Annotated in this window: 56 protein-coding genes and 1 pseudogene (1 of these 57 running past the window's edge); 34 read left to right on the plus strand and 23 right to left on the minus strand. The window is 71.6% G+C overall.

Features of this window, described 5'->3' with window-relative positions; translation table 11 throughout:
* Positions 1–244: 244 nt before the first annotated feature.
* From ACFVS6_RS33645 to ACFVS6_RS33655, 3 genes are all read left to right on the plus strand, one after another.
* Complete coding sequence (locus tag ACFVS6_RS33645) at positions 245–649, plus strand: SgcJ/EcaC family oxidoreductase (RefSeq protein ID WP_389709963.1); 405 nt, start codon at positions 245–247, stop codon at positions 647–649.
* Between the two features lie 27 nt (positions 650–676).
* Positions 677–1234: a GNAT family N-acetyltransferase gene (locus ACFVS6_RS33650; protein ID WP_389709965.1), complete on the plus strand. Its 558-nt coding sequence runs from the start codon at positions 677–679 to the stop codon at positions 1232–1234.
* 152 nt (positions 1235–1386) lie between these two features.
* Positions 1387–1743 (plus strand): hypothetical protein, encoded by a 357-nt coding sequence (locus ACFVS6_RS33655; protein WP_389709967.1) that lies wholly within the window; start codon positions 1387–1389, stop codon positions 1741–1743.
* Here the strand turns inward: ACFVS6_RS33655 and ACFVS6_RS33660 are convergent.
* Positions 1740–2216, minus strand: coding sequence for a nitroreductase/quinone reductase family protein (locus tag ACFVS6_RS33660; RefSeq protein ID WP_389709969.1), 477 nt, complete (start codon positions 2214–2216; stop codon positions 1740–1742). The two genes, ACFVS6_RS33655 and ACFVS6_RS33660, sit on opposite strands and share 4 nt — an antisense overlap.
* Before the next feature lie 109 nt (positions 2217–2325).
* Between ACFVS6_RS33660 and ACFVS6_RS33665 the strand changes: the two genes are divergently transcribed.
* Positions 2326–3414, plus strand: a complete 1089-nt coding sequence (locus tag ACFVS6_RS33665; protein WP_389709971.1) for a LysR family transcriptional regulator — start codon at positions 2326–2328, stop codon at positions 3412–3414.
* On the opposite strand, the pseudogene ACFVS6_RS33670 reads toward ACFVS6_RS33665, so the two are convergent.
* Together ACFVS6_RS33670 and ACFVS6_RS33675 are read right to left on the minus strand one after the other, a co-directional pair.
* Positions 3351–3887: pseudogene (locus ACFVS6_RS33670) on the minus strand (peptidylprolyl isomerase); the annotation flags it as partial. The gene ACFVS6_RS33665 and the pseudogene ACFVS6_RS33670 overlap by 64 nt on opposite strands.
* Positions 3888–3912: 25 nt before the next feature.
* Complete coding sequence (locus ACFVS6_RS33675) at positions 3913–4098, minus strand: hypothetical protein (RefSeq protein ID WP_389709973.1); 186 nt, start codon at positions 4096–4098, stop codon at positions 3913–3915.
* A gap of 211 nt (positions 4099–4309) precedes the next feature.
* On the opposite strand from ACFVS6_RS33675, the gene ACFVS6_RS33680 reads away from it, so the two are divergent.
* Complete coding sequence (locus ACFVS6_RS33680; protein WP_389709975.1) at positions 4310–5665, plus strand: carbohydrate-binding protein; 1356 nt, start codon at positions 4310–4312, stop codon at positions 5663–5665.
* Positions 5666–5758: 93 nt separating this feature from the next.
* Here the strand turns inward: ACFVS6_RS33680 and ACFVS6_RS33685 are convergent, their stop codons facing one another.
* The 3 genes from ACFVS6_RS33685 to ACFVS6_RS33695 are packed head-to-tail and all read right to left on the minus strand — an operon-like array spanning position 5759 to position 9665.
* Positions 5759–6778 carry a YdcF family protein gene (locus ACFVS6_RS33685; RefSeq protein ID WP_389709977.1) on the minus strand — a complete coding sequence of 340 codons (1020 nt, stop codon included), beginning with the start codon at positions 6776–6778 and terminating at the stop codon, positions 5759–5761.
* Between the two features lie 16 nt (positions 6779–6794).
* Positions 6795–8375, minus strand: a complete 1581-nt coding sequence (locus ACFVS6_RS33690; RefSeq protein WP_389709979.1) for an amidohydrolase family protein — start codon at positions 8373–8375, stop codon at positions 6795–6797.
* Positions 8376–8384: 9 nt separating this feature from the next.
* Positions 8385–9665, minus strand: a complete 1281-nt coding sequence (locus ACFVS6_RS33695; protein WP_389709981.1) for an amino acid deaminase — start codon at positions 9663–9665, stop codon at positions 8385–8387.
* Between the two features lie 158 nt (positions 9666–9823).
* Between ACFVS6_RS33695 and ACFVS6_RS33700 the strand changes: the two genes are divergently transcribed.
* Both ACFVS6_RS33700 and ACFVS6_RS33705 read left to right on the plus strand, forming a co-directional pair.
* Positions 9824–10585: an IclR family transcriptional regulator gene (locus tag ACFVS6_RS33700; RefSeq protein WP_389709983.1), complete on the plus strand. Its 762-nt coding sequence runs from the start codon at positions 9824–9826 to the stop codon at positions 10583–10585.
* On the plus strand, positions 10582–10992 hold the full coding sequence (locus ACFVS6_RS33705) for a RidA family protein (protein ID WP_319188977.1): 411 nt from the start codon (positions 10582–10584) through the stop codon (positions 10990–10992). The genes ACFVS6_RS33700 and ACFVS6_RS33705 overlap by 4 nt, the downstream gene beginning before the upstream one ends.
* 63 nt (positions 10993–11055) lie before the next feature.
* On the opposite strand, the gene ACFVS6_RS33710 is transcribed toward ACFVS6_RS33705, so the two are convergent.
* Together ACFVS6_RS33710 and ACFVS6_RS33715 are read right to left on the minus strand one after the other, a co-directional pair.
* Positions 11056–12390 carry a M14 family metallopeptidase gene (locus tag ACFVS6_RS33710; protein ID WP_389709985.1) on the minus strand — a complete coding sequence of 445 codons (1335 nt, stop codon included), beginning with the start codon at positions 12388–12390 and terminating at the stop codon, positions 11056–11058.
* A 125-nt stretch (positions 12391–12515) separates the two neighbouring features.
* Positions 12516–14213, minus strand: a complete 1698-nt coding sequence (locus ACFVS6_RS33715; protein ID WP_389709987.1) for a chitinase — start codon at positions 14211–14213, stop codon at positions 12516–12518.
* Between the two features lie 331 nt (positions 14214–14544).
* Here ACFVS6_RS33715 and ACFVS6_RS33720 point away from each other — a divergent pair, with 331 nt between their 5' ends.
* From ACFVS6_RS33720 to ACFVS6_RS33780, 13 genes are all read left to right on the plus strand, one after another.
* On the plus strand, positions 14545–15444 hold the full coding sequence (locus ACFVS6_RS33720; protein ID WP_389709988.1) for a hypothetical protein: 900 nt from the start codon (positions 14545–14547) through the stop codon (positions 15442–15444).
* Between the two features lie 40 nt (positions 15445–15484).
* The gene (gene cpaB, locus ACFVS6_RS33725; protein WP_389709990.1) at positions 15485–16186 is read left to right on the plus strand and encodes a Flp pilus assembly protein CpaB; all 702 of its coding nucleotides are present in this window, start codon (positions 15485–15487) and stop codon (positions 16184–16186) included.
* Positions 16187–16193: 7 nt separating this feature from the next.
* Entirely contained in the window at positions 16194–17459 is a 1266-nt protein-coding gene (locus tag ACFVS6_RS33730) for a CpaE family protein (RefSeq protein WP_389709992.1), read from the plus strand.
* Between the two features lie 4 nt (positions 17460–17463).
* Positions 17464–17838, plus strand: coding sequence for a TadE/TadG family type IV pilus assembly protein (locus ACFVS6_RS33735; protein ID WP_389709994.1), 375 nt, complete (start codon positions 17464–17466; stop codon positions 17836–17838).
* Position 17839: 1 nt separating this feature from the next.
* On the plus strand, positions 17840–18223 hold the full coding sequence (locus ACFVS6_RS33740) for a TadE/TadG family type IV pilus assembly protein (protein ID WP_389709996.1): 384 nt from the start codon (positions 17840–17842) through the stop codon (positions 18221–18223).
* Positions 18220–19575 carry a CpaF family protein gene (locus ACFVS6_RS33745; protein ID WP_389709998.1) on the plus strand — a complete coding sequence of 452 codons (1356 nt, stop codon included), beginning with the start codon at positions 18220–18222 and terminating at the stop codon, positions 19573–19575. Before ACFVS6_RS33740 ends, ACFVS6_RS33745 begins: the two co-directional genes overlap by 4 nt.
* Positions 19572–20510 (plus strand): type II secretion system F family protein, encoded by a 939-nt coding sequence (locus tag ACFVS6_RS33750; protein WP_389710000.1) that lies wholly within the window; start codon positions 19572–19574, stop codon positions 20508–20510. The genes ACFVS6_RS33745 and ACFVS6_RS33750 overlap by 4 nt, the downstream gene beginning before the upstream one ends.
* 25 nt (positions 20511–20535) lie before the next feature.
* Entirely contained in the window at positions 20536–21426 is an 891-nt protein-coding gene (locus tag ACFVS6_RS33755) for a DUF5936 domain-containing protein (RefSeq protein WP_362881427.1), read from the plus strand.
* A gap of 3 nt (positions 21427–21429) precedes the next feature.
* Entirely contained in the window at positions 21430–22116 is a 687-nt protein-coding gene (locus ACFVS6_RS33760) for a response regulator (protein WP_389710002.1), read from the plus strand.
* A 110-nt stretch (positions 22117–22226) separates the two neighbouring features.
* The gene (locus ACFVS6_RS33765) at positions 22227–22460 is read left to right on the plus strand and encodes a hypothetical protein (protein WP_385575654.1); all 234 of its coding nucleotides are present in this window, start codon (positions 22227–22229) and stop codon (positions 22458–22460) included.
* Between the two features lie 20 nt (positions 22461–22480).
* Positions 22481–23104 carry a pilus assembly protein TadG-related protein gene (locus tag ACFVS6_RS33770; protein WP_389710004.1) on the plus strand — a complete coding sequence of 208 codons (624 nt, stop codon included), beginning with the start codon at positions 22481–22483 and terminating at the stop codon, positions 23102–23104.
* 257 nt (positions 23105–23361) lie between these two features.
* Positions 23362–23721, plus strand: coding sequence for a hypothetical protein (locus ACFVS6_RS33775; protein ID WP_389710006.1), 360 nt, complete (start codon positions 23362–23364; stop codon positions 23719–23721).
* A gap of 4 nt (positions 23722–23725) precedes the next feature.
* Entirely contained in the window at positions 23726–24361 is a 636-nt protein-coding gene (locus tag ACFVS6_RS33780) for an OmpA family protein (RefSeq protein ID WP_389710007.1), read from the plus strand.
* Between the two features lie 6 nt (positions 24362–24367).
* On the opposite strand, the gene ACFVS6_RS33785 is transcribed toward ACFVS6_RS33780, so the two are convergent.
* Positions 24368–24934 carry a TetR/AcrR family transcriptional regulator gene (locus ACFVS6_RS33785; protein ID WP_389710009.1) on the minus strand — a complete coding sequence of 189 codons (567 nt, stop codon included), beginning with the start codon at positions 24932–24934 and terminating at the stop codon, positions 24368–24370.
* Between the two features lie 102 nt (positions 24935–25036).
* Between ACFVS6_RS33785 and ACFVS6_RS33790 the strand changes: the two genes are divergently transcribed.
* Complete coding sequence (locus ACFVS6_RS33790; protein WP_389710011.1) at positions 25037–25468, plus strand: nuclear transport factor 2 family protein; 432 nt, start codon at positions 25037–25039, stop codon at positions 25466–25468.
* 641 nt (positions 25469–26109) lie between these two features.
* Here the strand turns inward: ACFVS6_RS33790 and ACFVS6_RS33795 are convergent.
* Both ACFVS6_RS33795 and ACFVS6_RS33800 read right to left on the minus strand, forming a co-directional pair.
* The gene (locus ACFVS6_RS33795; protein WP_389710013.1) at positions 26110–26709 is read right to left on the minus strand and encodes a DUF4352 domain-containing protein; all 600 of its coding nucleotides are present in this window, start codon (positions 26707–26709) and stop codon (positions 26110–26112) included.
* 295 nt (positions 26710–27004) lie between these two features.
* Positions 27005–27595, minus strand: a complete 591-nt coding sequence (locus ACFVS6_RS33800; RefSeq protein ID WP_389710015.1) for a TetR/AcrR family transcriptional regulator — start codon at positions 27593–27595, stop codon at positions 27005–27007.
* Positions 27596–27742: 147 nt separating this feature from the next.
* Between ACFVS6_RS33800 and ACFVS6_RS33805 the strand changes: the two genes are divergently transcribed.
* The 4 genes from ACFVS6_RS33805 to ACFVS6_RS33820 all read left to right on the plus strand — a co-directional run bounded on the left by ACFVS6_RS33805 (position 27743) and on the right by ACFVS6_RS33820 (position 32448).
* The gene (locus ACFVS6_RS33805) at positions 27743–29299 is read left to right on the plus strand and encodes an MDR family MFS transporter (protein WP_389710016.1); all 1557 of its coding nucleotides are present in this window, start codon (positions 27743–27745) and stop codon (positions 29297–29299) included.
* Between the two features lie 359 nt (positions 29300–29658).
* On the plus strand, positions 29659–30453 hold the full coding sequence (locus tag ACFVS6_RS33810; RefSeq protein WP_389710018.1) for a polysaccharide deacetylase family protein: 795 nt from the start codon (positions 29659–29661) through the stop codon (positions 30451–30453).
* Positions 30454–30568: 115 nt separating this feature from the next.
* Positions 30569–30892, plus strand: coding sequence for a nuclear transport factor 2 family protein (locus ACFVS6_RS33815; protein WP_389710020.1), 324 nt, complete (start codon positions 30569–30571; stop codon positions 30890–30892).
* Positions 30893–31002: 110 nt separating this feature from the next.
* Complete coding sequence (locus ACFVS6_RS33820; protein ID WP_389710022.1) at positions 31003–32448, plus strand: Mucin-2; 1446 nt, start codon at positions 31003–31005, stop codon at positions 32446–32448.
* 161 nt (positions 32449–32609) lie between these two features.
* Here ACFVS6_RS33820 and ACFVS6_RS33825 read toward each other — a convergent pair whose 3' ends face one another.
* Positions 32610–33746, minus strand: a complete 1137-nt coding sequence (locus tag ACFVS6_RS33825) for a serine hydrolase domain-containing protein (protein ID WP_389710024.1) — start codon at positions 33744–33746, stop codon at positions 32610–32612.
* Between the two features lie 193 nt (positions 33747–33939).
* On the opposite strand from ACFVS6_RS33825, the gene ACFVS6_RS33830 reads away from it, so the two are divergent.
* A complete protein-coding gene (locus ACFVS6_RS33830; protein ID WP_389710026.1) occupies positions 33940–34566 on the plus strand; it encodes a hypothetical protein in 627 nt (208 codons plus the stop codon).
* A gap of 179 nt (positions 34567–34745) precedes the next feature.
* Here the strand turns inward: ACFVS6_RS33830 and ACFVS6_RS33835 are convergent, their stop codons facing one another.
* The 3 genes from ACFVS6_RS33835 to ACFVS6_RS33845 form a co-directional block, all read right to left on the minus strand.
* A complete protein-coding gene (locus ACFVS6_RS33835) occupies positions 34746–36032 on the minus strand; it encodes an extracellular solute-binding protein (protein WP_389710028.1) in 1287 nt (428 codons plus the stop codon).
* Positions 36033–36297: 265 nt separating this feature from the next.
* Positions 36298–36933: an SMI1/KNR4 family protein gene (locus ACFVS6_RS33840; protein ID WP_389710030.1), complete on the minus strand. Its 636-nt coding sequence runs from the start codon at positions 36931–36933 to the stop codon at positions 36298–36300.
* Positions 36934–37043: 110 nt separating this feature from the next.
* A complete protein-coding gene (locus tag ACFVS6_RS33845) occupies positions 37044–37394 on the minus strand; it encodes a DUF192 domain-containing protein (protein ID WP_389710032.1) in 351 nt (116 codons plus the stop codon).
* Between the two features lie 94 nt (positions 37395–37488).
* Between ACFVS6_RS33845 and ACFVS6_RS33850 the strand changes: the two genes are divergently transcribed.
* Positions 37489–38229 carry a prepilin peptidase gene (locus tag ACFVS6_RS33850; protein WP_389710034.1) on the plus strand — a complete coding sequence of 247 codons (741 nt, stop codon included), beginning with the start codon at positions 37489–37491 and terminating at the stop codon, positions 38227–38229.
* Positions 38230–38371: 142 nt separating this feature from the next.
* Here ACFVS6_RS33850 and mgrA read toward each other — a convergent pair whose 3' ends face one another.
* A complete protein-coding gene (gene mgrA / locus ACFVS6_RS33855; RefSeq protein WP_389710036.1) occupies positions 38372–39409 on the minus strand; it encodes an L-glyceraldehyde 3-phosphate reductase in 1038 nt (345 codons plus the stop codon).
* A 127-nt stretch (positions 39410–39536) separates the two neighbouring features.
* Here mgrA and ACFVS6_RS33860 point away from each other — a divergent pair, with 127 nt between their 5' ends.
* The 5 genes from ACFVS6_RS33860 (at position 39537) to ACFVS6_RS33880 (ending at position 45258) form a co-directional block, all read left to right on the plus strand.
* Positions 39537–40298 (plus strand): isoprenyl transferase, encoded by a 762-nt coding sequence (locus ACFVS6_RS33860; protein ID WP_281204988.1) that lies wholly within the window; start codon positions 39537–39539, stop codon positions 40296–40298.
* A gap of 353 nt (positions 40299–40651) precedes the next feature.
* The gene (locus tag ACFVS6_RS33865) at positions 40652–41968 is read left to right on the plus strand and encodes a PhoH family protein (protein ID WP_281204987.1); all 1317 of its coding nucleotides are present in this window, start codon (positions 40652–40654) and stop codon (positions 41966–41968) included.
* Positions 41969–42362: 394 nt separating this feature from the next.
* On the plus strand, positions 42363–43112 hold the full coding sequence (locus ACFVS6_RS33870) for a transglycosylase SLT domain-containing protein (RefSeq protein WP_389710068.1): 750 nt from the start codon (positions 42363–42365) through the stop codon (positions 43110–43112).
* Between the two features lie 126 nt (positions 43113–43238).
* Positions 43239–44585 carry an AI-2E family transporter gene (locus tag ACFVS6_RS33875; RefSeq protein ID WP_389710039.1) on the plus strand — a complete coding sequence of 449 codons (1347 nt, stop codon included), beginning with the start codon at positions 43239–43241 and terminating at the stop codon, positions 44583–44585.
* Positions 44569–45258: a hypothetical protein gene (locus ACFVS6_RS33880; RefSeq protein ID WP_389710041.1), complete on the plus strand. Its 690-nt coding sequence runs from the start codon at positions 44569–44571 to the stop codon at positions 45256–45258. The genes ACFVS6_RS33875 and ACFVS6_RS33880 overlap by 17 nt, the downstream gene beginning before the upstream one ends.
* A gap of 59 nt (positions 45259–45317) precedes the next feature.
* Here ACFVS6_RS33880 and ACFVS6_RS33885 read toward each other — a convergent pair whose 3' ends face one another.
* Positions 45318–45857 carry an alkyl hydroperoxide reductase gene (locus ACFVS6_RS33885; RefSeq protein ID WP_389710043.1) on the minus strand — a complete coding sequence of 180 codons (540 nt, stop codon included), beginning with the start codon at positions 45855–45857 and terminating at the stop codon, positions 45318–45320.
* A 3-nt stretch (positions 45858–45860) separates the two neighbouring features.
* Positions 45861–46415 (minus strand): peroxiredoxin, encoded by a 555-nt coding sequence (locus ACFVS6_RS33890; RefSeq protein WP_281204983.1) that lies wholly within the window; start codon positions 46413–46415, stop codon positions 45861–45863.
* 135 nt (positions 46416–46550) lie between these two features.
* Here ACFVS6_RS33890 and ACFVS6_RS33895 point away from each other — a divergent pair, with 135 nt between their 5' ends.
* On the plus strand, positions 46551–47498 hold the full coding sequence (locus ACFVS6_RS33895) for a hydrogen peroxide-inducible genes activator (RefSeq protein WP_389710045.1): 948 nt from the start codon (positions 46551–46553) through the stop codon (positions 47496–47498).
* A gap of 63 nt (positions 47499–47561) precedes the next feature.
* Here ACFVS6_RS33895 and ACFVS6_RS33900 read toward each other — a convergent pair whose 3' ends face one another.
* Both ACFVS6_RS33900 and ACFVS6_RS33905 read right to left on the minus strand, forming a co-directional pair.
* The gene (locus ACFVS6_RS33900; protein WP_389710047.1) at positions 47562–47855 is read right to left on the minus strand and encodes an AT hook motif protein; all 294 of its coding nucleotides are present in this window, start codon (positions 47853–47855) and stop codon (positions 47562–47564) included.
* Positions 47852–48763: an SPFH domain-containing protein gene (locus ACFVS6_RS33905; RefSeq protein WP_389710049.1), complete on the minus strand. Its 912-nt coding sequence runs from the start codon at positions 48761–48763 to the stop codon at positions 47852–47854. Before ACFVS6_RS33905 ends, ACFVS6_RS33900 begins: the two co-directional genes overlap by 4 nt.
* Positions 48764–49006: 243 nt before the next feature.
* Here ACFVS6_RS33905 and ACFVS6_RS33910 point away from each other — a divergent pair, with 243 nt between their 5' ends.
* Positions 49007–51289, plus strand: coding sequence for a transglycosylase domain-containing protein (locus ACFVS6_RS33910; protein WP_389710051.1), 2283 nt, complete (start codon positions 49007–49009; stop codon positions 51287–51289).
* A 107-nt stretch (positions 51290–51396) separates the two neighbouring features.
* Here the strand turns inward: ACFVS6_RS33910 and ACFVS6_RS33915 are convergent, their stop codons facing one another.
* The 3 genes from ACFVS6_RS33915 to ACFVS6_RS33925 form a co-directional block, all read right to left on the minus strand.
* A complete protein-coding gene (locus ACFVS6_RS33915; RefSeq protein ID WP_389710053.1) occupies positions 51397–52860 on the minus strand; it encodes a catalase in 1464 nt (487 codons plus the stop codon).
* Positions 52861–52939: 79 nt separating this feature from the next.
* Entirely contained in the window at positions 52940–55198 is a 2259-nt protein-coding gene (locus ACFVS6_RS33920; protein WP_389710055.1) for a SpoIIE family protein phosphatase, read from the minus strand.
* Positions 55199–55450: 252 nt separating this feature from the next.
* Positions 55451–55658, minus strand: partial view of a DUF402 domain-containing protein gene (locus ACFVS6_RS33925; RefSeq protein ID WP_389710057.1) — the 3' end only. Its footprint extends 512 nt past the window's final position; the window shows 208 of its 720 coding nt (coding positions 513–720); its start codon lies beyond the right edge, outside the window — the gene reads right to left on this strand; its stop codon occupies positions 55451–55453.

The raw sequence follows: 55658 nt of genomic DNA on the forward strand, positions 1-55658 counted from the left end.
GAGCGCCCTTGAGGGACCGGACCGACACGGAAGGACAGTGGACTGGCGGGCAGCCCCCGGACCACACCCGACCCCGACCAAGCGGCTACCGACCACCCCCACCCCCGACCAACCACAACCCCACCCCCACCCCCGACCCCGCTCCTCCCCCTCACTCCCCGAACCCCGCCCCCCTGACGCCGAGATGACACTCCACGCTCACGACCCTTGACCTCAACTCGGCTTGAGGTAAGAGGATTCGGTCATGACTACGGAATCCACGTCGCGAGTGACGGACATCGAAGCGATTCACCAGCTCGTCGCCACCGTCGAGCACTCCCAGCGGAACAAGGACCCCGAGGAGTTCCTCTCCCTCTTCCACTCCGAGGCGATCTGGACGACGGCCCACGGCAAGATCCTGCTCGGCTTCGACGCCATCGCGGAGTTCACCCGTAGCGTCCTTCCCGCCGCCAGTTGGGACGGCGAGGTCAGCTACGAGGTCGCCCACGTGCTGTTCATCCGACCGGACGTGGCGGCCGTCAAGGTCACCCAGACGTACCGGTCCGCGGAGGGCGAGAGCCGGGGTGCCCCGCTGTACGTGGTCTCGAAGCAGGACGACGGCCGCTGGTTGCTGACCGCCTGCCAGAACACGGGTGTCGTCGCCGACTAGCCCTCGCGGCGGTGGGAGCATCGGCCCATGCGCTACCGATACGCCACCGAGGCAGATGCGCCCGCGATGGCCGCGCTGTTCGCGGCCAATCATCACGACGCCCTGACGCCCGAGGAGCGCTCCCGGCACGGCTTCGTGCAGGGGGCCTTCGGGGTCGATGCCCTGCGGGGCATGGCCAGGGGCGGGGAGTTGCTCGTCGCGGACGACGGTGACGGGGCGGTCGTGGGCCTGCTGGCCCTGTCGGTGGCCGCGGACCTGCCCGCCCCTCCGCCCGCGGTCCGGGGGTTGTTGGCGGCCCAGGACGTGCTGCGGTGGGAGGGGCGCCCGCTGCGCGAGGTGCGGTGGCTGCTGTACGGGCCCGTGGTGGTCGATGCCGGGCACCGTGGGCGCGGTGTGGCCCGGGGGCTGTTCACGATGGCCGTCGCGGCGGCGGCGGAGCGCGCCGAGGTGGTGGTGGCGTTCATCGAGGCGGACAACGTGCCGTCCTGGAAGGTGCACGTCGACGGGTTCGGGATGACGCCGCTGGGCGACTACGTCGCGGAGGGCCGCACCTACGCCGCGGTGGCCACCGCGGCGGGCGTCTGACCCCGCCCCTCCCGGCCGAACGGGTGGTGGGCGGGGGCGCGCCGGGCGGGGTGTCGGCGGCGGATCGATTCGCCGCGGGTGGGTCCTCCTAGGGTCGGGCCCGCAGCATCGCCCCCGCCCGCCCGTTCGTCCCCGGAAGGGATCCACCCGTCATGAAGCTCCGCAACACCGTCGCCGCCGCCCTCGGCGCCTTCGCCCTGGTGCTCTCGCTGCCCGGCTCGGCCCTCGCCGCCACGGGGGAGTTCAGCTACAAGTACGTCACCGACCTCGGTCACGAGGAGCGCATCGTCCTGCAGGACCCGCACAGCGGCAAGTGCATCAACCTGCGCGTCGTCGGCGACGACGACGTGCCGCCCGGCTACGGGCCGCACAACCGCACGGACACCCCGGTCACGGTCTACTCGGGCCCGCTCTGCACGGGCCGCGAGTGGCGGCTCCGGGCGAACGGCAACCCGACCACCGACCAGCTGGAGGTGCGCTCGGTGCGCTTCGACGCCCCGGCCTCCTAGGACCCGTCGGCGCGCACCCGGACGCCCTCGACGATCACCAGCGGCAGCTCGCGCGGCCAGGCCGTGTCCTGGTGGTCGTCGAAGAGGGGCCACAGGGCGGTCATGGCCTCCCAGTACGTCTCCCGCTCGGCCCGGTCCGCCGTGCGCGCCAGGCCGGCGAGGACGGTCGGGCCCACCTGGAGGCGGACCTCCGGGTGTGCGGTGAGGTTCTCGTACCAGGCGGGGTGGCGCGGGCCGCCCGAGGCGGCGGCCACGAGGAGGTGCCGGCCCGCGTCCCGCCCGTAGATCAGCGGGGTGCGCACGGTCCGACCGGTGGCGCGGTCGAGGGTGGTCAGGAGGAGGGTGGGGACGCCGTGCCAGAGGTGGCCGTCGGCGCCGCCGCTGTTCACGTAGGTGCGCACGTGGTCGAGCCGTGGTCCGGGGCGCGGGTCCGTGGGGTGGTCCCAGTCGACTGCGACGGTGACGCTGTTCATCTTTCCTGACCTCCGTAGGGCGGCCCCCCGGACGGCTAACGAGCCTCCCTCGATTCTGGATGCGGCACACCCGTAGCGCATGCGCACAGGTCTGGACCAAGCTCGGACCATGGATCTGGAGTTGAGGCACCTCAAGATCGTCAGGGCCGTCGCCGACGCCGGGAGCCTGACCCGCGCCGCCACCGCGCTCGGGCTCGCGCAGCCCGCGCTGAGCGCGCAGCTCAAGCGGATCGAGCGGGCCCTGGGCGGGGCGCTGTTCCTGCGCGGGCGGGACGGCGTACGGGCCACCGCGCTCGGGGAGCTGGTGCTGGAGCGGGCCCGGGTGGTGCTGCCCGCGGTGTGCGAGTTGCAGGAGGAAGCGGTGCGGTTCGCCCGGCAGGGGGCGGCCGGCTACCGGCTCGGGGGGACGCACGGGCCGCTGCTCGGCGGGCTCGTCGACCGGATCGCCGGGCAGGAGCCCGGGGTCTCCGTGACGACGTACACGTCCTGGTCGGAGCGCGAGGTCGCGGCGGGCGTCGCCGCCGGGCGGTTGGACTTCGCCCTGGTCGGGGTGTGCGGCGAGAGCCCGCCGCCGGAGCCGGGGAGGCTCGCCTGGATGGAGGTGGCGCGGGACCCGGTGCACGTGATGCTGGCCGAGGACCACCCCCTGGCCCACCGGGCGGAGATCGAGCTGGCGGAGCTGGCCGCCGAGGCCTGGACCGACGTACCGGGCGACGGCTGCTTCGGTGACTGCTTCTCGGCGGCGTGCGTGCGCGCCGGGTTCACGCCCGCCTGCGTGTACGAGACGGACACCGCTTCGTGCGTGCACCTCGTCCAGGTGGGGCGGGCCGTGGGGTTGTGCCGGGCGACGTTCCCGGTGACCCCGGGGGTGCTGACCCGGCCGCTCGCCGGGAGCCCGCTGGTGTGGCGGCACCTGCTGGGCTGGCATCCGGCGGCGCCCGCCGCCGCCCGGGCCGCGGCCGTGCTGGAGCACGCCCGCGCCGCGCACGCGGACGCCCTGGCCAGGTCGGCCTCGGCGGCGCCGGCCCCCGCGACCGGGCGGGGGACCGGGGCCGGGGGTCAGTCGAGTGCGGCGGCCTTCTCGATCACGACGGGGACGAGCGGGACGTCGCCGTGCCCGCCCGCCCGACCGGTGCGGACCGCGGCGATCGAATCCACCACGTCCTGGCCCTCCGTGACCACGCCGAAGACGGCGTAGCCGTACCCGCCGGGGGTGGTCGAGGTGTGGTCCAGCGCCGGATTGTCGGCGGTGTTCACGAAGAACTGCGAGGTCGCCGAGTGCGGCGCGCTCGTGCGGGCCATGGCAACCGTGTACCGGGTGTTCCGCAGGCCGTTGTCGGCCTCGTTGCGGACGGGTTCGCGGGTCGGCTTCTGCCGCATGTCCGCGGTCAGTCCGCCGCCCTGGTTCATGAAGCCGGGGATCACCCGGTGGAAGACCGTGCCGTCGTAGTGGCCGCTCTCCACGTACGCGAGGAAGTTCGCGACCGAGGCCGGGGCCTGCTCCGCGTAGAGGTCGATGACGAAGGCGCCGAGGCTGGTGGTCAGCTTCACCTGAGGCATGCGGGTCGGGTCCCTTCTGGGGCTGGAACGTGCCACACAGCATCGCAGAGGGTGACCGGAAGGCCACGGCCCGGGGTGTGCACCCCGGGCCGGGACCCACAGCAGCGTCATCGGTCGCCCGCGGGGGCGGGGCCGGCTACGGCAGGTAGCGCTCGATGACCTGCGGACCCTCCTTCTCCATCATCTGGCGCGCCTTCTCGATCCGCTCCGGAGTCGGGTCGTGGCCGGTCGCCATCACAAGGTCCTCAGGGTCGTACGGCCGCTCCCCGCCGGTGAAGAGCCGGTCCGACCGGGTGGGCTGCTGGTCCGATTCACTGTCCATCGCGTACCCCTTCCACTGCCCCCTTGGCCCCCATCGTCCGGCGGCCGGTCCATGAACGCACCTCGGCCGGCCCGAGGCCGGCCCACGACCCGGCCCCGGACGCCCGCACGGCCCGGCCATACCACCGGGGGAGGGGCCAACCGACGGCTCCCGCAAGGCGGTTCGGATTCCTACGGTGTCGAGGACCCCCACCGAACCGAGGAGATCCCCCATGCTCAAGCGACACGCCCGCACGGCGTGTACCGCCCTGGCCGCCGCCGGGCTGCTGCTGGCCGCCACCGGCGGGGCCACCGCCGCGGACGTCCCGCCGCCGCCCGCCGCCTCGGCCGCCGAGACCCTGCGCACCGCCGACGCCCAGCCCGAACTGCTCGCCGCCATGCAGCGCGACCTCGGCCTGACCCCCACCCAGGCCAGGACGCGGCTCGCCCACGAGGCCGAGGCCGGGGCCACCGCCGCCCGGCTCCGGGACCGGCTGGGCGCCGCCTTCGCCGGGGCCTGGGTGGACGGGGCCGACGCGGGCACCCTGACGGTCGCCACCACCCGCGCCGCCGACACCGCCGCGATACGCGCGGCCGGCGCCCGGGCGAAGCTCGTCGGCCGTTCGCTGGCCGACCTGGACGCGGCGAACGCGGCCCTGGACCGGGCCGCCACCGCCGAGACGCCGGTGCGCTACGTCGACACCCGCGCCAACACCCTGGTCATCGAGGAGACCCGGCCGGGCGCGGCCGCCCGACTGCTCGCCGCCACCGGGACCGACTCCGCCCTGGCCACGGTCGTCCGTACCGCCGAGGCCCCCCGACCGCTGTACGACCTGCGGGGCGGGGACGCGTACTACATGAACGGCAGCGGCCGCTGCTCGGTCGGGTTCCCCGTCACCAAGGGCACCACCCAGGGCTTCGCGACGGCGGGCCACTGCGGTCGGGCCGGCACCACCACCAGCGGCTTCAACCAGGTCGCGCAGGGTTCCTTCCAGGCGTCCGTCTTCCCCGGCAACGACATGGCCTGGGTCGCCGCGAACGGCAACTGGACGTCGACCCCCTTCGTCAAGGGCAGCGGTGGGGCGAACGTGCAGGTCACCGGCTCGGTGCTGCAACCCGTCGGTTCCTCCGTGTGCCGCTCCGGCTCGACCACCGGCTGGCACTGCGGGACCGTCCAGCAGCACAACACGAGCGTCACCTACCCCGAGGGCACCATCTCGGGCGTGACCCGTACGACGGTCTGCGCCGAGCCCGGCGATTCCGGCGGCTCCTACATCTCCGGCAGCCAGGCCCAGGGCGTGACCTCCGGTGGCTCCGGCAACTGCTCCAGCGGCGGGACCACCTTCTTCCAGCCGCTGAACCCGATCCTGTCCGCGTACGGGCTCACGCTGAAGACCGCCGGCAGCGACCCGGGCCCCGGCCCCGGCCCCGGCGACCCCGAGCCCGGCGGCACCTGGAAGGCCGGTGGGGTCTACGCCACCGGCGCCACCGTCACCTACGGCGGCGCGACGTACCGCTGCCTCCAGGGGCACCAGGCGCAGACGGGTTGGGAGCCGCCGGCGGTCCCGGCGCTGTGGCAACGGCTGTAGCCGCCGCGCGACCCGCGTGAACAGGGGGCGCCGTGACTGCCGAGGGGGGAGTCACGGCGCCTCCGCCCCCGTCCTCCCATCGGGGACGGCGGCTCAGAAGGTCAGCAGCGCCGCTACCGAGACCACCGCGCCGAAGGCGGTCAGGGCCCCGCAGATGGCCAGGTTCACCCTGCGGTGCTCCCAGAACACCGCGACGAACTCGCGCAGCGTGGCGGTCGGCAGGAAGTAGCGGGCGGTCGGCGAACCCACGACCTGCCCGTTCACCCCGGCCTTGCGGGCCATCATCGCGGCCCGGAACGCGTGGAAGTTGTTGGTGACCACCACGCACCGGTAGCCGGGCACGTCCGTCTCCATGATCTCCCGGCTGAACAGCATGTTCTCCTCGGTCGTGCGCGACCGGTCCTCCAGCCGTACGTGCTCGGCCGGCGCGCCCTGCGCGATCAGCCAGTCCGCCATCGCGCGGGCCTCGGAGACCCTCTCGTCGGACCCCTTGCCGCCCGACACCAGCAGCACCGGCGGCCTGCCGCCCCGCGCCACCTGGGCGTCGTGGATCTGCTGCCCCTTGCGCAGGCGCGAGGCCAGCAGCGGCGGCACCCGGTCCCCGCCGATCAGGCCCGAACCGAGCATCACCACGTGGTCGACGTCGCCGCGCACCTTGATCCGGCCGTAGAGGAAGGCGTACCCGATGAAGGACAGGAACACGAACGAGACGTAACCGACGACCAGGGCGAGGGTGGCGACCGCCCCGGTGAGGGCCGCCGAGTCGGAGACGCCGACGGAGACCAGCAGCGCGATCATCGCGAAGATCCCGAGACCGGCGAGCAGGGACAGCAGGTTCGGCAGCCGGGTGCCCTCCTTGCGGACCATCGTCACGCCGTTGCCGATGAGGAAGACCCCGGCGGCCACCAGACCGAAGGTGGGCACGGTGAGGACGAGCAGCAGGGCGGCGACCGCCACCCAGCCGGGCAGCGCCGCGACTTGCAGCAGCACGGCGAAGGACAGCGCCACGCCGGTCAGACCGAGCAGGACGGCGTTGCGGAAGCGTCGGCGGTCCCTCCGGGCGCTTATGCCGAAGGCGACGAACAGCAGGGCGGCGAGGACGAAGGCGACCATGGCGCCATCGTAGGTGTCAGCCGGGAGGCGTCGTCCGGCGCACGGTGCGCCCGGCCAGGACGTCCGTCCTGCGCCCGTCCCGGATGACGAACCGTCCGTCGATCAGCACGTGGGGGATGCCGGTCGGCAGCGTCCGAGGCCGCTCGTACGTGGAGCCGGCGGCGACCGTGTCCGGATCGAACAGGACCAGGTCCGCCCGGTGGCCGACGCGGACCAGGCCCCGGTCGGGCAGCCGCAGGCGGGCCGCCGGACGCCCGGAGAGGTGGGCCACGCACTCCTCCAGTCCGAGGACGCCGAGCTCGCGGACGTACCGGCCGAGGTAGTGCGGGAAGGTGCCGTAGGCCCGGGGGTGGGGTTTGGCGCCCCGGAGGATGCCGTCGGAGCCTCCGGTGTGGACGCGGTGCCGCATGATCGCGCGGACGTTGTCCTCGTGGCCGACGTGCTGGAGGACGGTCGGTGCGAGCCGGTCGTCGAGCAGCAGCCGGCGGGCGGTGTCCCAGCCGTCGAGGCGGGTGCCGACGTACCCGGCGAGGGCGGGGTCGCCGACTCCGGAGATCTCGATCGTCGACCAGTCGACGGGGACGCCGTGGCAGCCGTCGGCGCCCTCGACCTCCAGGGCGTGACGGATCCGTTCCGCCCCGGTGTCGTCGCGCAGGCGGGCCAGGACGGCTTGCGGGCCGCCCTCGTTGGCCCAACTGGGCAGCAGTGCGACGAGGGTGGTGCAGCCGGGGGTGTACGGGTAGGTGTCGAGGGTGATGTCGGCGCCCGCGTCGAGCGCCGCGTCCAGCAGGGCGAGGAGTTCGGGGGCGCGGCCCTCGTTCTCGCCGAAGTTCATGGTGGCGTGCGCGAGGTGCAGGGCGCAGCCGGCCCGCCGGGTCAGCTCCACCATCTCGGCGTAGGCGGCGAGGGCGCCGCGGCCGTAACTGCGGTGGTGGGGGCAGTAGTAGCCGCCGTACCGGGCCACGACCCGGCACAGTTCGGTGAGTTCGGATCCGGAGGCGTACATGCCGGGGGTGTAGGTCAGTCCGGAGGACATGCCGACGGCGCCCTGTTCGAGGCCCTCGGCGACGAGCCGGCGCATCCGGTCCAGTTCGGCGGGGGTCGCGGGCCGGTCGTCCCAGCCGAGCGCGTACGCGCGGACGGTGCCCTGGGGGACGAGGTAGGCGGCGTTGACGGCGATGCCCCGTCCGCCGTGGGCCCGGTCGAGGCGGTCCAGGTAGCCGCCGACGGTGCGCCAGTCGAAGTCGACGTCGTCGCCGGGGCCGTTCCAGCCGGCGATGGCGGCCCGCACCCCGTCGAGGGTGCGGTCGTCGGCGGGCGCGTACGACAGGCCGTCCTGGCCGAGGACTTCGAGGGTGACGCCCTGTGCGGCCTTCGCGCCGTGGTCCGGGTCGCGGAGCAGCGCGAGGTCGCTGTGGGCGTGCATGTCGATGAAGCCGGGGGCCAGGACGAGGCCGTGGGCGTCGAGGGTGCGCCGGCCGCCGCCGGGGATCCGGCCGATCCCGGTGATGCGGCCCTCGTGCACGGCGACGTCCGCGGTGTACGAGGGCCCGCCCGTGCCGTCGGCGACGCGGGCCCCGCGGATGACCAGGTCCACGGCCGGCGCCTAGAAGAAGGTGCGGACGTAGTCGGTGACCGTTCCGTCCGCCCGGACGACCGGGATCAGCGGCCACTTCTCGAAGATCGTGCAGGGGTGGGACATGCCGAGTGCCACCCAGTCGCCGACCTGTACGTCCTCGGCCGAGTCGGTCTCCAGCCAGGCGTGCTGGTCGGAGAGCTTGACGACGCGGATCCCGGTCGCGGGCCGCTGCTCGCCGGTGAGGGCGTCGCGGACCAGTTCGGCCTCGGGCAGCCCGAGGTCGTAGGCGATGTCGCGCTTGCCGGCGTTGACGAAGGCCTGGGTGGGCGAGGGCCGGGAGACGACCTGGGTCCACAGCCGGAAGGCGGGGCGCAGGCCGCCCTCCTGCGGGATCCGGTTGAAGGGGGTCAGGCGGCCGTACCAGCCGTGGTCGTGGGAGACGTACGCGCCGGAGCGCAGCAGCTTCAGGACGGGCCGGGAGAGCTCCGGGAGCTCGGCGAGGACGTCCGCGACGGAGTCGAACCAGGCGGAGCCGCCGGCGCTGACGACGATCTCCCGCACGTCGGGGGCGTAGCGTCCGGCCTTGTCGAACTCGACGGCGAGCGCGGTGAGCCGGCGCAGGTAGGCGTCGACGCTCGAAGGGTCGGCGCCGGGGACCTCGGCCTCGTAGCCGGCGACGCCGACGAGGCGCAGGGTGTCGGTGGCGGCGACGGCGTCGGCGACGGCCCGGCAGTCCTCGTCGCTGCGGGCGCCGGTGCGGGCGCCCTCGCCGGCGCCGAGCTCGACGACGACGTCGATGACGGCCGGCTGCCCGGCCAGGGCCCGGTCCATGAGGTGGACGCCGCGTACGGAGTCGACGTAGCAGACGAAGCGGAAGTCGGGGTCGGCGGTGAGTTCGGCGGCGACCCAGCGCAGGGCCGCGGGGTCGACGAGCTCGTTGGCGAGGAAGATCCGGTCGATGCCGAAGGCGCGGTAGACGCGGGCCTGGTGGGGGACTGCGGCGGTGATGCCCCACGCGCCGTGTTCCAGCTGGCGCCGGAAGAGCTGCGGGGACATGCAGGTCTTGCCGTGCGGGGCGAAGGCGAGCCGGTGGCGCTTCGAGTATTCCCCGAGTGCGGTGAGGTTGTGTTCCAGCGCGTCCGAGTCGAGGGTGAGCACGGGCGTGGTGAACCCGCCCGTGTACAGGTTGCGGGCCTGGGCGGCGAGGGCGCCGACGGTCAGGCCGGCGTGCTCGGCGTCCGGGGGGAGTCCCTTGAACCGGTGGTCGACCGGTTCGTCGGCGAGGGCCTGGACGGGGTCGCTGGGCATGTGCGGGTGCCTCCCGGGCGTGTTGCGCGTACCGCAACGGTCGTTGCGTATGCCGCTGCATGCTGTCTAACATCCCGCATGACGGCGGGTCAACGGGCGGAGCCCGGTGCGGCGCCGGAACCCGCCGCCGCGCGGGCGGACGGACGAGAGGACACGGCGTGAGCCAGTCGGTGGAGCGTGCGCTGCAGATCCTGCCCGCGCTCGCGAAGGGCCCGGCCGGGCTCGGTGACGTCGCCGACGGGCTCGGCGTGCACAAGAGCACCGCGCTGCGGCTGCTGCGGACCCTGCACGCGCACGGCTTCGTGTACCGGCAGCCGGACGGCCGCTACCGGCTCGGCGCCGGGTTGTTCGCGCTGGCCGCGGAGGCGGTGGAGAACCTGGACGTCCGCGAGGTCGCCCACCCGCACCTGGTCGAGCTGAACCGGCTCACGGGGCACACCGTCCACCTGGCGCTGCACCAGGACGACGAGGTCGTCTACATCGACAAGGTCGACAGCCGCTACCCGGTGCGGATGTACTCCCGCATAGGCCGGCCCGTCCCGCTGACCGTGGCCGCCGTCGCGAAGGTGATCCTCGCCGACCTGCCGGAGGCCGACCGGCGGAGCCTGGCCGCGCGCATCGACTACCCCTGCTACACCGCCCGCTCGACGCCGGACGCGGACGCCTTCCTGACCGAGCTGGCCCTCGTGCGCCGGCAGGGCTGGGCCGCCGATCTGGGCGGTCACGAGGAGGCGCTCAACTGCGTGGGCGCGCCCGTGCGCGGTCCGGGCGGTCGGGTCGTCGCCGCGATGTCCGTCTCGGCGCCCGGTGTGGTCGCGGGCCCCGACGAACTGCTCGAACTGCTGCCCCTGGTACGCCGTACCGCCGACACCATCAGCCGGGAGTACTCCGGCTCCGAACCCAGCGAGGACGCTCCGTGACCGAGAAGACCGCCATCACCCCCGACACGCACACCGCGCCGCCCGCGAGGTTCTCGCACGGCGTGCGCAAGGGCAACATCCTTCAGGTCGCCGGCCAGGTCGGCTTCCTGCCCGCCGTGGCGGGGCAGGCGCCGACGCCGGCCGGGCCGACGCTGCGCGCGCAGACCCTGCAGACGCTGGAGAACGTACGGTCCGTGCTGGAGGCGGGCGGTGCGACCTGGGACGACGCGATGATGATCCGCGTCTACCTGACGGACACCGCGCACTTCGCCGAGATGAACGAGATCTACAACGCCTACTTCGAGGAGCAGGGCCTCAAGGAGGCCCCGGCCGCCCGCACCACGGTCTACGTGGGCCTGCCGGCCGGGCTGCTGGTGGAGATCGACGCGCTGGCCGTCCTGGGCTGAGCGCGCCGAGGGGGCGCCCCCTGGTGGCGGGGCGCCCCTTCGGGCCGTACGGCCGCGGGGCCGTCACGTGCAGTACTGGGCTTCCTTGCCGATGGACCGGTACATGCAGTCCGCGTTCTCCAGGAGTTGGAGCACGGCCTCCTTGTTGCGGGAGGTCTCGCGGTCGATCACCTCGTCGGGCGGGTAGAACCCGCCGCCGCCCGCGCTCGACGGGTACATCTCGAAGGTGTAGGCGAAGATCTTCTGGCTGCCCCACAGCCAGTCGTCGATCGTGCCGTCGGTGATGTACAGGTCGCTCGACTGCTCGGGCGTGTAGCCGTTGCTGGCCGCCATGCCGGTGCCGACCTTCTTGAAGGCGGCGAGGTCGTCGGCGGTCAGGCCGGGCGCGGTGTCGTTGTACGTCCAGCCGAAGGGCCACAGCACGAGCTGGCTGTAGGTGTGGAAGTCGATCGAGGCCTTGATCTGCTGCTTGCCGCCGACGACGCGGCTGCGCACGAAGTCGGAGACCACCTTGACCTCGGGGGCGGACTCGGCGGCCGGGCCGCGGTAGGTCTCGGAGCTCTTGCTGCTGCTGGAGCCGCCGCAGCAGCCCCACTTGTAGTTCCAGTTCCGGTTCTGGTCCGTGCCGACGTAGGAGGAGCCGGAGTTCGGCTGCCGGTTCTTGCGCCAGGAGCGGTAGGAGCCGGTGGCGATGTCGTACTCGCCGCCGTCGGGGTTGAGGTCCGGCACGATCCAGATCTCGCGGTTGTTGACGGCGTTGGTGATCCGGGACTCCGTGCCGTACTTGGAGCCGAACTCCTTCAGCAGGTACAGGGCCATCTCGACGGTGAGGTGCTCGCGGGCGTGCTGGTGCGCGGTGAAGAGCACCTCGGGCTCGGCCTCGTCGGTGGCGACGTTGTCACTGATCTTGATCGCGAAGAGGTCCCGGCCCTGGTACGACTTCCCGATGACGCGCTTGCTCATGATCCCGGGGTACTGGGCGATGCGCTGGTCGATCTCCGCCGTCGCCTCGGCGTAGTTGTGGTACTTCGAGTCGGCGGACGGGAAGTCCATGGTCCCGGAGGCGATGCCGGGCTCGGAGCGGTCCGGGGGACCGGGCAGGGCGGTCAACTGGTAGCCGCGCTTGCGGAGGTCCTTCGCCTGCATGGTGTCGGCGCTGACGACCACGGTGTGGTCGTCCACCTCGTCGATCGACACTCCGGTGCGCAGCAGGGCCGTCCGGTCGGCGACGGTGGACGGCCCGTGGATCCGGTACTGGACGATGGCCTCGTCCTGGGTGGCGGTGGACGGGGTGGGCGGCGGGGCTGCCGTGGCGCTCATGCCGTAGGCGGGTGCGCCGAGCGCGAGCGCCAGCAGGGCAGCCGTGACGGCGGCCCTCCGGCGGGTGTGGAGCCGCATGCGTTCTCCTGGGTCGGGAGTGTGGGGGTAGCCGTGCGGACGCGCACAGCGTGCTCTCATGGCATGTCCGGGTCAAGAACCTGCCGGGTGCGCCGACCTGAATCGGCCACCCCCACTCGTACCGCCTACGGGAGCGCGTGGACCTTGGGACCCACCGCGTTGGACCAGGCGTTACCCGCCTTGGCGTCCCAGTTGGTCGACCAGGTCATCGCCCCGCGCAGACCCGGGTAGGTCTTCGAGGGCTTGAAGGATCCGCAGTTCGTGCCGCGGGCCAGGCAGTCCAGGGCGTTGTTGACGATGGTCGGCGACACGTAGCCGCTGCCGGCGCCGCTGGGCGAGGCCGGGACGCCGATGCCGACCTGGGACGGGTCGAGGCCGCCCTCCAACTGGATGCAGGCCAGGGCGGTCAGGAAGTCCACCGAGCCCTGCGAGTAGACCTTGCCGTCGCAGCCGTTCATCGCGCCGCTGTTGTAGTACTGCATGTTGACGACGGTCAGGATGTCCTTCACGTTGAGGGCCGTCCTGAAGTAGCCGCCCTGCGTGGACTGCATGTCGATCGTCTGCGGCGCCATGGTCAGCACCATGGACGGGCCCGCCTTGGCCGACAGGGCGCGCAGCGCCTGCGTCATGTAGGTCGGGTTGAGGCCGTTCTCCAGGTCGATGTCGATGCCGTTGAAGCCGTACTCCTGCATCAGCGTCCAGGCCGAGTTCGCCAGGTTGTTCGCCGAGGCGGAGTCGTTGACCGAGATCGTGCCCTTCTCGCCGCCGATGGAGAGGATGACCGACTTGCCGGCCGCCTTCTTCGCGGCGACGTCCGCCTTGAACTGGGGCACGGTGTAGCCGTTCAGGCCCGCCGAGTCGAGGTTGAAGGTGATGGCGCCGGGCGTGGTCGTGGCGTCGGCGAAGGAGACGGCGATGATGTCGTACTCGTTCGAGACGTCGGAGAGCTTCTGGACGGTCGCGCCGTTGTTGAAGTTCTGCCAGTAGCCGGTCAGCGCGTGCTTGGGGACCGAGGGGTTCGGGCCGGGGCCGGGGCCGCCGCCCGTCGTCGTACCGGTCACCGGTGCCGACTTGGCGCCCTCGCCGGCCGCGTTGTACGCACTGACCTGGAAGGAGTACGAGGTCGTCGGGGCGAGCCCGGTGATCTGGGCGGAGGCGTCCGTCACGGACTTCACCCGGACCCCGTCCTGGTGGACGTGGTAGCCGGCCGCGCCGGCGACCGCGTTCCACGAAAGGGTGAGCGCGCTCGCGCTCTGGCCGGAAACGGCGGTGCCGGCGGGGGCACCCGGGATGCTCGGGCCGGGATCGGTGCCGCCGCCCCCGTCGGGGCCGACGACGCTGAACTCGTCGATGACGTACGGGGTCTGGCCGTACCAGCCGTGGGTCCAGACGCTGACCTGGGTGGTGTTCGGGCCGGTGGAGAAGGTAGTGGAGAGCTTCTGCCAGCCGGCGCCGGAACCCGGCGTCCAGGTGGAGACGTCCTGCGTGCCGGTGCCGGTCGCGCCGAGGTACACGTAACTGCCCTGGACCTGGGTGCTCAGGGTGTACGTCGAATTCGGCTTGACCGTGACGGTCTGGCTGCAGCGGGCGTTGTCCTGGCCCGCCGGGGCGGCCCGCAGCGCGCCCGCCCCGGCGAAGACCGGGGAGGAGACGGAGGCGCCGCTGCCACCGGAACAGGAGCAGTTGGCCAGGCCGGATTCGAAGCCGCCGTTGCGCACGACGTTGACGTCGGCCGCCTGGGCGACGCCGGGGGCGAGGGCCGTGAGGCCGCCCGCGGCGAGGGTGGCCGCGCCCAACAGGGCGAGGGAGCGTATGCGGTTCACGTGGGCTCCGTGGGGGGAGGAAGGGACAAGCGGAATGAGGGGGAGTGGGGGGTCCCCGTAACCAAGTGCCGGCGCAGCAAAGTTGGTCCAGACCAATCCCCGTGTCAAGGGTCTTTGCGAAGTGGCTTGAAATGGACGGGTTCCGAATCCCGGTTGTCCGGGTTTCCCGCCACCTGTGACACCCGCTCAGGTCACGGGAATCCGCAAGCCCCTGCCCCACCAGGGACGTCGCGGATATGGTGCTGGGGCAAGGGGGAAGCACGTCGGGAGTTTGCGGTCGCGCAGTACGTGCGCGTACGTGACGGCCGCGGGAACGTGCGTGGTGTACCGGGTGAACGGGGGGATTCGGGTGCCGACCGCCATCGCTGTCACCAGCGCCGACCTGGTACTGCCGGCCCCTGACCGGCACACCCCGGGCGCCGCCGTCCTGCGCCCGCCCGGCGAGGCGGACCTGGAGGGCGCGCTCGCCGAGACCACCGCCCTGTTGGACCGGCACGGGCACCTCGTGGTCGTCGTGCCGTCCTGGCTGCCGCCCGCCACCGCACGCCGCCTCCACACGGTCCGGGCCATCCTGGAGACCGACCGGATCGCGCTCCTCGACATCGACCTCCCGCCGCTGGCGACGGCCGTGCTGGTCCGTCAGCTGCGCCAGCTCAGCGTCTGCGACTTCAGTCCCGGCGTCCTCGCCTCGGCCGCCCGACTCCTGTCCCACTACATCCACGCGGGCGCCCTGCTCGGCACGGTCGCCAAGCTCGACCGGGTCCCCGTCGGCCTCAAGGCGCACGCCAGGTCCTGGTCACCGAGCGCCCGCTTCGCCGTACTGGCCCACCCGACGCCGCACCTCGCGAAGCTCGGCCCGCAGGGGACGGCAGCCGCGCGCGAGGGCGTGCTGCCGCCCGGACCCGGCTTCGCCACCCACCTCACCTTCGCCCGCGGACAGTTGTCCTCCGACTGGGTCGCCGCCGAACTGGCCCCCGCCTGGCAGGTGCAGGGCGTCATGGAGAACCCGCTGCCGGCCGACTCGCCCGGCTGGTGGGCCACCCCCAAGCTCGTCGAGTTCGCCGCGGCCATCCCCGACCCCTCCGTGCTCTACCAACTGGTCTCCTCCGTACGCCGCGAGGAATGCCGGTGGTGCGGCTTCGAGCTCATCGGCGACCGCTGCGGATTCTGCTCCGCCCCGCTCGCGGCGCCGCCGCCCGAAGCGGCCGCCCGCTCCAGATCCAGATCCTGACCGGCCCGAACGAACGAAGAACGGCGAGGTAGTACGGCTCATGAACTCACGCCAGCGCCGCGGCGTCATCCTGCTCCTGCTGTCGGTCCTGTGCGCCCTCGCGGCGTTCGGCGGGGTCCTCGTGGTCATCGGCGACGTCAATTCGAAGGTCGGGTCCGAGGTGGTCGCCTACCGGGTCAAGGGCGACATCGCCCCCTACAGCGCCCTCGGCGCCGGCCAGTTCGAAGAGGTCACGGTCCCCAAACGCTGGCTGTCCGACACGGCCGTCACCGACCTCGGAGCCCTCAAGGACAAGATCGCGCTCACCACCCTGAAGAAGGGATCGCTGCTCCAGACGGACATGTTCGTCGACAAACCGCAGCTCCAGGCCGGCGAGCAGGAGATCGCGATCATGATCGACGCGGCGACGGGCGTGGCCGGCAAGATCACGTCGGGTGCGAAGGTCAACATCCTCGCCACCTTCAAGGGCGCCAAGGACACCGACCCGTCCCGGTCGGTCATCATCGTCGCCAACGCCCGCGTCCTGGGCGTCGGCAAGCTCACCGCCCTGGAGAAGAACAGCGACCGCACCGGCCCGGCCGAGGCCGTGCCGATCACCTTCGCCCTGACCACCAAGGACACCCAGCGCGTCGCGTACGCCGAATCCTTCGCGGAGCACGTCCGCCTGGCCCTGGTGGCCCCCGGCACCGACTCGGCACCCGGCCCGAGCGACCGCACGTACACCCTCGAAGGGGACAAGTGAGGCGCGGATGACCACTCGGATCCTGCCCGCCGCCGGTGACGCGGACGCCGCCCGCGCCATCGTGGCCCTGCTCAGCCAACTCCCGGACGCCGAGCCGGCCGCTCCCGTACCCGATTCCACGACCCTCCTCGACACCCTCGGCCGGATGGCCGCCGAATCCGTCGACGAACTCCCCGAGGTCGTCCTCGTCCACGAACGGATCGGCCCCGTCCCCGCCCTGGAACTCATCCGCGAGGTCGCCCTGCGCTTCCCGGCGGTCGGCGTGGTCCTGCTCTCCTCCGACGCCGGCCCCGGCGTGTTCTCCGCCGCGATGGACTCCGGCGCGCGGGGCCTCGTCGGGCTGCCGCTGGGCTACGAGGAACTCGCCACCCGCGTCCAGGCCGCCGCCCAGTGGTCCGCCGGCGTACGCCGCCACCTGGGCCGGGGCGCCGACGCCCCCACCGGCCCCGGCGGCCGGCTCGTCACCGTCACCGGCGCCAAGGGCGGCGTCGGCACCACCTTCACCGCCGTCCAGTTCGCCCTCGCCGCGGCCGCCTCCGGACGCCGCACCGCCCTCGTGGACCTCGACCTCCAGGCCGGGGACGTCGGCTCGTACCTCGACGTCCAGTTCCGGCGCTCCGTCGCCGACCTCGCCGGCATCCAGGACATCTCCCCGCGCGTCCTCCAGGACGCCGTCTACGAGGACCGCACCGGCCTGGCCCTGCTGCTGGCCCCCGGCGAGGGCGAACGCGGCGAGGAGGTCGACGACCGCGCCGCCCGCCACGTCATCGCCGCCCTGCGGGCCCGCTACGAACTCGTCGTCGTCGACTGCGGCACCCAGGTGACCGGCGCCAACGCCACCGCCGTGGAAATGGCCGACGTGGCGGTACTGGTCGCCACCCCGGACGTGGTCTCCGTACGGGCCGCCAAGCGCATGGTCCGCATGTGGGAACGGCTCCAGGTGCGCAAGGCCGAGGACACCACCGTGGTCGTCAACCGCTGGAGCAAGCACACCGAGATCCAGCCCGCCCTCATAGAGAAGATCACCAAGACCCGGGTCGCCCGCACCCCCGTCCCGGCCGCCTTCAAGGAACTCCAGGGCGTCGTCGACGCGGGCCGCGTCCAGGACCTCGACAACCGCTCCACCGTCAAACAAGCCCTGTGGACCCTGGCCGGCGAACTGGGCCTGCTCGCCGTCCCCGCCACCGCCGACGGCAGGACCGGCCCCGGCCACGCCCTCGCCGTCCGCCCGTCGGGGCCCGTGGCCCGGCTGCGCCGCGGCCGGGAGGGCTGACCCGATGGCCGCCCGACGGTCCGCGCGCACCGGCTCCGACCGCGGGCAGGTCGCCGTCGAGTTCGTCGGCATGGTCCCGCTGATCCTGCTGCTCGTGGCGGCGGTGTGGGAATGCGTACTGATCGGCTACGCCTTCTCCCTGGTCGGCAACGCGGCCGACGAGGCGGCACGGGCGGGGGCGGTCAAGGGGGACGGGGCCTGCCGGTCGGCGGCGGGCGAGCACATCGGCTCCGCCTGGTCCATGGAAGTGCAATGCGTACCGGCCGGGGACGTCTACAAGGCGACGGTGAAGCTCAAGATCCCCGTGTTCCACCCCGCCCTGAACTTCGGCACCATCACCGGCACGGGCGGCGCGGCTACGGAGAAGGAGGCGAACTGACGTGAGCCGGCGGCGCATCCGCTCCGACCGGGGCCAAGTGGCCCTGGAGTACATCGGCTTCGTACCGATCCTGCTGTTCGTCGCGCTCTGCGCGATCCAACTCGGCTGGATCGCGTACGCGGAGGAACAGGCGGGCACCGCCGCTCGCACCGCGGCCCGTGTCGAGGCCCGCAACCCGGACCGCGGGGAGGCGGCCGGAAGGGCCGCGATCAGCGGCGGCCTGGCCTCCGGCGCCACGTTCGCCTGGAGCACGTCGGCGGACGCGGTCAGCGTGACCGTCACCCTCACCGCCAACTCGATCATCCCCGGACTCGGGCCCCACCAGGCACGGAGTACCGCCGTCATGCCCAACGACGATCCGAACCCGATCGGAGCCCGCCCATGAGCCTGCGCTCCCGGGTCAACACCCCCGACGACCGCCACAGCCCCCGCGAGGACGGCCGGCTGGTCTCCTCGTACCGCGCCAAGCTGCTAGAGGAGATCGACCTCGCCGAGATGTCCGCGCTCGCGCCCGCCGAGCGCCGCGCGCGCCTGGAGCGCGTGCTCGGGCACATCATCAGCCGCGAGGGCCCGGTCCTGTCCACCGCCGAGCGGGCCCAACTCGTGCGCCGCGTCGTCGACGAGGCCCTCGGCCTCGGCGTGCTCGAACCGCTCCTCGAAGACGCCTCGATTTCCGAGATCATGGTCAACGGGCCGGACCAGATCTTCGTCGAGCGCGCCGGCCGCGTCGAGCAGCTCCCCATCCGCTTCGCCTCGCACGAGCAGCTCATGCAGACCATCGAGCGCATCGTCTCCACCGTCAACCGCCGCGTCGACGAGGCCAACCCGATGGTCGACGCCCGCCTCCCGAGCGGCGAGCGGGTCAACGTCATCATCCCGCCGCTCTCGCTGACCGGCGCCACCCTCACCATCCGCCGCTTCCCGCGCGCCTTCACCCTGCACGAGATGATCGGCCTCGGCTCCCTCGACGAGCAGATGCTCCTCCTGCTGTCCGGGCTGGTCCAGGCGAAGATGAACGTGATCGTCTCCGGCGCCACCGGCACCGGCAAGACCACCCTCCTCAACGCCCTCTCCGGACTCATCCCGGAGGGCGAGCGCGTCATCACCATCGAGGACTCCGCCGAGCTCCAGCTCCAGCAGGCGCACGTCATCCGCCTCGAATCCCGGCCCCCGAACGTGGAGGGCAAGGGCCAGATCACCATCCGCGACCTCGTACGCAACTCCCTGCGCATGCGCCCCGACCGCATCATCGTCGGCGAGGTCCGCGGCGGCGAGACCCTCGACATGCTCCAGGCCATGTCCACGGGCCACGACGGCTCCCTCGCCACCGTCCACGCCAACAGCTCCCAGGACGCGTTGATGCGCCTGCAGACCCTCGCCTCCATGTCGGAGGTGGAGATCCCCTTCGAGGCCCTCCAGGACCAGATCAACAGCGCGGTCAACGTCATCGTCCAGCTGACCCGCTTCGGCGACGGCTCGCGCCGCATCACGGAGATCTCCGTCCTCGACTCCCACGGCCGCGAACCCTTCCGCATCACCACCGTCTGCCGATACGTCGCCCAGCCGATGGGCGCCGACGGGCGCGTCCACGGCCACTTCACGTACCACCCGCTGCCCCGCCGGATCGCGGAACGCCTCTACATGAACAGCCAACCGATTCCCCAGGCCTTCGGGGTCGCCCTGTCGGACGAGCGGTACGAACCGTTCGACCCGCTCACCTCTCGGACCGTCCTGTGAACAACCTCGTCCTCCTCACCCTCGGCGCCACCCTGCTGGCCGGCCTCTTCGTGTCCCTCGGCGTGCACGCCTACGCCGCCGGACACGCCCAGCGCGCCGCCCTCATCGAACGGCTCTCGGCGAGCGGCGCACCCGAACCGACGGGCCGTCGGCGCCGCTTCCCCGCCGTGGACCGCCGACTGCGCGCGACCCGGTTCGGACGCCGCCTCGAACTGAAGCTGGCCACCACCGGCATGGACCTCACCCCCGGCGAGTTCTTCGTCTACATGCTGATGGCCATCGTGGGCGTCTGGCTGGTCTCCGCGTCCCTCCTGGCACCCTTCTTCGGCCCCCTCGCCGGCCTGATCGGCATCTGGGCGGCCAACGCCTTCCTCAACTGGCAGCGCGCCCGACGCACCGAACGCTTCATCAACCAACTCCCCGAACTCGCCCGCATCCTCGCCAACGCCACCCAGGCCGGCCTGGCCCTGCGCACCGCCATCGGCATGGCGGCCGAGGAGTTGGAGGCCCCGGCGGGCGAGGAACTCTCCCGCGTCGCGGACCGCCTCGCCGTCGGCCACTCCATCGAGGAGGCCCTCGGCGAGATCGTCGACCGGCTGCCGTCGCGCGAACTCGTCGTCCTCGTCTCCACCCTCGTCCTGTCGGCGCGGGCGGGCGGCGCCATCGTGGGAAGCCTGCGGAACCTCACAGTCACCCTGGAACAGCGCAAGGAGACCCGCCGGGAGATCCGTACGCAGCTCTCGCAGGTCACCGTCACCGCGTACCTCGTCCCCGCGATCGGCCTGGGCTCGCTGCTCCTGGTGAACGCGATGATGCCCGGCGCCCTCGACCGGATGACGGGCGCCTTCCTCGGGCAGGTGGCGGTCTTGGTCTCCCTCGGCCTCTTCGCCCTCGGGTTCTTCCTGATCCGCCGCCTCTCGAAGATCGACGTGTGAGGCGGACGACCACATGACCGCGCTGCTGCCCCTCGCCCTCGCCCTGGCCCTCGGCCTCGCCGTCTTCGGCATCCTCCACGGCATCCGCCTCTACCGTGCCGACGTCAAACTCCCCACCGACCTCGCCCTCGCCCTGGAGGTCGGCGCCACCCGCACGACCGCCGTCGGCTCCCTCGTCGACCGCCTCGGCATCCGCTGGGCCCCGCTGGTCCTGCGCCTCATGGGCCCCAAGCAGGTCGCCCGCAAACGCCGCCAGATCGACATGGCCGGCAACCCGTCCGGCCTGACCATCGACCGCTACGCCGCCCGCCGCGCCGTGTACGGATTCCTCGGCGGCCTCGGCGCCCTGGCCATGCTGATGAACGGCCGGCTGGTGCCGGCCCTCCTCATGGTCGCCTTCGGCCTGTTCTGGATCGAGGCGGGCCTGTGGTCCGCGATCCGCGTCCGCCGCGACAACATCGAACGGACCCTGCCCGACTTCCTCGACGTCCTGGCCGTCGTCGTCAGCGCCGGCCTCGGCTTCCGACAGGCGCTGGAGCGCGTGTCGCACAAGTACGAGGGCCCCTGGGCCGACGAGGTGCGCATCACCCTCCAGCAGATGGACATGGGCGTCAGCCGCCGCCAGGCCTTCGACGAACTGCGCCGACGCAACGACTCCGAGCAGGTCGCCCAGTTCGTCACCGCCCTCCAACAGGGCGAGGAACTCGGCTCCCCGATCGTCGAGACCCTCATCGCCATCGCCGAGGACATGCGCCGCACCGACGCCCAGAACGCCCGCCGGCGCGCCGCCCGCGCCGTCCCCAAGGCGACCTTCGCGGTCACCATGTTCATGCTGCCGGGCACACTGATCCTGCTCGTCTGCGGCTTCGTCTACGGCGCGGACGTGGACTTCGGTGCCCTCCTGGGAGGCGGCTGAGCCATGATGCCGATCCGCGTCCTCATCGCCGACGACAACCCGGTCGTCCGGGCCGGCCTCGCCGCCCTGCTGGCCGCCACCGACGACCTCCGCGTGGTGGCCGAGGCCCGTGACGGCCGGGAGGCCCTGAGCCTGACCCGCCGGCACAACCCGGACGTGATCCTGCTGGACGTCCGCATGCCGGGCGTCGACGGCATCTCCGCCCTCCCGCACCTGGTACCGCTGGCCCCCGTCCTGATGCTGACGCACAGCCGCGAAGCCGACACGATCCGCGAGACCCTGCTCCTGGGCGCGGGCGGCTACCTCGTCCACGGCGAGTTCACGGCGGACGACCTGATCCGCGCGGTCCGCGACGTCCGGGCGGGCCGCGCCCACTTCTCGACGTCGGCGGCGACGACCTTGCTGGAAGACCTCCGAAGCTCTTCGCAACCGCAACGAAATATGGCATCCTCTACGGAGCGCATGCACAACTCCGTTCCATATGGGCTGAGTTCGCGGGAGACTGAGATCATGGACTTGATCGCGTCCGGAATGAACAATCAGCAGATCGCCGGCGCGTGCTTCATCAGCGAGAAGACGGTCAAGAACCACATCAACCGCATCTTCGCGAAGCTCAGGACCACCACCCGCAGCGAAGCCATAGCCCGCTGGCTGGGAACCGCCCGTCCGGGAGTGACCGGCCATGGCTGACCGCAGGACGCAGTGGGTCCGCATTTGGGCCCCGGGACCCTTGGTTATCACCCGTAACTCCCCGTACCGTCCGCCCATCAACAGTGGCACCGGCCCGGGAGGGGACCCCCATGTCACACAACTCGCTGCTGAAGGCCACGATCCGGCTGAACGTCTGGACGGACACGGCGATCACCCGCCTCCGCAAGCGCTACGCGAACCAGGACCGGGGCCAAACGGCATTCGAATACCTGGGCATCATCCTGGTGGTCGTAGTGATCATCGGCGCGATCGTCGGCTCGGGCATCGGTTCGGAGATCACCAAGCGGATCAAGGACGCCGTGACAAGCATCAAAGCGGGTTAGTGCGGACTTCCCCGCGGGCTGTGGACAAAGGGCAGGCATTCCCCGTGTACATCGTCCTGGTGGCCGGGGTGCTCTTTGCCGCGCTCGCGTTCTTCGTCGTGGGGCAGGCTTCCGTCACCCGAAGCGACGCCCAGGGGGCGGCGGACGCCGCTGCGTTGGCTGCAGCCCGTGATGCGAGGGATCACCTCGCCCCCGGGCTGGACCTGCTGACACTCAACGCGGAGCAATGGGAGAGCGTGCTCGATGGTGAGCTGTTCGCCCCGCAAGGCGGATGCGCGCCAGCAGCCGATTTCGCCGGTAGGAACGATGCTCAGGCGACCTGCCAACGATCAGGGCTTACGTTCCGGGTCGACGTCACGACGAACGGCACCGTGGGCAAGTCCGTTGTTCCCGGAACTGATGGGATGCGAGGGACGGCGCGTGCGACAGCGGTGATCCGATCACGCTGCACCCTGCTCTCGGCCCCGCCGCCGGCGCCGACCACCTCGCCTTCTCCGAGCCCCACTCCTGATGCGAGCCCCCCGCCCAAACCCGGCTCGGTCGTCTTTGCATGCAAGGGCAGCACGGTCACGTTCAACCCTTCGAAACCGGATCCTTGGCGCATCTTGGCGAGGTCCCTTTTCGACGTGAGACTGACCGACTGACACTGATCCGTGAGACAAGGAAGCAGTTACACATGAGCATTCGGCATACGGCGAAGGTCCGCAGGGGAGCGGCCGTTGCGGTTGTAGCGGGCCTGGCTCTCACTGTTGCCGGGTGCGGGAGCGGGGACGACCCGAAAGCGCCTTCGGCGGCCTCACAATCCCAGACGCAGGGAACGCCCGGAGGTTCCGCCGCCCCATCCAAGGGGCAGAGCGAAGCGCCCGCGACGGTCATCGCCCAGTTGAAGGGCCAAGAGGGCATGACCCTGGAGGTCAACTCGGTCCAGCGTGATGCAGGCGGATTCGTCACCGTCACCGGCCAGCTCAAGAACACGGGTTCCCGTGCTTTCAATGACACGGTTGCGTGGCGGGGCGTCGAGCTTCAGGGCACCGGGGAGTCGGTTGCTGGGGCGACCCTTGTAGACAAGGCCGGAAAGAAGCGTTACTACGTTCTGAGGGACACCGAATCGCGCTGCCTGTGCACAACCGGGGTCTCCAGTGTTGATCCGGGTCAAGTCGTGGCCTTCTTCGCCCAGTTCCCGGCGCCGCCACCCGCGACCACCGAACTTGAGTTCAGCATGCCCACGTTCGCCACGGCCACAGTCAAGATCTCTGGGTGACGCCATGACAAAACGCCACCGCACCGCCGCTTCGGCAGCCGTCGTTGCGCTCGTGATCTCCGGAGCGCACTTCATCGGCGCCTCCGGCGCGCACGCCGACGACGTGAAGCCCTCCGTGCCGCCCGGTACCGAGCCGTCGGCCGCCGCGCCGGTTGCCATCGACTCCAGCGCTCCCGGGCTCAAGATCCCGCAAGGTGGGACGCTCGCGCCCATCAAGGTGCTCGACATCGCCGAGGTCGTCGAGGACCTCGGTGGGGAGCAGCGGCGGCAGGAGACGAACCAGACCGTCATGATGGCGTTGCAGTCCGAGGTGCTGTTCCCCGAGAACAGTGCGGTCTTCAACGCGCAGGCTGCGGCCCGGATACAGGCCATCGCCAACGAGATCAACCAACAGAAGGCCACCCGCGTCCGCGTCTTCGGCTTCACCGACGACCAGGGCAGCTACGAGCACGGCAAGGAGCTGTCCAAGCAGCGGGCCGACGCGGTGCAGACGGAGCTCGTCAAGACCGTCACGAACCCCTCGGTCACCTTCGACGTGCGGGGTTACAGCGAGGACTACCCCATCGCGGACAACAGCACCGAGGAAGGCCGGAAGAAGAACCGCCGCGTCGAGATCACCTTCCCGCGCGGCGCGAGCTAGCGCGGGTCAGGCAGGCGCGGCGGCGGTCCGGCCCAGGAGGGTGCGGGCCGCCGCCGCGGCGTGGTGGGCCGGTTCCGGGCCGGGGTCGAGGGCCGCCACCACCGTCGCGCCCTCGACCAGGATCAGCAGCTGATCCGCGAGGCCGGGCGGGTCGTTCGGGCCGGTGAGGCCGGCCAGGACGTTCCGTAGCTCCGCCTTGTGGCGGTGGACGACGTCCAGTACCCCGGCGGGGCCCGCGCCCAGTTCCCCGTAGGTGTTGAGGAACGCGCAGCCGCGGAAGTCCGGCTCCGAGAACCAGGCCGCGAGCCGGTCGAAGACCGCCGCCACCGGGTCGGGCGCCCCGTCGACCGCCGCGCGCAGGCCGGTGATCCAGCGCTGGTCGCGCCGTTCCAGGTAGGCCGTGACCAGGGCTTCCTTCGCGGGGAAGATCCGGTACAGCCGCTTGAGCGCGACGCCGGATTCGGCGCGGATGCGGTCCATTCCGACGGCTTGGACGCCCTCCGCGTAGAAGAGGGCCTCCGCGGCGTCCAGCAGCCGGTCGCGTGCCTCGTCGTCGTTCACGGGGGAGTCCATGCGGGCAGCGTAGTGCAGATCCGCTTGCGGGGAAAACGTTCGTTCTCTACGGTGAGAACGAACGTTCTCCTTGATCGGGTTTCGCCTTCGAGAGGCTTTGCCATGGGCACTTCCGTCGTACGTCCACCCCTGCCGCCGTTCACCGAGGAGTCCGCGACGGCGAAGGTCCAGGCGGCGGAGGACGCCTGGAACAGTCGCGATCCGGAACGGGTCGCGCTTGCCTACACCGAGGACTCGGTCTGGCGGAACCGCGACCGCTTCCTCACCGGCCGGGACGAGATCCGGGCCTTCCTCGCCGACAAGTGGCAGCGGGAACTGGACTACCGGCTCCGCAAGGAGCTCTGGTCGTACACCGGCAACCGCATCTCCGTGCGCTTCGAGTACGAGTGGCACGACGCCTCCGGCCAGTGGTGGCGCAGCCACGGCAACGAGCAGTGGGAGTTCGACGAGGCCGGCCTGATGCGCCGTAGGGAGGCCAGTATCAACGACGTTCCGATCGCCGCCTCGGAACGTCGTCTCGACCGGCCGGCCTGACCGCCGGACCGCCCTGTGCGGCGCCGCACACCCCGGCGCGGACGTCAGTCGGTGAGGTGGCTCCGCGATGGCATGGGTGAACCCCCGGAAGTCCCTGGGGGAGAACGCCAGTTGTTGCAGCAGGTCGAAGTGCGCCCGGTACGCGAAGAGTTGGGTTTCCGCATGGAGGAAGTCGGGACCGTGGGAGTTGTCGACCTGCACGGTATCGAGTGGTGTGGTCGGCCCCTCGGCGTAGAGCGCCGTCCGTCCCGCGCCGGGGAACCCGCCGGCGTCGAAGGGGAGGGCCGGCGCGGGGGATCACCATTCGGAACACGGCGAGTGCGTGGTCAGAGGTCTGGAGCAGGCCCGGCATGTGCACGGAAAACGCGCCGCGCATGCGACTGCTGTGAGCTTCCATCCCCGCGATGTCCAGCAAACCTTGCGGGAGTTGGCCTCGATGGCGATCCCACCGGCCGCGACGGGGAGCCGCAAGGGCGGCCGGCCCTGCGATCTGCCGTTCATCGGGCACTGCGCAGTTGCGGGCGAGCGTATGCGGCCGGGTGGCCCCGTGTGGGGTGTTGCGGACCTCGGACGGCGTGATCGCAGCCTGAACGGAGCTGCCCCCGCCTCCGGCCGGACCGGGGGCGGGGGCAGTAGTCAGGTCAGGACACGTCCGCGCGGATTGCCTTGCCGATCAGCCCATCCGTGTAAGCCACGGACTTCGGGGTGAACTTCCCCTTCGAGGTGACGGTGCCGGTCACGTTCTCGCCCGGTGCCAGCTCGACCGTGCCGATCTGCCCCTCATCGACACCGAGCTCCGACGTGTGCTTGCCGCCACCGGTGTCGGTGATCGTGAAGTACAGCGGATTGACGTCGATCGACTTCGACGAGTTGTTCGTGACGGTGACCGAGACGCTCGTGTAGTCGTCGCCCTGCGCCAGGACCGACGCCTTGAACGGCGTTTTCTTCGCGGTCACTTCCACCGCAGCCTTCTTCTCCGGCGCTGCGGAGGCCGGGGCCTCCGGCTGCCCCGAAGCAGCCGACGAGGCAGCCGGCGGCGTCGCCGTCTTACCGTCGTCCTCCCCGCCGCTCAGGGCCGCGCCCGCGATGCCGATGACCACGACCAATCCGACGATCCCCAGACAGCCGAACCCGACGATCTTCCCGGCGGACGATTTTTTCGGGGCCTGCGGCGGGTAGCCGTAGCCGGGCGGTGGCTGCTGGCCGGGCGGTGGGAACTGTTGTGACATGAAGACCCCCACAGAGGTGGTGTGAATTCGGTCACCCTAGGGGTGGGCGGGGCGCAAGGTGCGGCAGTAGCCGAACCGTGACATTCGGAGCTTCGGCACCGTCCCCTGCGCGCATCGGACACGCGCGCCCGGCTTGTTGCTGCCGTCGTGCGCGCCGTGCCGCCTCGTGCGCCCTCGCCGCCCTCTCGTATCCACCGGTTCCACGCGTCCGCCCGTGACGCGATCGTGCCAACGGTCACCGGCGAACGCACGGAGCGGGCGGAGGGCGGGGGCGGGCGGAGGGCGGGGGCGGGACGCGCGGTGGGCGCTACTCGCCCTCGTGGTGCGCCTGCGTGATCAGGTCCGTCGCGACCTGGAGCGCCGCCTGCCGGGTCTCCTCCGGGTCGCCCTCCACGTGCTGGAGGAACATCATTCCCGCGTGCAGCGTGAACAGGGCGCTCACGCAGCGGACCTGGTCCGTCAGCGGTCCCTCTTCCGTGCGGAGCAGTTCCACCAGGGTGAACAGGCGCCGCTTCACGGTCTCGCCGATGCTCAGCTCCCGCATCGTCGCCTGGTTCTCCTGCATGAAGCGGTACAGCTGCGCGCCCGCCGCCATCGCCTCGCTGTAGCGGCGCAGCACCTCGCGCTTCGTCTCCAGCGTCGGCGGCTGCTCCTGCGCCCACTCGATCAGCTCGTCGATCGGCCGCGTCACGTCGTCGAAGACGCTGATGATGATGTCTTCCTTGGTCTTGAAGTGGTAGTACAGCGCCGCCTTCGTGACCTCCAGCCGCTCCGCGATCTCGCGCAGCGACGTCTTCTCGTACCCCTGCTCGGCGAACAGCTCCAGCGCGACGTCCTGGATGCGCTGGCGCGTGTTGCCGCGCCGCTGCTGCGGACCGCCGCTGGAGCTGTTGGACATGGCTCTCCCCACACTTACGTACGACACATGTACTTACTTGACGACCGGCTAGTGACACGTCTACCGTCCACAGTGTAGTGAACTAGCCGGGCGGCAAGTAAGTTCCCGGCGGGTGTGAGTCGAAGTGTCGGTGCCAGGGGAGTGGACATGAGCGAGACAGTCAAGACGGCCGTACCCGTGGAGGAGGTGCAAACGGGACCGAAGCCGCGCAGCGTGCGCGTCGTCCTCATGGCCCTCATGATCGCGATGCTGCTCGCGATGCTCGACAACATGATCATCGGTACCGCGATGCCGACCATCGTCGGCGAACTCGGCGGCCTGGAGCACCTGTCCTGGGTGGTCACCGCCTACACCCTCGCCACCGCCGCCTCCACCCCCATCTGGGGCAAGATCGGCGACATGTACGGGCGGAAGGGTTCCTTCCTCGCCTCGATCGTCATCTTCCTGATCGGCTCCGTGCTCAGCGGCATGGCCCAGGACATGGGTCAGCTCATCGGTTTCCGCGCCATCCAGGGTCTGGGTGCCGGTGGTCTGATGGTGGGCGTCATGGCGATCATCGGTGACCTGATACCGCCCCGTGAGCGCGGCAAGTACCAGGGCATGATGGCCGGCGTGATGGCCCTCGCCATGATCGGCGGTCCGCTGGTCGGCGGCACCATCACCGACCACATGGGCTGGCGCTGGTCCTTCTACATCAACCTGCCGCTCGGCGCCGTGGCCCTCGCGATGGTCTCCGCCGTGCTGCACCTGCCCAAGAAGCGGTCCAAGAGCAAGATCGACTACCTGGGTGCGGCGCTGCTGACCATCGCCATCACCTCGACCGTCCTCGTCACCACCTGGGGCGGTACCGAGTACGCCTGGGGCTCCGTCGAGGTCCTCGGCCTGATCGCCGTCGGCATCGCGTCGACCGCGGCCTTCCTCTTCGTCGAGACGAAGGCCGCCGAGCCGATCATGCCGCTGCACATCTTCCGCAGCCGCAACTTCGCCCTCATGTCCGTGATCGGCTTCCTCGTCGGCTTCGCGATGTTCGGCGGCGTGCTCTACCTCCCGCTGTTCCAGCAGGCGGTCCAGGGCGCCTCCGCCACCAACTCGGGCCTGCTGCTCCTGCCCATGCTGCTCTCGATGATGCTCGTCTCGCTCATCGCGGGCCGGGTCACCACCAGCAGCGGCAAGTACAAGATCTTCCCGATCGTCGGCGGCGCCTTCATGGTCGTCGGCCTGTTCCTCCTCGCGACGATGGACACCGACACCTCGCGCCTGGTCTCCGGCGTCTACATGGCCGTCCTGGGCGCGGGCCTCGGCTTCCTGATGCAGATCACGATGCTGGTCGCGCAGAACAGCGTCGAGATGAAGGACATGGGCGTGGCCTCGTCCTCGGCCACCCTCTTCCGTACGCTCGGCGGTTCCTTCGGCGTCGCCCTCATGGGCTCCCTGTTCACCACCCAGGTCACCGACACCATGGTCGAGCGCCAGGGTGCGCAGGCCGCCGCCGCGGCGGGCTCGGCGCAGTTGGACGCGGCGAGCCTCGCCAAGCTCCCGGAGGCCGTGCGCGACGCCTATCAGCACGCGGTGGCCGCCGGTACGCACTCGGCCTTCCTGCTCGGTGCGGGCGTCGCCGTACTGGGCTTCGTGGCGGCCTGGTTCGTCAAGGAGGTCCCGCTGCGGGGCGCGGGCCCGACCCCCCAGGACTCCCCGGCGCACTGACGCGCCGACCCACCCGGGACGCACCGCCCACGCACCACGCAGCACGCAGCACGCAGCACGCACCACGCACCACGCACCACACACGACGGACACCGGTACGGCGGGTCCGGCGCGGGGACGAACCCCCGCGCCGGACCCGCCGTTCGTGTGTGTGCGGCGCCGAAGGGGCCGTCGGTGCTGCGGTGCCCGGCGGGCCCGCAGTGGCCGTCGTGCCCGCCGGGCCTGTCGCGCCATCTGTGACTATGAAGGACCAAAGTCCTTATTACCTGCAATTTATAGGGCAATTGGGTGGAACCCAATCAAGTCCGAAGGCGTCATGACCCACATAACCCTTTCAAGGGCGGACGGGGAGTGGACACATGACGCATACGCAGAAGCTCGGTCTCCGGGGCCGGATAGCCGTCGCGGCCTCGGCCGCAGCCGTCGGGGCGACCGTGTGGGGAGTCACCGCACTCGTCGGAACGGACGGCCACCGCACCGACCCCGTCGCGACCCCGGCCGCCCCCGGCGCGCCCGCGGCCCCCGGGTCCGCAGGCACCGTCCCCGAGAGCATCGCGCACGCCTCGGAGAGCGGCGGCAACGCCGTCAACATCACCATCGACGACGGCCCCGACCCCCGCTGGACCCCCCAGGTCCTCGACGTCCTCGCCGCGCACGGCGTACGGGCGACCTTCTGCATGGTCGGCCCCCGGGCCAAGGCCCACCCGGACATCGTCAAGAAGATCGTCGCGGGCGGCCACCGGCTCTGCGACCACTCCATGGACCACGACACGAAGATGGACAAGAAGCCCGTCGCCTACCAGGAGGCGCAGATCCTCGACGCCAAGAGGCTGATCGAGGAAGCGGCCGGAGCGGGCGCGAAGGTCGAGTACTACCGGGCCCCGGGCGGGGCCTTCACCCCCGACAGCCGTCGCATCGCCGCGGCCGACGGGATGCGTCCGCTCGGCTGGAACGTCGACACCAAGGACTTCGGCAAGCCCGGCGCGGACGCCATCGTCGCCGCCGTGCAGCGCGAGATCGGCAACGGTCCGACGGTGCTGTTCCACGACGGGGGCGGCGACCGCCGGCAGACCGTCGACGCCCTCGACCAGGTGCTGACCTGGCTGAAGGAACAGGGCCGCCCCACCGGCTTCCCGGTCCGCACCGCCCCCTGACACGCCGTCCGGCGGCGAACGGGTGAGGATCGGTGGCCCGGCGCCGCCCCCGGTGTTCCCTGGTCGCGCACAGCGGGCCCGTACGAGGTCCCGCACGCACGACCAGGAGGCTCCCGTGATCGACCCGGACCAGCTCACCGACCCCACCGTCCGCGCCTTCGTCACCGCCGTCAACGCCGGTGACAGGGACGCCTTCCAGGCCGTCCTCACCCCCGACGCGACCATGTCCGACGACGGCTCGGACCGCGACCTCACCCAGTGGACCGACCGGGAGATCTTCTCCTCCGGCGGCCGCATGGCGGTGGCGTCCGAGTCCGACGCCGGCCGTTCCCTCGTCGTCGACTACCGCAACGACACCTGGGGCGAGATGCGCACCGCCTGGCGCTTCGACGTCACCGCCGACGGCCGCGTCAGCCGCTTCGAGACCGGCCAGGCCTGACCCCGGGCGCAACCGCCCCCGCCCCCCTGCCCACCCACCCGGGATGATGTGCGCGGACCGATACGGCACCACGGGGGTAGGGGAGCATGGTCGCGTTTCACTCATCCGCGTTGGACGGAGTCGCGGGCAACCCGACGCTGCCCACACCGCTGCTGCTCAGCCTGCTCCGCGCGGGTGCGGGCGACGCCGGTGAGGGCGGGGGCGGGGCCGGTGTCCGCGACGGCGTCGGCGCCCGCGGAGCCGAGAGCCCCGCCCCCGTCGACCGCCCGCCCCGCCGAGCCGTCCAGCGCGCCGGGCTTCCCGAGGCCGCCGTCGCGCTGATCCTGGCCCACCCCGACCCGCGGGTCCGGATGGACTTCGCGCTCAGCGCCGACGTCGAACCCGCGCGGCGGGCCCGGCTCGCGGACGATCCGGTTCCCAAGGTGCGGGCCGCCCTCGCGTACGGACCCGAATGGCACGCCCCGCGTACGAGCGTCCCGGCGCTCCCGGACGCCGTGTGCGCCAGGCTGCTCGACGACCCCGAGCCCTCCGTACGTGAGGCCCTGCTGGATTCCCCCCACCTGACGGTCCCGTTCAGGGCCTCACTGGCCACCCACCACGACCCGGCGGCGCGCCTGTCGGCGGTGCTGCGCGGGTGGGAGCGCCTGGCGCCGGGCGAGCGGGCGGCGCTGTCGGCCGACCCCGACCCGGGGGTGCGCCGGGCCGCCGCGCTGCGGGAGTGCCCGCGGGACGCCCGCCTCACCACCGAACTGCTCCGGGACCCGCGGTCCGCCGCCGAGGCGCTGCGCCACGGGCTCCTCACCCGCGCCGACGCCGAACGGTACGTCGCCGGGCGGACGCACCTCGTCGCCCTCGCCGAGAACCCGTCGCTGCCCCGTGACCTCGTGGACCGGCTCGCCGTCGACCCCGACGAGGACGTCCGGCTCGCGGTGTCCATCAGACCCGAACTGTCCGAGGAGCGGCGCAGGGCGATCGACTTCACGGTCGGCGCCCTGGACCGCCGGGGCGTGCAATGGGTGCAGGACGGGCTCGCCGACCCCGACGTGCTGCGCCGGGCCGCGACCTCCGGCCACCTGATGCTCCAGCGCGCCGCCGCCCGGAGCCCGCACCTGCCGCCCGACCTGCTGCGCCTCCTCGTGCGCGCCGAGGACCCCGTGGTGGAGACCAACCTGTGCGTCCACCACCCCGACACCCCGCAGGACGTCATGATGCGGGTGTACGGACGGCTCGGCGGGACGTTCTCAGCGTGGATGGCGGAGACACATCCCCGTTTCCCCCGCGAGGGTCTCGCCGCCCGCTACGCGGACCATCCGGACGGGGACCACCGCAGGCTTGCGCTCCGGGACCCCGCCGCCACGCCCGCGCTGGTCGAACGGCTCAGTCACGACCCGGTGCTCCGGACGCGCCAGGCGGCGGCCGGTGACCCGCGGCTGCCGCTGCACCGGCTCCGCGAGGTCCTCCACGTCCACGAACTGGCCTCCGCCGCGGGCGCCAACCCCGCGCTCCCCGTGGACGACATGGCCGCCGTCCTGAGCCGGGCCGGCCTCCGCGCCTGACCGGTCCCGGTGCCGCCCCGGCCGCCCGGGGAATCACCGGGCCCGACACGGCCTGCCCGAGCGAAATCCGGGACACGGGCACGGCCCCCTTCGCCCTTGGGCCCCCAGCACCCGGCCACCCCGGCCCCCCCGGCCCCCGAGCGCCCGGTCCAGCCCCCGACCTACGCCCCCCGCGCGGCCTTCAGCACGGCCGCCGTCAGCGGGCCGTTCTCCGGGGCCATGCCGCCCGGGAAGCCGTACCGGCGGCGGGTGTACCCGTACGCGATGCCCGTGACCGGGTCGGCGAAGCCCAGGCCGCCCGCCGCGCCGCAGTGCCCGAACGCCTCCGGGCCCACCGCGTGCTGCCGCTCGAAGCCGAACCCGAAGTGGTCGACCTCCGAGGTCACCCGGTCCACGCCCGGCGCGTGCGGGCGGGCGACCTCGGCGGCCGTCGCCGGATCCAGCAGCGCCGGCCGGTCCTCCGTCCCGCTGATGGCCGCCGCGTACAGGGCGGCCACACCGCGTGCCGTGCCGACGCCGCCGGCCGAGGCCGGGCCCAGGGTCAGCACCCGCGGGTGGTTGGCGTACGTCACCGGGTCCATCGGCGTCCGTCCGTTCGCGTTGAACGCGATCCGCATCGGCTCGGGCAGCGGACCGCCCGCGGCGAGGACCGCCGCCTGCGCGGGCGTCGGCAGCATCTCCAGGATCGGCTTCCACCGGCCCCGGGACTCCTGCGGCAGCCCCATGTACAGGTCCAGCCCGTACGGGGCGCGCACGCGCTCCTCGTACACCTCCTGGAGGGACCTGCCCGTCACCCGTCGCACCACCTCACCGGTCAGCGCGCCGATGACGAACGCGTGGTAGCCGTACGCCGTCCCCGGCTCCCAGTACGGCTTCTGCCCGACCAGCCGGGCGGCGACGGCGGCGTCGTCCGCGATCTCCTCGTAGGGGAAGCCCCCGTCGACACCGATCAGTCCGGAGCCGTGCGCGACCAACTGCCGCAGGGTCAGCCCCTCCTTGCCGTCCCCGGTGAACTCCGGCCAGTACGAGGACACCGGGCGCTCCGGGTCCAGTACGCCGTCCTGCACCAGCAGCGCCACCACCAGGTGGGCGGCGCCCTTGGTGATGGAGAAGACCCCGCTCAGGGTGTCCCCGTCGGTGTCCTCGCCGCCCCACAGGTCGACCACGGTCCGCCCGTGGTGACGTACCGCCAACTGGGCCTCCGGCGCGTGCGGTTCCGCCGCCACGAACGCCTCGAAGGCCTCCCGGACCGGCTCCCAGCCCGCGGCCACCGTCCCGCCCACCGTGCTGCCCACCATCGTCGCGACCATGACGTTCCCCCGTGCTCGTGGCGCGTGCTTCCGCGCCCTCACCGGCAGCCAACCAGGCCCGCCGGGGTCGCGTTCCCGCCCGGCCCGGAGTTCGTCACCTGAGGGCGTCCCGTCCGCTCCGTACGGGTGAACGCGCCCGGGGCGTCGTTCCGGCCCGCCGCGGCACCCCGTTGGGCGGGGCATGAACCGCACCCGTACCGCAGCCCTCGCCCTCGCCGCCGCCGTGGCGGCCCTCGCCCCCGCCGTCGGGCAGGGCGCCGCCACCGCCGCCCCGAGCAGCCCGTACCTCCAGGACCCGGCCGGCGGGGAGAAGGCCATGAAGTCGATGTGGACCAAGGACGACATGCACAAGGTGGAAGGCCGACTCCGGTTCCACCCGGGCGTCCAGTACAAGACGGTCACCGGCCCCGGCCCCGAGGGCGCCCGCGAGTACGAACGGCAGGTCCCCGACCCGAAGACGCTGGCCTGGCTGCCCTCGTACGAGTTCGCCTGGTCGGTGTCCGACTCGAAGCTGCTGAAGAAGGCGCTGACCACGAAGGACGGCAAGCACCCGATCGTGGTGCACGCGGTGCTGCGCACCGCCAAGGGCGCCAAGGCGGGCGAGGTGCGCAGGGAACTGACCGATCAGCCGGCGACGGGGAGCGGGCGGTTCGAGGGGGGCAGGCGGATCGCCTGCGACACCGGCGAGTACACGGTGGAATGGTCGCTCACCCGGTCGGGCTACGGAACGCTCACGGGCACGCTGCGCTGGGGCTCCGACTGCGGTCAGTACCGGACGGCGTTCTCCACGGAGAACGGGCAGCGCTGAGCCGACCCCGGACGGGGGGAGGGGGAGCGGAGGGAGGCCGGTCGCCCCGCGCACCTTGTGGGTGCTCGGCGGGCGACTGGGCCACGGCCTTGGATCAAGAGCCGTCAGCCATTCTGCCGCACGGGATGCGGTGGGGCAGGGAGGCGAAGGTCCCGTCTTCTGCGGGTCCTTCGGGTCCTTCAGCGCTTCTTGCCGGCCTCGTTCGCCTTCGTGGCGATCTCTTCGAGCACGGTCTTCGGGTCGACGGACGGCTCCACGGCGCGGCCGATGTTCCGCTTGATGGAGTCGCTGACGGTGACCCACGAGGGGTCGTTCACCGGGTAGAGCTGCGCGCCGCGCAGGGCCGTCAGGAAGGCCTCGTCGGTGGAGCCGAGTCCACCGCCCGCCGGGGTGCGCGAGGCCGTGACCGTCGAGGGCAGCAGGTGGTAGCGGCCGGCGAAGTCCGAAAGGATCTTGTCCTGGTAGATGAAGTCCAGGAACTTGCCGATCTGGTCGCGCTTGCCGTTCTGCTTGAACGCCATCATCCAGTCCGCCACGCCCACGGTCGGCGTGCTCTCCCCGGAACCCAGGTCGTTCGACACCGGCATGGGCACGGCCTTGACGCCGATGCCCTTCGCACTCGCCTCGTGGAGCAGGGACGGGTAGCCGTTGACCATGCCTACCTCGCCCCGCAGGAAGGCGGCGAAGGCGTCGGCGCGGTTGAGCTGCGCCGGCGGCGTCGGGCCGACCAGACCCGGGACGATCAGGTGCTCCTTGATCCAGCGGAACGTCGCGACGTTCTGCTCGGACGCCAGGCTGTAGTTGCCGCTGCTGTCGGCGAACCCGCCGCCGTTGCTCAGCTCCCAGATCATGGCCTCCGCGTGCGCCTCCTCCGGGCCCAGCGGCATCGCGTACGGGTACTTCACGCCCTTGTCCTTGAGCGCCTTCGCGTCGGCCTTCAGGTCCAGCCACGTCTTGGGGGCGGACTGGATGCCGGCCTTGGCGAAAAGGGCCTCGTTGTAGAACAGGAGGCGGCTGCTCGCCACGAACGGCAGGCCGTAGAGGGTGCTGCCGACCGAACCCGCCTCGGCGAGCGGCTGGAGGAAGTTCGCCTCGGCGGAGATGGAGAGGAGCTCGTCGGCGGAGTACAGCTTCCCCTGCGCGGCGAAGTCCGAGTACGAACCCATGAGGGCCATGTCGGGAGCCTTGCCGGCGCCCACCATCCGGGTGACCTCGCGGTCGATGTCCGCCCACGGGAGGAGCTGGACCTCGACCTTGATGCCCGGGTTGGCGGCCGTGAAATCGCGGGTGGCCTTCTCCCAGAACGCCTTGGAGCTGTTGGCCGGGGTGTTGCCGTATTCGGCGGCGACCAGGCGCAGCGTGTCGCCGTCCCCCGAACCGCCGTCGGAACCTCCGCAGCCGGTCAGCGGTAGCAGGAGGCCGAGCACGGCGGCCGAAGCGGCCGGGCCGAACGTTTTTCTTCGCACGGTGGGTTCCCCTGATTTTCTTTTGAGTCCCGTTATTACTTATGAGTTGCTCGGGGCCGGGGTGTCCCGCCGTGGCCCGTTGGCCGGAATTCTCTCCTGCCCGCGGGGTGGCTCATTCCATTGGGTCGGAAGTTATGTCCAATGCTCCAAATGCTGGATTTCCCGATGGTGTTTTCCGATAAAAGATCGATGAATTGGACGCGCGTAGACACACCAAAAAGCCCGTTTCCGGCCACGGAAACGGGCTATGGATGTCCTGAAAGAATCAGTCGGCGAACTCGCCCGCGTACGGGTCCGGCTCGCCCGTCTCGGGATTGCGGCCCTCCTGCCAACGCCGCTGGGCCTTGCGCCAGTGCACGAAGCTCAGGTGGCCCGCGTCCCAGAAGGTGATGCTGACGGGGCTCACGTCGAACTCGTCGGAGCACAGCAGCAACAGGAATTCGGCCATGCCGTACGGATGCACCGCGAAGGAGTCGGCGGTGTGCCGCCCGACCACCAGCACCGGCCACCGGTCCGGATCGGGGTCGGAGGTCAACCAGCACAGGATGTCGGACCCGCCCGTGACCCCCCAGGCGATGATCGACTCGGGATCCACGTCGAAGGCGGCCCGGCCGCCCTCGACCTCCCACACCTGGCGGGCGTTGCCGGTCTCCTCGGCCATCTCCGCCGGGTCCCACTGCAACCCCGGCTTGGGCAACGGCAGCAGCACGCTGGCCTCGCCGTTGATGGAGCCCGCGCCGAACCGCCCCATGAAGGCCACGTAATCGGCCGGGAACCGGGTCCCCCAGACGGCCTCCGCCGCCTGCCAGTCGATGTCCTCGTCGGCGCCGTGCGTCGCCGGCATGATCTGCTCCAGCGCCTTGATGTGCGCGTTCTCCGTCATGCCGCTCATGCCGCTCATGCCGCTCCCCTGCCACCCCAGCTCAACCGCCCCAACCTACCGCCCGTGAGCCCCGGGCCCCGGATCGCGTCGGGAAAGTCCCGCCCGTCGGACGTCGGCTCCGGCCGCGCTCAGGCGCCGTACAGGTCCACGCGGCCGCCCGCGCGGACGCCCCACCGCTCCATGGCGCCCGCCTCCGCCTCCAGGACGTACCGGGCGCGCGGGCGCGGCAGGCCGAGCCGGCCCGGGGGCATGGTGCGGACGGCCAGGACCCCGAAGTGCCGGTCCAGGTAGGCCACGTCGATCGGGAAGCGCATCCGGAAGGTGTGCACGCTCGCCGCCGGGGTGAGCAGCATGGCCCCCTCGATCCCGTCGCGCCCCAGCAGCCCCCGCGTGCGCGCCCCGTACGAGGCGGCCACCTCCAGCGCCACCGTCACGTCCCCGGCCCGCAGCGTCCCGTGCCCGTCCGTCCACTTCGCCATGCGGGCCACCTTGCCGGGTCCCGGGCCGCGGGGCCAGGGTGCGCGGGCCCCGGGGCCCCTCCCGGCGGCCCGCGCCACCGCCTACCGTCACGGCATGGGCATCCTCGCGGCCATCCTCGCCGCCTCCTACGGCGCCGCCGCCGGGCTCCTGCTGCCCCGCGCCGCGTACCGGCTCTCCGTGCCGCCGCAGACGTCCTGGCGGGCGCACTGCCCCGACGGGCACCCGATCCCCGGCTGGCTGGGGCCCGCCCGCTGCCGTTCCGCCGGCCTCCGGGAACACCGGTACGGCCCCACCCGGCGCGGGGCCGCCACGGCCGCCGCCGTCACCGCGGCGGCCTGCGCCGCCCTCGCGGCGGCCGTGGCACCCCGCCCCGAGGCGGCGGTCTACGTCGCCCTCGCGCCCGTCCTGGTCCTGCTGGCCCTCGTCGACCTCGCCGTGCACCGGCTCCCCGACGTGCTGACCCTCCCGCTCGCCGGAGCCGCCGCCGGCCTCCTCGGCGGCGCGGCCCTGTTCCCCGGCGCCGCGGGCTCGTGGCGTCTCGCGCTGCTGGGCGGGGCCGCGCTCGGGGCGGCGTACCTGGTGCTGTTCCTGATCAACCCCGCCGGCATGGGCCTCGGCGACGTCAAGCTGGCGCTCCCGCTGGGGGTCGCTCTTGGGTGGTACGGGTGGGGGGTATGGATGGCCGGTGCGTTCCTGGGCTTCCTCTACGGCGCCCTGTACGGGCTCGGCCTGCTGCTGCGGGGCCGCGCCACCCGCAAGCAGGGATTCGCCTTCGGACCCTTCATGACGGCCGGAGCGCTCACCGGAGTGCTGCTGGGCGGATTCGGAGCGTAATCATTTGGCGCCGATGCACGCATCATGCTTTACGAAGGGTTATGGTGGAACCCCCCCCTCGGGCCGGTCCGTATCCCCCCCACGGACCGGCCCGTTTTTTGTTTTCCGCGCCCGCACCTCAGTTGTGCGTCATCGCCGCAGGTCAGCCGCGCTGGGCCCAGATGTTGGTGCCGGGGGTGGAGACCGCGAAGGAGTCGATCTCCTTCAACTCCTGCTCCGACAGGGGCGCCGCCGCCAACGCGGCCACGTTCTCCTCCAACTGACGCACGCTCGACGCGCCGATCAGGGCCGACGTCATCCGGTCGTCCCGCAGCACCCACTTGAGCGCCAACTGCGCCAGCGACTGCCCGCGCCGCGCGGCGATCTCGTTGAGACCGTTCAGGCGCCGGACGACGTCCTCCGAGAGCAGCGCCGGGTTCAGGGACTTGCCCTGGGTGGCCCGCGAGCCCGCCGGGATGTCCTTCAGGTACTTGCCCGTCAGGAGCCCCTGGGCGAGCGGGGCGAAGGAGATGCAGCCCATGCCGGCCTCCTCCAGGGTGTCCAGCAGCGCGTCCTCCTCCGTCCAGCGGTTGATCATGGAGTACGAGGGCTGGTGGATCAGCGGCCGCACGCCCATGTCCGTCAGGATCCGGGCCGCCTCGGCCGTCTGCTCCGCGGTGTACGAGGAGACGCCGACGTACAGCGCCTTCCCCTGCTGGACCGCGGACGCGAGCGCGCCCATGGTCTCCTCCAGCGGGGTCTCCGGGTCGAAGCGGTGCGAGTAGAAGACGTCGACGTAGTCGACGCCCATCCGCTTCAGGGAGGCGTCGAGCGAGCCGAGCAGGTACTTGCGGCTGCCCCACTCCCCGTACGGACCGGCGTGCATGAAGTAGCCGGCCTTGGTGGAGAGCACCAGTTCCTCGCGGTGCCCCGCGAAGTCCTGCGCGAAGATCTTGCCGAAGTTCAGCTCGGCCGAGCCCGGGGGCGGGCCGTAGTTGTTGGCCAGGTCGAAGTGGGTCACGCCGAGGTCGAAGGCCCGGCGCAGGATCGCCCGCTGGTTCTCCAGGGACGCGTCGTCGCCGAAGTTGTGCCAGAGGCCGAGGGAGACGGCGGGGAGCTTGAGGCCGCTGCGGCCGGTGCGGCGGTACTCCATGGAGTCGTAGCGCGAGGGCTCTGCCCGATAGGGATTGGTATCAGTCACGATGTCCTCCCTATCACGGACTTGTGACAGACCGAGTTGGGTACCCCATCCCGCCGCGCAGTAATGTGGCCGCCTCGGGGGAGACCGCAATTCGCTCGGGGGCATTGCACGGAGGGGCTCGAAGATCGTGAAGCTGCGCGACCTGGTGTACAGGCTCTACGCACGCCGGGTGGAAGGCCGCCTCGACCATGACGCGTCGCCGAAGCACATCGGCGTCATCCTGGACGGGAACCGGCGCTGGGCCAAGGCGTCCGGAGGCACGACGGAGCAGGGCCACCAGGCCGGGGCCGACAAGATCTCGGAGATGCTGGGCTGGTGCACCGAGACGGACGTCGAGGTCGTCACCCTGTGGATGCTCTCCACGGACAACCTGGACCGGCCCGAGGTCGAGCTCCGCCCGCTGCTCAACATCATCGAGAACACGGTCCGGGGCCTCGCGGCGGACGGCCGCTGGCGCGTCCACCACGTGGGGAACCTGGACATCCTGCCCTCGCGGACGCAGTCCGTCCTCAAGGAGGCCGAGCAGGCCACCCACGACGTCGACGGGATACTCGTCAACGTCGCCGTCGGCTACGGCGGTCGCCAGGAGATCGCCGACGCGGTCCGCTCCCTGCTGCTGGAGCACCACGAGAAGGGCACCTCCATCGAGGAGCTCGCCGAGATCCTGGACATCGACCACATCTCCGAGCACCTCTACACCCGGGGCCAGCCCGACCCGGACCTGGTGATCCGCACCAGCGGTGAACAGCGACTGTCCGGATTCATGCTGTGGCAGAGCGCGCACTCCGAGTACTACTTCTGCGAGGTCTTCTGGCCGGCCTTCCGCAAGGTCGACTTCCTGCGGGCGCTGCGCGACTACGCGGCCCGCCACCGGCGCTACGGCAGCTGATTCCCCGGGGCCGGAATTCCGGCGACCGACGCCCCCCTCGGAGCGCCGGCATCCCCTCTGCCCCCGTTCGTCCCCCGCGCAAGGCCTTCACCAGGGGTTCACCGAGCGTCCGTCATATGCCATGGCATGGCCGCGCATGTTCGAGGGCATAACCCTGGCAGGTCGACGTCCGATCCACGGGTGTCGAGTCTCAGCGGACGGCACAGGGCCGTCCGCCCGGGAGGCCCTTTGCACCAGGACGCGCGTGCGGTTCGCACGGTCGGATTGGAGGGCCGGAACGCGGCCCTTGCATTGGCGCCGTTGACCGGTCCGGTCTTCATGGCCCGACCTCTTCCGAGGGGGTACGTCCTTCCGTGGTGACCAGCACAAAGCGCCGCCTGCCCGACAGGCGCACCTACGTCCTCGACACCAGCGTCCTGCTGGCAGACCCCAACGCGATCTCCCGCTTCGACGAGCACGAGGTCGTGCTCCCGATCGTGGTGATCACCGAGCTGGAGGCAAAGAGGCACCATCCCGAACTCGGCTACTTCGCGCGCCAGGCCCTTCGCCTGCTCGACGACTTCCGGGTCCGGTACGGACGTCTCGACGCCCCCATCCCGCTGGGCGATCTGGGCGGCACGCTGCGCGTCGAGCTCAACCACTCCGACCCGGGCGTCCTGCCGGCCGGCTTCCGGCTGGGGGACAACGACTCGCGGATCCTCGCGGTCGCCCGCAACCTCCAGGCCGAGGGCTACGACGTCACGGTCGTGTCGAAGGATCTTCCCCTGCGCATCAAGGCCTCCTCCGTGGGCCTGCTCGCGGAGGAGTATCGCGCCGAACTCGCCATCACCGACGGCGGCTGGACCGGCATGAGCGAGCTCGCCCTCTCCGGCGAACAGGTGGACCTCCTCTTCTCCGAGGAGCGCCTGTACGTCCCGGAGGCGGCCGAGCTGCCCGTCCACACCGGACTGGTCCTCCAGTCCGAGCGCGGCAAGGCACTGGGCCGGGTCACGGCCGACGGCAACGTGAAGCTCGTACGGGGCGACCGCGAGGCCTTCGGGCTGCACGGTCGCAGCGCCGAGCAGCGCATCGCCCTCGACCTGCTGCTCGATCCGGAGATCGGGATCCTCTCCATGGGCGGTCGGGCCGGCACCGGAAAGTCGGCGCTGGCCCTGTGCGCCGGCCTGGAGGCCGTACTGGAACGGAGGCAGCACCAGAAGGTGATGGTCTTCCGGCCGTTGTACGCGGTCGGCGGCCAGGACCTCGGCTACCTGCCGGGCGACGCCTCCGAGAAGATGAGCCCCTGGGCGCAGGCGGTCTTCGACACCCTCTCGGCCGTCGCCGGGCGCGAGGTCATCGAGGAAGTGCTGAACCGCGGCATGCTGGAGGTCCTGCCGCTCACGCACATCCGCGGCCGTTCGCTGCACGACGCCTTCGTGATCGTGGACGAGGCGCAGTCCCTGGAACGCAACGTGCTCCTGACGGTGCTCTCCCGGATCGGCGCCAACTCCCGGGTCGTACTGACCCACGACGTCGCACAGCGGGACAACCTGAGGGTCGGCCGGTACGACGGAGTCGTCGCCGTCGTCGAGAAGCTGAAGGGGCATCCGCTGTTCGCGCACATCACGCTGACCCGTTCCGAGCGCTCCCCGATCGCCGCGCTGGTCACCGAGATGCTGGAGACACTCTGATCCGCAACGGGCCAAAAGCCCCATAACCGCAGCACGAGTTGGCGCCGCCCGGCAAAAGGCCCAGAGCCTAGCCGGGCGGCGTCGCGCTGCACAGCCCTTTGTCGCAAACAGCTGCCGCATGCCAGGTGTGACCTTTCCCACGCAACGCAGAATTGCCCTGCGGCGTCGGGGTCCGGCAGAGTCTGTTTCCCGTCAGGCCCCGCATACGGCACACCTGTACCTCCCGTGAGGTACGCGCAGCACCACAACTCCAGAACAGTTGGCCGTATGCCGCCCGAGCTTCACGCGGCGACTTCCGCAGGGGAGTTGCCCACGGGCCCGCGCCTCCAGTGACCGCACCACCACGGAGGCCAGTGTCGAGGGCACTCTTGCGCCCGCGCGGTCACTGCGGACGCTGCTGGAAGGACACCGTGTGAACCGGATCTCGGTTCGGGGTTTCGCAGTGGCTTCGGCCACCGCGGTCACCACCGTTGGCGCAGTCGTGGGCGTTGCCACCGGCGACCCCTCCTCGAATGACCTCGAAACGACCGCCTCCGGCGCGACCCTCCTCGCTGAAATCCCGGTCGACGAGCAGGCCCAGGTCCAGAGCGCCACCCTCGCGCAGCAGGCCGACGCCATCGCCCACGCCGCCGACAGCGACGCCAAGCGTTCGACGGAGGAAGCCGCTCGCGTCCAGGCCGCCGAGGACGCCAAGTCCAAGAAGGCCGAGGCCGAGAAGGCCGACAAGGCGAAGAAGGACAAGGAAAAGGCCGACCTGGAGGCCAAGGCCAAGGCGGAGCGCGAGGAGGACGGCGAGATCGCGAGCCGGTCCGCCTCCCGTGACTCCGCGGACTTCCCCGTCCAGGGCTCCTACACGGTCGCCCAGGTCAAGGCCATGGCCCAGCAGATGGTCCCGGCCGGGCAGTTCCAGTGCTTCTCCAACATCATCAACCACGAGTCCACCTGGAACTACAAGGCCGTCAACGCCTCCTCCGGCGCGTACGGTCTGGTCCAGGCGCTCCCCGGTACGAAGATGGCCTCGGCCGGCGCCGACTGGCGCACCAACCCGGCCACCCAGATCAAGTGGGGCCTGAACTACATGAACGAGCGCTACGGCAGCCCCTGCGGCGCCTGGAGCTTCTGGCAGGCCAACAACTGGTACTAGTCGGGCCCGCCCGACCCCCGAGCAGCCCCGCACCGTCCTACGGTGCGGGGCTGCTCGCGTGTACGGTCGTGCGGGGCGCGGCCGCACGGGGCACGCCGACGCGGTGGGCGGGGGGAAAGGGACGACATGGCGAAGACGGCAGGCTGGCTCGGCCGGCTCGGGAGCAGACTCAGCCGGATGGAGGCACGCCTGGACGAACGGCGCGCCGAGGTCGAGGCCGAGGCCGAGGGCGTCGGCGAACCGCCGCTGCCCGCCCCCGCGGTGACCGCCGGAGCAGGTGCCGCGGCCGCGCGCACCGGCGCGGGCCCGGGCGGGGCGCCGGAGCGGCCCGACCCGGTCAGCGTCATCCCCTGGGGGGTGCGCGTCGCCGCGGAGGCCAGCTGGCGGCTGCTGCTGCTCGCCGGCCTGCTGTGGGTGCTGATGAGGGTGATCAGCGAAGTCCGCCTGGTCGTCCTGGCCTTCGCCGCCGCCATGCTGGTGACCGCCCTGCTCCAGCCGTTCGTGGTCCGCCTCCGCCGGCTGGGGCTGCCGCGCGGACTGGCCACCGCCGTCACCGCGATCCTCGGGTTCGTGGTGATCGGGCTGGTCGGCTGGTTCGTCGTCTGGCAGGTCATGGACAACCTCGACGACCTCTCGAACCGGCTTCGCGAAGGCATCAACGAACTCAAGACCTGGGCACTGGACAGTCCGTTCCACGTGACCGAGAAGCAGATCAACGACATCGCGAAGAACCTCAGCGAGACCATCGGCACCAACACCGAGGAGATCACCTCCGCCGGTCTGCAGGGCGTGACGGTGCTCGTCGAGGTCATGACGGGCATGCTGCTCGCGATGTTCTCCACGCTCTTCCTGCTCTACGACGGCAAGAAGATCTGGACCTGGGTCCTCGGCCTGGTTCCCGCCGCGGCCCGTCCCGGAGTCGCGGGCGCCGGTCCGCGCGCCTGGCGCACGCTGACGGCGTACGTGCGGGGCACCGTGCTCGTCGCGCTCATCGACGCCGTCTTCATCGGCCTCGGGCTCTACTTCCTCAACGTGACGATGGCCGTGCCGCTGGCCGTGTTCATCTTCCTGTTCGCCTTCATCCCGCTCGTCGGCGCCGTGATCTCCGGGGCGCTGGCGGTGGTCGTGGCGCTGGTGACCGAGGGGCCGTTCACGGCCCTGATGGTCGTCCTCGTGGTGCTGGCGGTGCAGCAGATCGAGGGGCACGTCCTGCAGCCGTTCATCCTCGGTCGGGCCGTACGGGTCCACCCGCTCGCGGTGGTGCTGGCGGTGGCCGCCGGTGGGATGGTCGCCGGCATCGGCGGAGCGGTGGTCGCCGTACCGCTGGCCGCCGTCACCAACACGGTGGTCGGCTACCTGAGGGCGTACTCCCGCGAACAGCGCGGGATCCCGGCCCTGAGCGGCCCCGGGCCGCACGGGGCGACCGCGGTGGAGGTCGCCGTGCGGGAGGCCGGGGATGATCAGCGAGCCTGAGCTCGAAGGGGAGTGGACCTCCGAGCGCCCGGCCGAGGTCGCGCGGCTCCTGGAGGCCGAGGACGGAGCCGGGCCGAGGGGGCCCCGCAGGGGGTGGTGGTGGGCTCTGGGCGGGGCGGTGGTGGCCTCCGCCGTGTGGGCGGGGGTCCTGGCCGTGCAGGATCGATTCTCCGACGGCCCGCCGCTCGCCTACCGGCACACCGAGGACCTGTGCGCGGACGCCGAGCTGAAGGCCCTCTCCGGGTTCACGGGGAACCTGGACCGCGGGCCGAAGCGCCAGGCGCGGGGCCCTGCGTTGGACTGGTCGTTCTGCTCGTTCTCCAGCGGCTGGGAGGACGAGAAGGTCAGCTACTTCGGTCACGTGCTCGTCGAACTGCACGGGCGGACCGACCCGGGGGCCGAGTTCGGAGCGGGGCCGGGGCTCGACGCGCGGATGGCGACCGATCCCGGCGAGGCGCAGGAGGTGCCGGGGCTGGGGGAGCGGGCGCTGCTCTTCCGGCACGTCATGGCTCCCCGGATCCAGGTCCTCGACGGCGGTGCGGTCTTCACGATCGCCCTTGAGTGGCACACCGCCGGCAGCGACGTCGCCCCCGACGCGCAACCCGACGAGGACGCCGTCGCAGCGGCGCTGATCGAGGACGCCCGGGCCCTGATGACCCGGCTCAAGAAGTGAACGAAGGGGCCCCCGCAGCCGGGAACGGCTGCGGGGGCCCCTTCGCGTGAGGCGTGCGGTCACTCGGAGGCGAGGGTCGCCTCCGCGTCGAGGGTGACGGCGACGGCCTCGATCACCGAGGCGACCTTGAAGGCCTCCTGGACCGTCTCGCGGTCGACGCCGGCCTTGCGCAGGACCTGCTCGTGCGAGTCCAGGCACTGGCCGCAGCCGTTGATCGCGGAGACCGCGAGCGACCACAGCTCGAAGTCGACCTTCTCGACACCGGGGTTGCCGATGACGTTCATCCGCAGGCCCGCGCGCATCGTCCCGTACTCCGGGTCGGAGAGCAGGTGGCGCGTGCGGTAGAAGACGTTGTTCATCGCCATGATGGCGGCGGCCGACTTGGCGGCGGCGTACGCCTCCGGGGTCAGCGCGGCCTTCGCCTCCGGCTCCAGCTCACGCAGCACGCGCGGGGAGCGGGCCGCGATGGCGCAGGCCAGGACGGTGCCCCACAGCTGCTGCTGCGACAACGTGCTCTGGTTGCCGATGACCGAACCGAGGTTCAGCTTCAGGTCCTTGGCGAAGTCCGGTATGGCCGACTTCAGGGTGTCGAGGGACATCCGTCACTCACCGGCCAGCAGCGCGCCGGCGTCGAGGGTGGTCTCGCCCTTGGTCCAGTTGCAGGGGCACAGCTCGTCGGTCTGCAGGGCGTCGAGGACCCGCAGGACCTCCTTGGGGTTACGGCCCACGGAGCCGGCGGTCACCATCGTGAACTGGATCTCGTTGTTCTGGTCGACGATGAAGACGGCGCGCTGCGCGAAGCCGTCGGCGCCCTGGACGCCGCAGTCGCGCATCAGCTCGTGCTTGGAGTCGGCCAGCATCGGGAAGGGCAGGTCACGCAGGTCGGCGTGGTCCTTGCGCCAGGCGTGGTGGACGAACTCGGAGTCGCCGGAGACGCCGAGGATCTGGGCGTCGCGGTCCAGGAACTCGTCGTTCAGCTTGCCGAAGGCGGCGATCTCGGTCGGGCAGACGAAGGTGAAGTCCTTCGGCCAGAAGAACACCACGCGCCACTTGCCCTCGTAGGTCTTGTGGTCGATCTGAGCGAACTCGCTGCCCGCTTCGAGCGAGACGCAGGCGGTCAGATCGTAGGTGGGGAACTTGTCACCGACAGTGAGCACGAACTCTCCTTGCGAAATGGAAAGTGACCCTTTTGGGGGCTTTCCGAAGGGGTTGGACGGATCTCACATGCTGACACAGCTGCATTGATTACGGAAATAGCTAGTCTTGTGTCGGGTGATCGGAGGTACCTATCAGTGGCTGTCAGTAGTAGAGGACCGAAGCAGCCGACGCTGGCGCAGCTGCGCGCCTTCGCGGCGGTGGCGGAGCACCTGCACTTCCGGGACGCCGCCGCGGCGATCGGAATGAGCCAGCCCGCGCTGTCCGGGGCCGTCTCCGCGCTGGAGGAGGCCCTCGGGGTGCGTTTGCTGGAGCGCACCACCCGCAAGGTGCTGCTGTCCCCGGCCGGCGAGCGGATCGCGCTGCGGGCGCGGGGCGTCCTCGACGCGATGGGCGGGCTGCTGGAGGAGGCCGAGGCGGTACGGGCCCCCTTCACCGGGGTCCTGCGGCTCGGCGTGATCCCCACGGTGGCCCCGTACCTGCTGCCGACCGTCCTCGGCCTGTTCCAGCGCCGCTACCCGGGGATGGACCTCCAGGTGCACGAGGAGCAGACGGCCTCGCTGCTGGAGGGGCTCTCGGGCGGCCGGCTGGACCTGCTGCTGCTCGCGGTCCCGCTGGGTGTCCCCGGGGTCACCGAACTACCCGTTTTCGACGAGGACTTCGTCCTGCTCGCCCCCCGCGACCACCCGCTCGCCGGGCGCCGGGACATCCCCCGCGAGGAGCTGCGCGGACTCCAGCTGCTGCTGCTCGACGAGGGGCACTGCCTGCGGGACCAGGCCCTGGACATCTGCCGCGACGCCGGGCGGACCGTCGGCGCGGACGTCACCACGACCGCCGCCGGACTGTCCACACTCGTACAACTGGTCGCCGGGGGAATGGGGGTGACCCTGCTGCCGCGCACCGCGCTGCGGCTGGAGACCGCCCGCAACGAGCACCTGTCGACGGGCTACTTCGCCGAGCCGGCCCCGTCCCGGCGGATCGCCCTGGCCATCCGGACCGGCACGGCCCGGGAGGAGGAGTTCCGGGCCATCGCGGGCGCCCTGCGCGGGGCGGTGCGCCCGCTCCCGGTGTGGCCCACCGACTGACGGCCCGCTCCCCGGGGGCAACCCGCCGGGACGCGGACCGTCGGGGTTCCGGCGGGGGAGCAGTCAGGCCTCCGGGTTGTTGCGCGGCCGGCCGCGCGGTCTGATCGGGGCGGCCCCGCCCGGCAGCCGGCCGGAGTCGGACAGGGCCCGGCGGAGCAGGAACTCGATCTGCGCGTTCGCGCTGCGCAGTTCCTCCCCCGCCCAGCGGGTGAGGGCGTCGTACACCTGGGGGTCCAGGCGCAGCAGCACCTGCTTGCGCTCCGGCCTCGCGGCCCGGGGCTGCCGACCCCGTGCCGCGCCGTCCGGCTCCGGGCCGTCCGGCTCGCCGCCGGGCCGGGCGCCGCCTGCGGGGCTCACTGGTAGAGGGTGCCCGTGTTGATGACGGGCTGGGCCGCGCGGTCACCGCAGAGCACCACCATCAGGTTCGACACCATGGAGGCCTTCCGCTCGGGGTCCAGGTCCACGATGTCCTCCTCCGCGAGGCGGGTGAGGGCGAGCTCCACCATCCCGACCGCGCCCTCGACGATCTGCTTGCGCGCCGCCACGACGGCCCCGGCCTGCTGGCGCTGGAGCATCGCGGAGGCGATCTCCGGAGCGTACGCGAGGTGCGTGAAGCGGGACTCGATGATGTGCACGCCCGCCGCCTCGACGCGGGTCGCGAGCTCGACGGCGAGCTTCTCGGTGATCTCCTCCGCGTTGCCGCGCAGGGAGAGGCCGCCCTCGTCGTGGGAGTCGTAGGGGTACTCGATCGCGATGTGCCGGACGGCGGCCTCGGTCTGCGTCTCGACGAACTCGGTGAAGTCCTCGACCTCGAACACGGCCCGCGCGGTGTCGGCGACGCGCCACACCACGACCGCCGCCAGCTCGATCGGGTTGCCGTAGGCGTCGTTCACCTTCAGCACGGCCGTCTCGTGGTTGCGCACCCGGGTGGAGATCTTCTCGCGGGAGGTGAGCGGGTTGACCCAGCGCAGCCCGTCCGCGCGGATCGTGCCCCGGTAGCGGCCGAACAGCTGGACGACCCGGGCCTCGCCGGGCGCCACGGTGTTGAGCCCGCTCATGGCGACGACCGAGAGGATGGTCACGAGGATGCCCAGCAGGATCAGGGAGGCCTGGGCGGCGACGGTCGAGGCGTTGGCGCCGAGGACGATCACCGCCGCCCCCGCGACCACCCCCAGCAGTCCGCCGAGCAGGGCCAGTCCGCCGCCGACGCTGCGCGCCGGGAACTCCCGTACTTCGCTCGGTCGCGTGCCCACGGTCGCTGTCATGGAATACCCCCGTTTGTTGCTCGGCGTCCGGTCGGAACGGACCGGAGCATCTATCAAAGTGATATCAGTTTTTGCGGAGTCCGCAACCCTTCAGGCATCGTGAGCGTCGGTTCCATTGGAGTGGGTGCTGATTCTCACGTCCGAATTGACCGGTATTGATCAGGGATGACCAATCTTTGTCACAGCCTGCGGTGTTAGTTTTTTGAGCTGACGTCGGGGGGGTAATCGAGCGGAGCGGGAGCGATGGGCCGAGCAGAAGCGCGACGAGCGCAGCAGCGCAGCGGTGCGCGGAATACGCCGCGCGGCGGCGCCACTGGTGGCGCCGGCAGACCAACCGGCATACGCCGCTTCTTCACCTGGAAGAAGATCCTCGGCGCCTTCTTCGTGATGATCCTGCTCGGCATAGGCGGGATCGTCCTCCTTTACTTCCTCGTGAACGAGCCCACCGACCCGAACAAGACGGCGACGCTCCAGAGCAACACGTACAAGTACGCCGACGGCTCGGTCATGGCCCGCACCGGCGAGGTCAACCGCGAGAACCTCCCCATCGACAAGATCCCGGAGGACGTGCGCAACGCGTTCATCGCGATCGAGAACAAGTCCTTCTACAAGGACCGCGGCATCGACCTGATGGGCGTGGGCCGCGGCCTCTTCAACACCCTCCGGGGCAAGGGCACCGCCGGTGGCTCGACGATCACCCAGCAGTACGTCAAGAACTACTACCTGACGCAGGACCAGTCGCCCACCCGCAAGGTCCGGGAGCTGATCATCTCCCTCAAGGTCGACCAGCGGATGGAGAAGGACGACATCCTCGCCGGTTACCTCAACACCAACTTCTACGGCCGCAACGCCTACGGCATCCAGGCCGCGGCCCAGGCCTTCTACGGCGTCGACGCCGAGAAGCTGACCCTGGAACAGGGCGCCTACCTCGCCGCCGTCATCCAGGCCCCCAGCCAGTACGACTGGGCGACCGCCGGACCGAACGGCAAGAACCTCGTCATGATCCGCTTCAACGCGGTCCTCGACAACATGGTCGAGATGGGCGAGCTGGACGAGGCCAAGCGCAAGACCCTGAAGTTCCAGGAGCCGATCAAGCCGAAGCCCCGCCCGGGCATGGAGGGCCAGAAGGGCTACCTGGTCCAGGCCGCCGAGGTCGAGCTGAACAAGCAGGGCATCACCGACGCCGACATCGCGGCCGGCGGCTGGACGATCGTCCTCAACATCGACAAGAAGAAGCAGGCCGCGCTGGAGAAGGCGGTCCAGGACGAGCTGGAGTCCAAGCTCGACCGGAAGAACACCAAGGAACGCCCGGTCGACCAGAACGTCCAGGCCGGCGCCACCTCCGTCGACCCCAAGACCGGCGCGATCGTCGCGATGTACGGCGGCCAGGGCCTCACGGAGAAGTCCGCGAGCAACGCCCTGCGCACCGACTACCAGCCCGGCTCGACCTTCAAGCCGATCGTGCTGGCCTCCGCCCTGGAGACCGGGGCGACCACGCAGGACGGCCAGGAGATCACTCCCAACGCCCTGTACGACGGCACGAGCAAGCGCAAGGTCGTCGGCAGCGACATCCCGTTCAACCCGCAGAACCAGGACGACATCAACTACGGCGAGCCGATGATGACGGTCCAGGACGCCACGAACTCCTCCGTCAACTCCGTGTACGCGCAGATGATCGTCGACACGAAGCCGAAGGCCGTGAAGAAGACGGCGCTCCAGCTCGGCATGGTGGACCGCAAGGGCTGGGACGAGAACCAGCCGGCCATGTCGCTGGGCACCATGAGCGCCAACACCGTCGAGATGGCCGGCGTCTACGCGACCTTCGACAACCACGGCAAGAAGGTCACCCCGACCATCATCAAGTCGGCCGAGCACAAGGACGGCGAGTTCAAGCCGGTCAACCCGATCGGCGGCCAGGCCATCTCCCGCCAGACCGCCGACACCGTCACCAAGGTGCTCACCGGGGTCGTCGCCGAGGGCTCCGGCCAGGCCGTGCGCAGCGGCGCCTACCAGGCCGCCGGCAAGACCGGCACCGCCGAACTCAACGTCGCCGCCTGGTTCACCGGCTACACCCCGGAACTGGTGACCATCGTCGCGATGTTCGGTGAGGACCCCAACTCGCACAAGCAGGTCACCCTGACCGGCACCGCCGGCAAGGGCCGCGCGGGCGGTTCCAGCTTCCCCGCGGAGATCTGGAAGGCGTACACCCTCGCCGCGCTCAAGGGCGTCGACACGGGCGAGTTCAAGTTGACCGAGGCGAGGATGGGCGTCCCCGTCGCGCCGAGCCGCAGCACGTCCCCGTCGGCCCCCTCCACCTCGGCCTCGACCAGCCCGTCCCCGAGCGCCAGCTCCAGCCGGCCGTCGAACTCGCCGAGCTCGTCGCAGAGCAGCACCAAGCCCGACCCGACGAAGTCGACCGGCCCGACGAAGTCGACGGACCCGACGAAGACCATCGACCCGACGAAGTCGCCCGATCCGACGAGGTCGTTCATCTTCCCCCGGCCCAACCCGCCGCAGGAGGAGTAGCCGACGGGCCCGCCCGTACGCGAACGCGCCACCGCCCCGCAGCGATCACGCTGCGGGGCGGTGGCGCGTTCGCTCCGCTCTCCGTCCCCGGCCCTGCGCCCGCGCCGTCAGGGCCGCTCGAACCGCGCGGCGATCCGGTCGCCGACGCCCTTGTCGACGGCCCGCCAGTACTGGAGGGCCCGGGCCAGCACCGGGGCGCTCACCCCGTCCGCCAGGTGCCCGGCCACGTTCGACACCAGCCGCTCCCGAGCCGCGTCGTCCATCACCTGCCGCACCAGCGTGCCCGGCTGGCCCCAGTCGTCGTCCTCGCTGCGCAGGCCGTACGCGGCCCGCACCATCTCGCCCGCCGCCGCCCAGCCCGCCGGCTCGCCGGAGCGGGCCGGGTCGGCCGCCGGGCCGCCGTAGGAGTTCGGCGCGTACGGGCGGGCCGTGGCCGGGGCCTCCTGGCGCATCGCGCCGTCCTTCGCGTACGAGGACACCTGCGACCGGGGCCGGTTCGGCGGGAGCTGCGTGTAGTTCGCCCCGATCCGGTAGCGGTGCGCGTCCGGGTACGAGAACAGCCGGCCGAGCAGCATCTTGTCGGGCGACGGGCCGATGCCCGGCACCAGGTTCGAGGGCTCGAAGGCGGCCTGCTCGATGTGGACGAAGTAGTCCTCGGGGTTGCGGTCCAGCGTCATCCGCCCGACCTCGATCAGCGGGTAGTCGGAGTGCGGCCACACCTTCGTCAGGTCGAACGGGTTGAACCGGTAGTCGGCCGCGTCCTCGAACGGCATGACCTGCACCTTCAAGGTCCAGCCCGGTGCCTCGCCGCCCGCGATCGAGTCGAACAGGTCGCGCCGGTGGAAGTCGGGGTCCTCGCCCGCGATCCGGTCGGCGTCCTCCTGCGTCAGGAACTCGATGCCCTGGTCGGTGTGGAAGTGGTACTTCACCCAGAACTTCTGGCCGCCCTCGTTGACCCACAGGTAGGTGTGCGAGCCGTACCCGTTCATGTGCCGGTAGCCCCGGGGGATGCCCCGGTCGCCCATCAGCCACGTCACCTGGTGCGCGGACTCGGGGGACAGGGTCCAGAAGTCCCACTGCATGTCGTGGTCGCGCAGCCCGTTGTCGGGTCGGCGCTTCTGCGAGCGGATGAAGTCCTGGAACTTGCTCGGGTCACGGACGAAGAAGACCGGCGTGTTGTTGCCGACCAGGTCGTAGTTCCCGTGCTCCGTGTAGAACTTCAGCGCGAACCCGCGCGGGTCGCGCCAGGTGTCGGGGGAGCCCTGCTCACCGGCGACGGTCGAGAACCGGGCCAGCACCTGGGTGCGCCTGCCCGGCTGGAAGAGGTCCGCCCGGGTGAACTGACTGACGTCGTTGGTCACCCGGAAGTCGCCGTACGCACCCGCGCCCTTGGCGTGGACCACCCGTTCGGGGACCCGTTCGCGGTTGAACTGGGCCATCTTCTCGATCAGGTAGTGGTCCTGGAGCAGTACGGGACCGTCCGGGCCGATGGTGAGCGAGTGCTCGTCGCTCTCCACCGGGATTCCGGCGTTGGTCGTCGTGTACGGGACCTTCGGCGCGTCCTGGGTCACGAGCGGTCTCCCCTGGGTCGGTGGGATCACTGGCAGCCCCCCGGCTCACGCCGGAAGGCACCCTCCCGCGCCTACCCAGTCAACGCCGCTCATGCGAACCCGGCAACGGGAGCTCGAACCAGACCACCTTTCCGCTGCTCAGGCGGGTGGCGCCCCAGCGCCGCGCCAGCCGGTTGACCAGGAACAGGCCGCGCCCGCCCTCGTCGGTGTCCCGGGCCCGCCGCTGCCGGGGCAGCTGCGGGGAGTCGTCGCCGACCTCGCAGCGCAGCACGTCCGTGCGCAGCAACCGCAGCGTCACGGGCCGCTCGGCGTACCGGACGGCGTTCGTGACGACCTCGCTGACCAGCAGCTCCAGGGAGTCGCTGAGCTCCTCCAGGCCCCACCGGGTCAGGGCCCGGCGGGCGAACCTGCGGGCCCGGCCCGGAGCGGTCTCCTCCGGGTCCAGGAACCAGTACGCGACGTCGCTGGGCGCGATCCCGTCGAAACGGGCCGCGAGCAGGGCGATGTCGTCGTCCCGGTCACCGGGGCCCAGCATGTCCAGCACGTCGTCGCAGAGGGCCTCCAGCGGCGGAGGGTGGTCCAGCCCGGTCAGCTGTGCGGTCGTCGCCAGCCGCTCGCGGAGCTGCTCGATGCCGGTCCACACGTCCCGCAGCCGGGACTCCACCAGCCCGTCCGTGTACAGCAGGAGGGTCGCCCCGGCCGGGGCGTCCAGCTCCACGGCCTCGAAGTCGACGCCGCCCACCCCGATCGGGGCGCCGGGCGGCACCCGCAGCACCTCGGCGCGGCCGCCCAGGTGCAGCAGCACCGGCGGCGGGTGGCCGGCGTTGGCGATGGTGATCCGGTGCGAGACCGGGTCGTAGACCGCGTAGAGGCAGGTGGCCATCCGGTCGGAGCCCAGCCGTTGGGCCTGCTCGTCCAGGTGGTGCAGTACCTCCGCGGGCGGCAGGTCCAGCTGCGCCAGGGTCTGCGCCGTGGTGCGGAGCTGGCCCATGATCGCGGCGGAGGTCATGGAGTGACCCATCACGTCGCCGACGACCAGCGCGACCCGGCTGCCGGGCAGCGGTATGGCGTCGTACCAGTCCCCGCCGACCCGGGCCGTCTCGGCGGCGGGCAGGTACCGCGAGGCGAGCCGGACCCCGGTGGGCTGCGGCAGGCTGTCGGGCAGCATCGTGCGCTGGAGCTCGTCGGCGATGTACGCCTCGCGGCCGTACAGCACCGCCTTGTCGATGCCGAGCGCGGTGTGGGTGGCCAGCTGCGCGGCGACCAGCAGGTCGTTCTGCTCGAAGGCGTCCCGGTCGGGCGTGCGCAGGAACACCGCCGCGCCGATCACCCGCCGGCGGCCCCGCAGCGGGGCCAGGATGGCCCGCTGGCCGCGCGGCACGGGATGCTCGGAGCCCAGCAGCTCCGGCAGTGCGTCCTTGGCTCCGGCGGCCGACCCGAAGACGGGCCGTACGCCGCGCAGCACCTCGGCGAGGGCCCCGCCGGGGCGGATCTCGCACAGTTCGGCGGCCGGCAGGTCACCCTGCGGCCCGACGAGCGGGAGCTGGCTGAAGTCGAGCTCCCCGGCGGCTCCCGGGGCCCCCGCGGCCCCGGCGGTCGCCGCGGGCTCGCCCGCCCCGCTGTCCGTGAGGTCGTCGATCGGCCGGAGCCGGTCGGTCCGCCGGAGCCTGAGGACGACCGGCCCGACGGGCCGCTCGTCACCGACGGGCAGCGGATCGCGCAGGTAGACGAGGATGGCGTCGGAGAAGGTCGGAACCGTCGCCCGGCACAGGCCGAGCACGATCTCGTCGAGGTCGATGCCGCGGGCGATGCGCCGGGTCGCGGCGCCGACGAAGCGCAGCCGGTCGCCCTCGCGGCGCGCCGCCGTCACCTCCCCGGGCCCGGAACCCCCCGACGGCGCCCCGCCGACGGGGGAGAGGGCGCCGACGCCCGACAGCGCCTCGGGAGCGCCCGCCGGGAGCAGGGGGGCCGTTCCGAGGGGCGCGCGGGGGCCCGGCGGCCCGGCGTGTACCGGTCCGGTCTCCGACGCGTCGCGCCGGCCCGCGTTGCGGGCGGCCTCGTCGTCGCGGGTGCGGGCGCCGCCGGAACCGGTGTCCGCCGCGCCGTGCCCGGAACCCCGGGAGGCTTCCGCGGGCTGTCCGGAGCCCGGACCGGGGGCGGCGGTGCCGCGCGGGCGCGGGACCTCGGCGCCGCCCTGGCCGGAAACCGGAACCTGCGCATGCGTGCGTACGGCCTCGGCGGCCGCGATCGGGGCCTTGCCGTGGCCTGCCTCGTCCGAACCTCCGCCGGAGGCACCGGCGGGCTGCGGGCCCTCCTGGGAGGTGGGATACTCCGTCACGCGTGGAATTCCGTCCGTTTGCGCTGGATGTGCGCTGCACTCAACTCGGTCAGTCGCGGTATACCCGCTCAGCGGCGGGGACACCTCAGCCCCCGGATTCCGCGTCCCGCTCGTTACCTCTCGTTCAGCGTTGACCTTCGGTCAAGTCCCGGTCGCCGCAGGTCATTTGCGACCGCGGGACCTTGCTGCGGCCCCGGGCACGACCGGCGGAGGCCGATCCTACGTTTCAACCCCGGGGGCGCATCAAGGGTCTCATGAGGTCATATGCGCCGGGGTGCGGTCCCAGTCCTCCGGAAGAGGGGGGACGTCCCAGCTCGGATCGGGCCGCCAGTCGGGCCAGCCGCCGGAGAACGGAGCCCCCCACGCGTTGATCACCTCGACCGCCGCGCGACCCGCCTCGCGGACCCGCCGCGCCCGGTGGGGGTCCATCAGGCCGGTCCGTTGGGCCTGTGCGAACTCG

This window comes from Streptomyces sp. NPDC057939, assembly GCF_042887545.1.
Classification (GTDB): Bacteria; Actinomycetota; Actinomycetes; order Streptomycetales; family Streptomycetaceae; genus Streptomyces.

What these genes read in the sequence shown, in the direction of transcription:
- ACFVS6_RS33665 (WP_389709971.1), top strand. Translation starts at nt 2,326, where the DNA reads ATGGATCTGGAGTTGAGGCACCTCAAGATCGTCAGGGCCGTCGCCGAC.
- ACFVS6_RS33760 (WP_389710002.1), top strand. Translation starts at nt 21,430, where the DNA reads ATGATGCCGATCCGCGTCCTCATCGCCGACGACAACCCGGTCGTCCGG.
- ACFVS6_RS33810 (WP_389710018.1), top strand. Translation starts at nt 29,659, where the DNA reads ATGACGCATACGCAGAAGCTCGGTCTCCGGGGCCGGATAGCCGTCGCG.
- ACFVS6_RS33785 (WP_389710009.1), bottom strand. Translation starts at nt 24,934, where the DNA reads ATGGACTCCCCCGTGAACGACGACGAGGCACGCGACCGGCTGCTGGAC.
- ACFVS6_RS33660 (WP_389709969.1), bottom strand. Translation starts at nt 2,216, where the DNA reads ATGAACAGCGTCACCGTCGCAGTCGACTGGGACCACCCCACGGACCCG.
- ACFVS6_RS33735 (WP_389709994.1), top strand. Translation starts at nt 17,464, where the DNA reads ATGGCCGCCCGACGGTCCGCGCGCACCGGCTCCGACCGCGGGCAGGTC.
- ACFVS6_RS33910 (WP_389710051.1), top strand. Translation starts at nt 49,007, where the DNA reads ATGGGCCGAGCAGAAGCGCGACGAGCGCAGCAGCGCAGCGGTGCGCGG.
- ACFVS6_RS33885 (WP_389710043.1), bottom strand. Translation starts at nt 45,857, where the DNA reads ATGTCCCTCGACACCCTGAAGTCGGCCATACCGGACTTCGCCAAGGAC.
- ACFVS6_RS33905 (WP_389710049.1), bottom strand. Translation starts at nt 48,763, where the DNA reads ATGACAGCGACCGTGGGCACGCGACCGAGCGAAGTACGGGAGTTCCCG.
- ACFVS6_RS33695 (WP_389709981.1), bottom strand. Translation starts at nt 9,665, where the DNA reads ATGCCCAGCGACCCCGTCCAGGCCCTCGCCGACGAACCGGTCGACCAC.
- ACFVS6_RS33675 (WP_389709973.1), bottom strand. Translation starts at nt 4,098, where the DNA reads ATGGACAGTGAATCGGACCAGCAGCCCACCCGGTCGGACCGGCTCTTC.
- ACFVS6_RS33775 (WP_389710006.1), top strand. Translation starts at nt 23,362, where the DNA reads ATGACCCTGGAGGTCAACTCGGTCCAGCGTGATGCAGGCGGATTCGTC.
- ACFVS6_RS33765 (WP_385575654.1), top strand. Translation starts at nt 22,227, where the DNA reads ATGTCACACAACTCGCTGCTGAAGGCCACGATCCGGCTGAACGTCTGG.
- ACFVS6_RS33880 (WP_389710041.1), top strand. Translation starts at nt 44,569, where the DNA reads ATGATCAGCGAGCCTGAGCTCGAAGGGGAGTGGACCTCCGAGCGCCCG.
- ACFVS6_RS33780 (WP_389710007.1), top strand. Translation starts at nt 23,726, where the DNA reads ATGACAAAACGCCACCGCACCGCCGCTTCGGCAGCCGTCGTTGCGCTC.
- ACFVS6_RS33710 (WP_389709985.1), bottom strand. Translation starts at nt 12,390, where the DNA reads ATGCGGCTCCACACCCGCCGGAGGGCCGCCGTCACGGCTGCCCTGCTG.
- ACFVS6_RS33840 (WP_389710030.1), bottom strand. Translation starts at nt 36,933, where the DNA reads ATGAGCGGCATGAGCGGCATGACGGAGAACGCGCACATCAAGGCGCTG.
- ACFVS6_RS33825 (WP_389710024.1), bottom strand. Translation starts at nt 33,746, where the DNA reads ATGGTGGGCAGCACGGTGGGCGGGACGGTGGCCGCGGGCTGGGAGCCG.
- ACFVS6_RS33875 (WP_389710039.1), top strand. Translation starts at nt 43,239, where the DNA reads ATGGCGAAGACGGCAGGCTGGCTCGGCCGGCTCGGGAGCAGACTCAGC.
- ACFVS6_RS33730 (WP_389709992.1), top strand. Translation starts at nt 16,194, where the DNA reads ATGACCACTCGGATCCTGCCCGCCGCCGGTGACGCGGACGCCGCCCGC.
- ACFVS6_RS33805 (WP_389710016.1), top strand. Translation starts at nt 27,743, where the DNA reads ATGAGCGAGACAGTCAAGACGGCCGTACCCGTGGAGGAGGTGCAAACG.
- ACFVS6_RS33685 (WP_389709977.1), bottom strand. Translation starts at nt 6,778, where the DNA reads ATGGTCGCCTTCGTCCTCGCCGCCCTGCTGTTCGTCGCCTTCGGCATA.
- ACFVS6_RS33680 (WP_389709975.1), top strand. Translation starts at nt 4,310, where the DNA reads ATGCTCAAGCGACACGCCCGCACGGCGTGTACCGCCCTGGCCGCCGCC.
- ACFVS6_RS33650 (WP_389709965.1), top strand. Translation starts at nt 677, where the DNA reads ATGCGCTACCGATACGCCACCGAGGCAGATGCGCCCGCGATGGCCGCG.
- ACFVS6_RS33645 (WP_389709963.1), top strand. Translation starts at nt 245, where the DNA reads ATGACTACGGAATCCACGTCGCGAGTGACGGACATCGAAGCGATTCAC.
- ACFVS6_RS33800 (WP_389710015.1), bottom strand. Translation starts at nt 27,595, where the DNA reads ATGTCCAACAGCTCCAGCGGCGGTCCGCAGCAGCGGCGCGGCAACACG.
- ACFVS6_RS33790 (WP_389710011.1), top strand. Translation starts at nt 25,037, where the DNA reads ATGGGCACTTCCGTCGTACGTCCACCCCTGCCGCCGTTCACCGAGGAG.
- ACFVS6_RS33745 (WP_389709998.1), top strand. Translation starts at nt 18,220, where the DNA reads ATGAGCCTGCGCTCCCGGGTCAACACCCCCGACGACCGCCACAGCCCC.
- ACFVS6_RS33845 (WP_389710032.1), bottom strand. Translation starts at nt 37,394, where the DNA reads ATGGCGAAGTGGACGGACGGGCACGGGACGCTGCGGGCCGGGGACGTG.
- ACFVS6_RS33655 (WP_389709967.1), top strand. Translation starts at nt 1,387, where the DNA reads ATGAAGCTCCGCAACACCGTCGCCGCCGCCCTCGGCGCCTTCGCCCTG.
- ACFVS6_RS33830 (WP_389710026.1), top strand. Translation starts at nt 33,940, where the DNA reads ATGAACCGCACCCGTACCGCAGCCCTCGCCCTCGCCGCCGCCGTGGCG.
- cpaB (WP_389709990.1), top strand. Translation starts at nt 15,485, where the DNA reads ATGAACTCACGCCAGCGCCGCGGCGTCATCCTGCTCCTGCTGTCGGTC.
- ACFVS6_RS33850 (WP_389710034.1), top strand. Translation starts at nt 37,489, where the DNA reads ATGGGCATCCTCGCGGCCATCCTCGCCGCCTCCTACGGCGCCGCCGCC.